Annotated in this window: 47 protein-coding genes (1 of these 47 running past the window's edge); 30 read left to right on the top strand and 17 right to left on the bottom strand. The window is 46.1% G+C overall.

The annotated features are described in order from the left end of the window. The first annotated feature begins 210 nt into the window (after positions 1-210). Both EZE20_RS24665 and fic read left to right on the top strand, forming a co-directional pair. The gene (locus tag EZE20_RS24665) at positions 211-429 is read left to right on the top strand and encodes an HNH endonuclease (RefSeq protein WP_132120474.1); all 219 of its coding nucleotides are present in this window, start codon (positions 211-213) and stop codon (positions 427-429) included. Positions 430-557: 128 nt separating this feature from the next. Continuing rightward, positions 558-1,115 (top strand): protein adenylyltransferase Fic, encoded by a 558-nt coding sequence (gene fic, locus EZE20_RS18550; protein WP_132120472.1) that lies wholly within the window; start codon positions 558-560, stop codon positions 1,113-1,115. A gap of 54 nt (positions 1,116-1,169) precedes the next feature. Here fic and EZE20_RS18545 read toward each other — a convergent pair whose 3' ends face one another. Next, positions 1,170-1,616, bottom strand: coding sequence for a DinB family protein (locus EZE20_RS18545; RefSeq protein ID WP_132120470.1), 447 nt, complete (start codon positions 1,614-1,616; stop codon positions 1,170-1,172). Between the two features lie 144 nt (positions 1,617-1,760). Here EZE20_RS18545 and EZE20_RS18540 point away from each other — a divergent pair, with 144 nt between their 5' ends. Beyond that, positions 1,761-4,667 carry an outer membrane beta-barrel protein gene (locus EZE20_RS18540; RefSeq protein ID WP_132120468.1) on the top strand — a complete coding sequence of 969 codons (2,907 nt, stop codon included), beginning with the start codon at positions 1,761-1,763 and terminating at the stop codon, positions 4,665-4,667. A gap of 79 nt (positions 4,668-4,746) precedes the next feature. On the opposite strand, the gene EZE20_RS18535 is transcribed toward EZE20_RS18540, so the two are convergent. The 3 genes from EZE20_RS18535 to EZE20_RS18525 all read right to left on the bottom strand — a co-directional run bounded on the left by EZE20_RS18535 (position 4,747) and on the right by EZE20_RS18525 (position 7,174). Further along, positions 4,747-5,400: a LysM peptidoglycan-binding domain-containing protein gene (locus tag EZE20_RS18535; protein ID WP_132120466.1), complete on the bottom strand. Its 654-nt coding sequence runs from the start codon at positions 5,398-5,400 to the stop codon at positions 4,747-4,749. 59 nt (positions 5,401-5,459) lie between these two features. Continuing rightward, positions 5,460-5,951, bottom strand: coding sequence for a 5-(carboxyamino)imidazole ribonucleotide mutase (purE, locus tag EZE20_RS18530; RefSeq protein WP_132120464.1), 492 nt, complete (start codon positions 5,949-5,951; stop codon positions 5,460-5,462). 89 nt (positions 5,952-6,040) lie between these two features. Next, complete coding sequence (locus EZE20_RS18525) at positions 6,041-7,174, bottom strand: 5-(carboxyamino)imidazole ribonucleotide synthase (RefSeq protein ID WP_132120462.1); 1,134 nt, start codon at positions 7,172-7,174, stop codon at positions 6,041-6,043. A gap of 315 nt (positions 7,175-7,489) precedes the next feature. On the opposite strand from EZE20_RS18525, the gene EZE20_RS18520 reads away from it, so the two are divergent. The 6 genes from EZE20_RS18520 to EZE20_RS18495 all read left to right on the top strand — a co-directional run bounded on the left by EZE20_RS18520 (position 7,490) and on the right by EZE20_RS18495 (position 17,733). Then, the gene (locus EZE20_RS18520; protein ID WP_132120460.1) at positions 7,490-8,056 is read left to right on the top strand and encodes a hypothetical protein; all 567 of its coding nucleotides are present in this window, start codon (positions 7,490-7,492) and stop codon (positions 8,054-8,056) included. Between the two features lie 192 nt (positions 8,057-8,248). Next, positions 8,249-11,488 carry a SusC/RagA family TonB-linked outer membrane protein gene (locus EZE20_RS18515; protein WP_132120458.1) on the top strand — a complete coding sequence of 1,080 codons (3,240 nt, stop codon included), beginning with the start codon at positions 8,249-8,251 and terminating at the stop codon, positions 11,486-11,488. Between the two features lie 104 nt (positions 11,489-11,592). Further along, positions 11,593-13,188: a SusD/RagB family nutrient-binding outer membrane lipoprotein gene (locus EZE20_RS18510; RefSeq protein WP_132120456.1), complete on the top strand. Its 1,596-nt coding sequence runs from the start codon at positions 11,593-11,595 to the stop codon at positions 13,186-13,188. Positions 13,189-13,342: 154 nt separating this feature from the next. Continuing rightward, positions 13,343-14,227, top strand: a complete 885-nt coding sequence (locus EZE20_RS18505; RefSeq protein WP_132120454.1) for an alkaline phosphatase family protein — start codon at positions 13,343-13,345, stop codon at positions 14,225-14,227. Positions 14,228-14,286: 59 nt separating this feature from the next. Next, positions 14,287-14,859, top strand: a complete 573-nt coding sequence (locus tag EZE20_RS18500; protein WP_132120452.1) for an HD domain-containing protein — start codon at positions 14,287-14,289, stop codon at positions 14,857-14,859. A gap of 63 nt (positions 14,860-14,922) precedes the next feature. After that, positions 14,923-17,733 carry a bifunctional YncE family protein/alkaline phosphatase family protein gene (locus tag EZE20_RS18495; protein WP_132120450.1) on the top strand — a complete coding sequence of 937 codons (2,811 nt, stop codon included), beginning with the start codon at positions 14,923-14,925 and terminating at the stop codon, positions 17,731-17,733. Between the two features lie 58 nt (positions 17,734-17,791). Here the strand turns inward: EZE20_RS18495 and EZE20_RS18490 are convergent, their stop codons facing one another. The 4 genes from EZE20_RS18490 to EZE20_RS18475 form a co-directional block, all read right to left on the bottom strand. Continuing rightward, positions 17,792-17,998, bottom strand: a complete 207-nt coding sequence (locus EZE20_RS18490; RefSeq protein ID WP_132120448.1) for a DUF4177 domain-containing protein — start codon at positions 17,996-17,998, stop codon at positions 17,792-17,794. Between the two features lie 162 nt (positions 17,999-18,160). After that, positions 18,161-18,400 (bottom strand): hypothetical protein, encoded by a 240-nt coding sequence (locus tag EZE20_RS18485; RefSeq protein ID WP_132120446.1) that lies wholly within the window; start codon positions 18,398-18,400, stop codon positions 18,161-18,163. Between the two features lie 43 nt (positions 18,401-18,443). Continuing rightward, positions 18,444-19,445 carry a hypothetical protein gene (locus tag EZE20_RS18480; RefSeq protein WP_132120444.1) on the bottom strand — a complete coding sequence of 334 codons (1,002 nt, stop codon included), beginning with the start codon at positions 19,443-19,445 and terminating at the stop codon, positions 18,444-18,446. 552 nt (positions 19,446-19,997) lie between these two features. Continuing rightward, positions 19,998-20,669: a type II toxin-antitoxin system VapC family toxin gene (locus EZE20_RS18475; protein WP_132120442.1), complete on the bottom strand. Its 672-nt coding sequence runs from the start codon at positions 20,667-20,669 to the stop codon at positions 19,998-20,000. A gap of 172 nt (positions 20,670-20,841) precedes the next feature. Here EZE20_RS18475 and EZE20_RS18470 point away from each other — a divergent pair, with 172 nt between their 5' ends. The 5 genes from EZE20_RS18470 to EZE20_RS18450 all read left to right on the top strand — a co-directional run bounded on the left by EZE20_RS18470 (position 20,842) and on the right by EZE20_RS18450 (position 23,761). Further along, positions 20,842-21,258 carry a hypothetical protein gene (locus tag EZE20_RS18470; RefSeq protein WP_132120440.1) on the top strand — a complete coding sequence of 139 codons (417 nt, stop codon included), beginning with the start codon at positions 20,842-20,844 and terminating at the stop codon, positions 21,256-21,258. Positions 21,259-21,444: 186 nt separating this feature from the next. After that, positions 21,445-21,930, top strand: coding sequence for an NADH-quinone oxidoreductase subunit A (locus tag EZE20_RS18465; RefSeq protein WP_132120438.1), 486 nt, complete (start codon positions 21,445-21,447; stop codon positions 21,928-21,930). A gap of 70 nt (positions 21,931-22,000) precedes the next feature. Beyond that, on the top strand, positions 22,001-22,543 hold the full coding sequence (gene nuoB / locus EZE20_RS18460) for an NADH-quinone oxidoreductase subunit NuoB (RefSeq protein WP_132120436.1): 543 nt from the start codon (positions 22,001-22,003) through the stop codon (positions 22,541-22,543). Between the two features lie 145 nt (positions 22,544-22,688). Continuing rightward, positions 22,689-23,045 carry a hypothetical protein gene (locus EZE20_RS18455; RefSeq protein WP_132120434.1) on the top strand — a complete coding sequence of 119 codons (357 nt, stop codon included), beginning with the start codon at positions 22,689-22,691 and terminating at the stop codon, positions 23,043-23,045. Positions 23,046-23,233: 188 nt separating this feature from the next. Further along, positions 23,234-23,761, top strand: coding sequence for a ferritin (locus EZE20_RS18450; RefSeq protein WP_132120433.1), 528 nt, complete (start codon positions 23,234-23,236; stop codon positions 23,759-23,761). A 52-nt stretch (positions 23,762-23,813) separates the two neighbouring features. Here EZE20_RS18450 and EZE20_RS18445 read toward each other — a convergent pair whose 3' ends face one another. Further along, complete coding sequence (locus tag EZE20_RS18445; protein ID WP_132120431.1) at positions 23,814-24,074, bottom strand: (2Fe-2S) ferredoxin domain-containing protein; 261 nt, start codon at positions 24,072-24,074, stop codon at positions 23,814-23,816. 58 nt (positions 24,075-24,132) lie between these two features. Next, on the bottom strand, positions 24,133-26,529 hold the full coding sequence (locus tag EZE20_RS18440; protein ID WP_132120429.1) for a hypothetical protein: 2,397 nt from the start codon (positions 26,527-26,529) through the stop codon (positions 24,133-24,135). Between the two features lie 219 nt (positions 26,530-26,748). Here EZE20_RS18440 and EZE20_RS18435 point away from each other — a divergent pair, with 219 nt between their 5' ends. From EZE20_RS18435 to EZE20_RS18420, 4 genes are all read left to right on the top strand, one after another. Next, positions 26,749-27,270, top strand: a complete 522-nt coding sequence (locus tag EZE20_RS18435) for an NADH-quinone oxidoreductase subunit C (RefSeq protein WP_132120427.1) — start codon at positions 26,749-26,751, stop codon at positions 27,268-27,270. A gap of 58 nt (positions 27,271-27,328) precedes the next feature. After that, entirely contained in the window at positions 27,329-29,023 is a 1,695-nt protein-coding gene (locus EZE20_RS18430; RefSeq protein ID WP_132120425.1) for a hypothetical protein, read from the top strand. Positions 29,024-29,221: 198 nt separating this feature from the next. Then, positions 29,222-32,065: a carbamoyl-phosphate synthase large subunit gene (gene carB / locus EZE20_RS18425; protein ID WP_132120423.1), complete on the top strand. Its 2,844-nt coding sequence runs from the start codon at positions 29,222-29,224 to the stop codon at positions 32,063-32,065. A 230-nt stretch (positions 32,066-32,295) separates the two neighbouring features. Next, positions 32,296-32,589 carry a Bor family protein gene (locus EZE20_RS18420; protein ID WP_132120421.1) on the top strand — a complete coding sequence of 98 codons (294 nt, stop codon included), beginning with the start codon at positions 32,296-32,298 and terminating at the stop codon, positions 32,587-32,589. A 326-nt stretch (positions 32,590-32,915) separates the two neighbouring features. On the opposite strand, the gene EZE20_RS24120 is transcribed toward EZE20_RS18420, so the two are convergent. Beyond that, complete coding sequence (locus EZE20_RS24120; RefSeq protein WP_165933521.1) at positions 32,916-33,074, bottom strand: hypothetical protein; 159 nt, start codon at positions 33,072-33,074, stop codon at positions 32,916-32,918. A gap of 82 nt (positions 33,075-33,156) precedes the next feature. Here EZE20_RS24120 and EZE20_RS18415 point away from each other — a divergent pair, with 82 nt between their 5' ends. From EZE20_RS18415 to EZE20_RS18385, 7 genes are all read left to right on the top strand, one after another. Continuing rightward, entirely contained in the window at positions 33,157-34,809 is a 1,653-nt protein-coding gene (locus EZE20_RS18415; RefSeq protein ID WP_165933520.1) for a glycoside hydrolase family 13 protein, read from the top strand. 45 nt (positions 34,810-34,854) lie between these two features. Continuing rightward, the gene (locus tag EZE20_RS18410) at positions 34,855-35,232 is read left to right on the top strand and encodes an iron chaperone (RefSeq protein ID WP_132120417.1); all 378 of its coding nucleotides are present in this window, start codon (positions 34,855-34,857) and stop codon (positions 35,230-35,232) included. A gap of 87 nt (positions 35,233-35,319) precedes the next feature. Next, a complete protein-coding gene (locus EZE20_RS18405; protein ID WP_132120415.1) occupies positions 35,320-35,838 on the top strand; it encodes a hypothetical protein in 519 nt (172 codons plus the stop codon). A 14-nt stretch (positions 35,839-35,852) separates the two neighbouring features. After that, entirely contained in the window at positions 35,853-36,506 is a 654-nt protein-coding gene (locus EZE20_RS18400) for a TatD family hydrolase (protein ID WP_165933519.1), read from the top strand. 6 nt (positions 36,507-36,512) lie between these two features. Next, positions 36,513-37,331 carry a tRNA threonylcarbamoyladenosine dehydratase gene (locus EZE20_RS18395; protein WP_132120411.1) on the top strand — a complete coding sequence of 273 codons (819 nt, stop codon included), beginning with the start codon at positions 36,513-36,515 and terminating at the stop codon, positions 37,329-37,331. 13 nt (positions 37,332-37,344) lie between these two features. Further along, complete coding sequence (locus EZE20_RS18390) at positions 37,345-37,908, top strand: Crp/Fnr family transcriptional regulator (RefSeq protein WP_132120409.1); 564 nt, start codon at positions 37,345-37,347, stop codon at positions 37,906-37,908. 72 nt (positions 37,909-37,980) lie between these two features. After that, positions 37,981-39,210, top strand: a complete 1,230-nt coding sequence (locus EZE20_RS18385; protein ID WP_132120407.1) for an MFS transporter — start codon at positions 37,981-37,983, stop codon at positions 39,208-39,210. Between the two features lie 13 nt (positions 39,211-39,223). Here the strand turns inward: EZE20_RS18385 and EZE20_RS18380 are convergent, their stop codons facing one another. After that, entirely contained in the window at positions 39,224-39,985 is a 762-nt protein-coding gene (locus tag EZE20_RS18380; RefSeq protein ID WP_132120405.1) for a hypothetical protein, read from the bottom strand. 14 nt (positions 39,986-39,999) lie between these two features. Further along, positions 40,000-40,644 (bottom strand): glycosyltransferase family 2 protein, encoded by a 645-nt coding sequence (locus tag EZE20_RS18375; RefSeq protein ID WP_228713872.1) that lies wholly within the window; start codon positions 40,642-40,644, stop codon positions 40,000-40,002. A gap of 225 nt (positions 40,645-40,869) precedes the next feature. On the opposite strand from EZE20_RS18375, the gene EZE20_RS18370 reads away from it, so the two are divergent. From EZE20_RS18370 to EZE20_RS18360, 3 genes are all read left to right on the top strand, one after another. Further along, the gene (locus EZE20_RS18370) at positions 40,870-41,784 is read left to right on the top strand and encodes a pirin family protein (RefSeq protein WP_132120403.1); all 915 of its coding nucleotides are present in this window, start codon (positions 40,870-40,872) and stop codon (positions 41,782-41,784) included. Between the two features lie 163 nt (positions 41,785-41,947). Then, the gene (locus EZE20_RS18365) at positions 41,948-42,376 is read left to right on the top strand and encodes a VOC family protein (protein ID WP_132120401.1); all 429 of its coding nucleotides are present in this window, start codon (positions 41,948-41,950) and stop codon (positions 42,374-42,376) included. Between the two features lie 48 nt (positions 42,377-42,424). Further along, complete coding sequence (locus tag EZE20_RS18360) at positions 42,425-43,297, top strand: aldo/keto reductase (protein WP_132120399.1); 873 nt, start codon at positions 42,425-42,427, stop codon at positions 43,295-43,297. Positions 43,298-43,378: 81 nt separating this feature from the next. On the opposite strand, the gene EZE20_RS18355 is transcribed toward EZE20_RS18360, so the two are convergent. From EZE20_RS18355 to EZE20_RS18340, 4 genes are all read right to left on the bottom strand, one after another. Further along, positions 43,379-44,284: an NAD(P)/FAD-dependent oxidoreductase gene (locus EZE20_RS18355; protein ID WP_132120397.1), complete on the bottom strand. Its 906-nt coding sequence runs from the start codon at positions 44,282-44,284 to the stop codon at positions 43,379-43,381. Positions 44,285-44,425: 141 nt separating this feature from the next. After that, positions 44,426-46,906 (bottom strand): outer membrane beta-barrel family protein, encoded by a 2,481-nt coding sequence (locus tag EZE20_RS18350; RefSeq protein ID WP_132120395.1) that lies wholly within the window; start codon positions 46,904-46,906, stop codon positions 44,426-44,428. 201 nt (positions 46,907-47,107) lie between these two features. Then, entirely contained in the window at positions 47,108-47,938 is an 831-nt protein-coding gene (locus EZE20_RS18345; RefSeq protein WP_132120393.1) for an AraC family transcriptional regulator, read from the bottom strand. A gap of 103 nt (positions 47,939-48,041) precedes the next feature. Then, positions 48,042-50,735, bottom strand: a complete 2,694-nt coding sequence (locus EZE20_RS18340; protein WP_132120391.1) for a cation-translocating P-type ATPase — start codon at positions 50,733-50,735, stop codon at positions 48,042-48,044. Positions 50,736-50,996: 261 nt separating this feature from the next. On the opposite strand from EZE20_RS18340, the gene EZE20_RS18335 reads away from it, so the two are divergent. Further along, positions 50,997-53,813, top strand: coding sequence for a triple tyrosine motif-containing protein (locus tag EZE20_RS18335; RefSeq protein WP_132120389.1), 2,817 nt, complete (start codon positions 50,997-50,999; stop codon positions 53,811-53,813). Positions 53,814-53,986: 173 nt separating this feature from the next. Beyond that, positions 53,987-56,941, top strand: the 5' portion of a protein-coding gene (locus EZE20_RS18330) for a SusC/RagA family TonB-linked outer membrane protein (RefSeq protein WP_132120378.1). It continues 75 nt past the right edge of the window; only the first 2,955 of its 3,030 coding nucleotides appear in the window; it begins with the start codon at positions 53,987-53,989; its stop codon lies off the right edge, out of view.

Genomic DNA, 56,941 nt, shown 5'->3' with positions numbered 1-56,941 from the left:
ATCATCGTCAGGGAATTTTTCCTGAAATTCAAATAACGTCAAACTTTTAAAGCGATTTTCCATACTAACTAGTTTAATTTCAAGTAATTTAAGAAATTTAACTATATTTACCAAGAGCCTAGTTCAATAGATTTAAGCCCTAGAATAGATCAAAATACAAATATTTCTAAAAATGAATTACTAAAAATTGCGGATACTAAAATAAAGGTAATGCCAGCACTTCGATGGCAAGTTTTTCAAAGAGACAATTGGAAATGCCTTTCTTGTGGAAGGAACTCCGAAAGCGGAGCGATTCTGCATGTTGACCATATTATACCTAGGTCAAAAGGAGGACTAAATCATTTAGATAATTACCAAACTTTATGTGAAACCTGTAATATTGGCAAAAGCAATAAAGACAGTACAAATTTAAGAAAACGTATTATTTGAATTATTGAGATGTGTTTTTCAATATATCATTATTACAAAAAATAACTTTGAGATGTTGTGCAAAAAAGGCGTAAGAAATTATTCTACATTTTTAAAATTCATAACTGTTATATTGTAATCTACATACCATGAAAAACATAGATAAAAAAAGTCTGGAAAACGCCTATCGTTTAATTGAGTCAGGAGATATTGACACAATGGAGGTGGGTACAACCAAAGGCTTGCAGCAAATACATCGCTATTTGTTTGACGGTTTGTATGATTTTGCAGGACAAATTCGTACGAAAAATATTTCGAAAGGTGGTTTTAGATTTGCTAATGCTTTGTATCTGAATGAAATTTTGGTCAAAATTGAAGAAATGCCGGATAATACATTCGAAGAAATTATTGCTAAATATGTAGAAATGAACATCGCTCACCCTTTTCTGGAAGGAAACGGCAGAACGATGCGTATTTGGCTCGATAGGTTGCTGAAAACAAAACTCAATAAATTGGTTAACTGGCAGTTCGCCGACAAAATTCTTTATTTGCAGGCGATGGAACGAAGCCCTGTAAACGATTTGGAACTAAGGACTTTACTTCATGCCAATCTAACTGACGACGTAAACAATAAAAAAATTATCTTTAAAGGTATCGAGCAATCGTACTACTATGAAGGATACCGGAAAGAGGATGATGAAGAATAGTTTAAACCAAAATCTGGAACTCATTTAATCAGCCCCCCCCCCCCCGCCCAAACCTCAACTTCTCTTATAAAAAATATAGTCCGTTGCCAGCGGATTTCCGCCTTGCCGACGCACTTCGGTGGCAATTTGCGCGCGATGATAGGTCGAATGATTGATCACGTGAAAAAGTATATCCTGCACACTATTGGAAAAGGCTTCACCCCGGCTGTTGGTATATGTAATAAACTGACTTCCAGAAAATTCTTGTAACAGTCGAACGCTTTCTTCGGTATTTTCCTGATGCAGAGACTGCCATGTTCCAACGGGAACACTTTCCCAAACGCCATAGCGGGGAATGTTGCCTGCAAGTCGCTGATTCCAGATATGATGCGCCGTAAGTATGTGGCTCATGAGCCGATGCAGCGGCTCGGGTTCGGGCCATGTGTGGGTTGTTAGTTGGAGAATGATCCGGTCATTCATTTCCTGATTGTAGGTAAAAAGTGGGGACAAAAAATCGGACATCGTAAAAATAGTTTAAGGATGTATAGAGTAAAACCGGGAGTTTATCGGTTGGTTCGGGCCGTTGGTCTACTAGCCACAGCGAGCAATTAAACCCGTTTTACTTTCACTGCTCTAACCTCGGAACTACCCGAAACCAACTACTTTATGGCAAAGATACATTCAGCCTTTTTATTCCTGATTCTGAGCATGTCCGCTTTTGTGGCACAGGCGCAAACGTACCGACTTACGGGCACTGTGCTTGACAGTACCTCGCAGCAAGGCGTCGCCGGTGCCTACGTGAGCGTGGAAATACCCGGAAAAGACACCAAACCCGTGTACACAACAACGGATCTGAACGGAAAATTTGAATTTCAGGGCCTGACTCAGGCAAAATATTTACTTAAAGTTACGTATTTAAGTTACAGTGATGCCCTCCGCACGGTTAGTATTAACGAGCTCAGCGAGCCCGTGATTCAGCTCGGCACTATTCCTTTACAGGAGTCGGCTACGGATTTGAAAGAGGTAAAAGTAGTGGGTCAAATTCAGCAATCGCAGCAAAAAGGCGACACGACGCAGTTCAATGCGGCGGCGTTTAAGACCAACCCCGACGCAACAACCGAAGACCTGATTCAGAAAATGCCCGGCATTACGGTTGTGAACGGACAGGTGCAGGCGCAGGGCGAGGCCGTGCAACGGGTATTGGTAGACGGAAAGGTATTTTTTGGCGACGATGCCACGCTTGCACTTCGCAATTTACCCGCTGAAATTGTAGATAAAATTGAAGTATTTGACCGTCAGAGCGACCAATCTCAGTTTACGGGTTTTGACGATGGCAACGCGCAAAAGACCATCAATATCGTGACCCGCACGGATCGGAATGCCGGAAAATTTGGAAAAGCCTTTGCCGGCTACGGCTCCGACAATCGCTACATGGCGGGCGGAAATCTGAATATTTTTGGGAAAGATAAACGCATTTCAATTATTGGACTTTCCAATAACATCAATCAGCAAAACTTTTCTTCGCAGGATTTGGCAGGTGCATTGGGCGGAGGGGGTAACTCGGGCCGCGGGGGCGGCAGAGGTGGCCGGGGCGGCGGGGGCGGTGGGGGCGGTGATGCTGCTTCCAATTTTTTGGTAGGTCAGCAAAATGGTATTACCAATACAACCGCACTTGGACTGAACTATTCGGATAAGTGGGGGAAAAATCTGGAAGTTACAGGAAGCTATTTTTTCAACAGATCCGGCAATGCGAATACCCAAAATACCAATCGCGAAACCTTCCTGACGAATGCTACGGGCAATCAGTTTTACTCAGAACAAAATAATTTTTCCAATACTAACCTCAATCACCGCGTCAATTTCAGGTTTGAGTATACCTTGAATAAAAATAATTCATTCATTTTTTCTCCCGGAATCAGCTGGCAAAACAATACGTCTAACACCATGCGGATCGGTGCTACTACGCTGCAAAATGGCACGTTGCTTAACGAAACCGACAACACACAACGCAACGAATCGATGGGACTTGGCTCCAATAGTTCATTGTTATGGCGGCACCGCTTTGCCAAAGCCGGACGCACGCTTTCGGTAAATTTGTCGACCAATATCAACAACCGCACCTCCGAAGGCAGCCTGTATGCCCTGAATCAGTTCTACAACACGGGCCGTTTTCCCGGTGACACGATCGATCAGATTTCGGAGTCGCTATCAAATACTGCACGCATGGGTGCAAGTATCAACTACACCGAACCCCTCAGCAAGATTGTTCAGCTGCAATTTGGCTACACGGTTAATTTGAGCAACAGTGATTCCAAAAGTGAGACGTTCCACTACGTTAATTCCGAACAGCGTTACGCCCGTTTGGACACGCTTCTTTCAAACACCTTTGACAATCAATACCTTACTCACCGGGCCGGGTTGACTTTGCGGGGAAACAAGAAAAAAGTGACGGGCGCAGTAGGCGTAGATTTCCAAAGTGCCGGGCTGTACAGCCAACAGCTTTTCCCTCGATTTAACGAAGTAGATCAGACCTTTACCAATATTCTGCCCAACGGTTTCTTCATGTTCCGGCCTTCGGAAGGTAAAAACCTCCGCATGTTTTACCGTACTTCCACCAACGAGCCTTCCATTACGCAGCTTCAAAATGTGGTAAACAATAGCAATCCGCTATTCCTGACCGCCGGAAATCCTAATTTGAAACAGGAGTACAGCCACCGCGTCAACCTGCGCTATTCGTCATCTGACTCGAAATTGGGCCGCAACTTTTTTATATATGGCTCCTTTAATTATACCGGAAACAGCATTACCAACTCCACCTTTGTAGCCCAAACGCCGGTGACGCTGCCAAACGGTTTACGGCTCGAACAAGGCGCACAGCTGACTACACCCGTCAACCTGGATGGTAACTGGAATTTTCGCGGCTTTGTAAACTATGGCTCACCGATAAAGGCAATTAAGGTAAATCTGAACCTGAATTCGGGCGTTACGGTAACCCGCCTGCCGGGTTTGATCAATGAGCAGTTGAACCTCTCGAACAACTATGCGCTTACGCAGGGAATTGTTTTGAGCAGCAACATTAGCACTAACCTGGATTTTACGGTGGCCTTCAACGGCAACTACAACATCGTACGTAACAGTTTGCAACCGCAGCTCGACAACAACTTTTTCTCACAGAATACATCGGCACGGGTAAACTGGATTTTTGGAAAAGGATTTGTGCTTCAAACCGACCTCACCAACCAATCGTTTCGTGGACTTGGAGAAGGATTTAATCAGAACTTTACGCTCTGGAATGCAAGTGTTGGTAAGAAATTCCTGAAAGACAACAAAGGTGAACTGAAACTTACTGTTTTTGATATTCTGGCACAGAACAACAGCATCAGCCGAAACGTAACCGAAACCTTCCTGGAAGACGTTACGAGCCGGGTATTGACTCAGTACGCTATGCTGACCTTCACCTATACGCTTCGCAACTTTGGCAAAGCTCCGGCTCCGGTTGAAGAGCGCCCCCGCAGCTGGGGCGGTCCCGGTGGAGAACGTAGTCCGGGTGGTGGGGGATATCGCCCTTTTTGAAATATAAAAATCCAAAAAAGGGGTTCTTTCCAGTGGTGGAAAGAACCCCTTTTTTCTTAAAAATATTCTTAAAAAATCTTTATTTCTTTGATTTAAAAGGAATAATCAACTTTTCGCCCCGGTTGGAAATATCCCGGGTTTTTCCGTTGGCTTCCATCAGGAGTTGCTTGCTGATGCCATATTTCCCGGCAACTACGCGCAATACATCGCCCGGCCCTACGGTATGAACGGCCTGCACCCGCACGTTGAGTTTCGTCACGTCGGCTTTTAGATCTTTGGTTACGTCCTTTATGGATGGGTTAAGCGATTTCAGCGTTTCGGCTGTCAAATTATAGCGATTCGCAATCCCAAAAAAGGTTTCTCCCGGACGTACTGTATGCTTAATTTCTGTTCCGCCCGGATCCACAGCCACAGGTTTTGGTTCAGCTTTGGGTTCCGGTTTGGCAGGCTCGGGCGTGGGGGTTTCAGTCGCCACAGGCTTATCCACAATTTCTGCGGGGGCTTCTTCTTCGATTATCGGTTCGGGCTCTACCTCAATCGGCAGTACTTTCGTTGTCGTATCAGGACTGATATTTGTAACTTCCTCCGAACCCGTTGTGTCATCAGTAATATACTCATAACCAATCAGAAAGAGGGCGATAATAATTCCTACGAGAGTCAGCAGGGTGATGAGAGGAAGTTTTGAGGTTTCGTCCGGACGGATATTTTTTGGTTTGGGATTTTCTTCTTCCATAACTTAATCAGACTACTAATTGAAGATGCAATTTGTGTGAAATTGGATATAATCTGGAATCACAGGATACTTAAATTACTCAGTTCCTGATTCATCTCGGTAACTTTCGTTTTCAACTCTTCTTTGTATTCATCAAGACGAATTGCGAGGATTTCGTCACTTGTTCCCAGAATTTGGGCCGCCAAAATTCCGGCATTTTTTGCACCGTTCAGCGCTACGGTAGCAACCGGAACGCCGCCGGGCATTTGCAAAATAGAAAGCACCGAATCCCAGCCATCAATAGAGTTGCTGGAAAGAATCGGAACGCCAATGACCGGCAAAGACGTGAGCGACGCCACCATTCCTGGCAGGTGGGCAGCCCCGCCTGCGCCGGCAATGATTACCTTAATTCCCCGCTCCCGGGCGTTTTTAGCGTAGGTCAGCATCAATTCCGGCGTCCGGTGTGCCGACACAACCTGCATTTCAAACGCAACTCCGAGTTCTTTTAGTACCTTGGCTGCTTCCTGCATGACGGGTTGGTCCGACAGGCTGCCCATTATTATTCCAATCATTATTTCTTCTATTAAATATGTAGCTGTTAGCCAGGAGATTATTAGTGATTTGTAGTAAAAAACTTTACGTATGAAGTAAAAATCCGAAACTACGCCTGCGAAATGACCCGGATACTCTTTTTTACAAACTCAGCTTTATCTTTCAAATCGTCAGTATTCTGATCGAGAATAGTCACGTGTCCCATTTTACGAAAGGGCCGTGTGGTGGCTTTTCCGTACAAAAACGGATATACTTTGGCGGTAGCCAGCAACGATTCCATTCCTTCGTAATGAGCCGGGCCGGTGTGTCCATCCTCACCCAGCAGGTTAACCATTGCCGAAGGCTCAAACTGCTCGGTACTGCCCAAAGGTAACCCTAAAATCGCCCGCCAATGCTGCTCATACTGCGACGTGGCGTTGGCACGAATCGTATGATGCCCGCTGTTGTGCGGGCGCGGCGCCACTTCATTGATCAAAACTTCACCTCCCGGACGCACAAACATTTCGACAGCCAGCACGCCCACAATTCCGAAGGCTTCGGCAGTACGCAGTGCAATGCTTTCAGCTTCCAGTCGAACAGTTTCGTCAAGAAGGGCCGGCGCAAACAGATAATCCACGAGGTTGTGTTCGGGATGAAAAACCATTTCTACAACGGGAAATGTTTTCATTTCTCCACGAGCATTTCGGCCCACAATCACCGCAATTTCTTTTTCAAACGGAACGGCCGTTTCCAGCAAGCCCGGTGCGTCAAAAGCTTTTTCCAAATCTGCCCCGGAACTGATGCGCTGCACGCCTCGACCGTCGTATCCATCGCGCCCAAGCTTGTGAAAAGCGGGCAAAAAATCGAGGTGCAGCGCAACGTCTGCTTTGGTTTCGGTCAGGATAAAATCGGCGGTTGGCAGAAAATGATCCCGAAAAAACTGCTTCTGTATGCGCTTATCCTGAATCTTTCTAATAACCGAAGGTTGCGGAAAAACACGCTTGCCGAGCTTTTCAAGCGCTTCGAGCGCATCTACGTTTACCTTTTCTATTTCAATAGTAATTATATCAAGATCCTTGCCAAAGGCATAGACCGTGTCAAAATCCTGTAAGGAACCTTGCTGAAAGTGTGGGGCAATAAAACGGCAGGGGGCCTCTGCGTCAGGATCAAGCACATGAATGTCCAGGTTCCAGTCAACGGCAGCTTGCAAAAGCATGAGTCCCAGTTGGCCACCGCCCAGAATTCCGATTCGGGATGAAAGCATAGTTTAGAAAAAACTTTTTACAAAGTTGGCAGAAAAACCGCAAAATTAAAATCTACGGCGGGCTTTTCGGACGGACAGCCTCCAAAACCCAGGGCCGTACACGTCAGAGGTACAAATCCATACCCCCTGGAACTCAGCCATTTTCCAAAGCAATTGAATGCGCGCTTGATGAGTAAAAGCCCATGACTTCGGACGGTACTAAAAAGACCTCAATTTTTAACTTTTTTTATGGTGGAATCTATTTTTTCAAGCGCTTTTAGTAACTACTTTTATATTTATACAAAAAAGAAATCCATAACCTTAATTCCATTAAAGATGAGAAAACTATCCATCTTCACAATCGGTGTTCTGCTTCTAATTTCGGGAGCTTCTTTCGGACAGGAACTAGCCGGAAGAAAGATTCTTAACGGCTCTTTTTACACCCAATTTAACTCCAACGACCAGATTTCGCATTCGCGATTGGCACTTAGCAGCAACCTTCTGCTAGGCAAAATCAAAGAAGATAATTCCTATTGGGCTTTTGGTGGCAGCGTATATGTACAAAGCGAAGACGCACCTGATTTCAATATCAATACCAACAGATTTGGGATCGGACCTGCCGTAGAGCGCGGAAAATTTGTCAGGATTATTGACAAACTATACATCGCCCCTTACGCAGGGGGTAGTGTACAGGGGGTTTTTGGAGATGTTACCGGAGCAAACCTGTCCGTGTACGCTTCGCCGCTGCGCTTTATGTATCAGTTGACCAACCATTTTTTAGTAAGCGCTTCTTTTGGCTCCGCCACGCTGGAAGCGAGCCGAATCGAAAAAACAACGCAGATTACCGTAAATGCTTCTTTTCAAAACAATACGGGTTTTGGCGTTTTTTATACCTTTAAATAAGAAAGATTCTGGTAAAAAAAATCGAGATATAATTTATTAATATCCGGGGGGATTTCTCCCTCATTCCTTCATAAACGCTTTACATTTCCATAACCGGTCATGAGATAGAGCTTGTCGAATTTTGCAGAAAAAATAGGACAGACATCCCTCCTATTTTTTCTCATTGTTCACAACCAACTATTTAGTAACCGTATGTTAACATTTTTACAAAAAAAAGTCAGCCAAAAACTAAGGCTGCACACCTATCTGCTAATCATCCTCGGATGTTTGAGCGGTTTGGCATCTTATGCACAAGCCACCCTTTCGGGCAAGGTAACCGATCAGGCGACCGGCGAACCAATTCCGGGTGTTAGCGTCGTAGTTAAAGGCACTACCGTTGGCACAAGCACTTCGATTGATGGAACTTTCCAGCTCAACGCCCCTGCTTCGGCCACAACGCTCGTGTTTTCGTTTGTAGGCTTCACGCCGCAGGAAATTGCCATCAGCAATCGCTCTACGTTTGAGGTAGCAATGTCCGTTGATTTGCGGCAATTGCAGGAAGTAGTCATTACGGCACTTGGGATCAAAAAGGACATTCGCCGCACGGGTGTGGCGATTCAGTCGCTGAGCGGTGCGTCTACCGTTAAAGCCCGCGAACCGAATGCGATCAATGCTTTGGCGGGAAAAGTTGCCGGACTTACGGTAGGTACGCAGCCGGAACTTCTCCGTAGACCAAATCTCTCACTGCGCGGAAATTCTGACGTTTTGTTTGTGGTAGATGGAGTTCCGGTCAATTCGGATACCTGGAACGTCTCGCCGGATGACATCGAAACGTATTCGGTTTTGAAAGGTGCCACGGCTTCTGCATTGTATGGTTTTCGTGGAAAAAACGGAGCGATCCTGATTACTACCAAGCGTGGGACCAAAGACAAGCGCGGTTTTTCAGTGGATGTAAATTCATCAACCATGATTGACAACGGATTTTACTCCATTCCAAAGGTACAGGATGAATACGGCCCCGGCGACCACGGGCGCTATGCCTTTGGCGACGGTAAAGGCGGCGGACTCAACGACGGTGACTACGACGGCGGTTGGGGACCAAAGTTTGAAGGGCAGCTGATTCCTCAGTACGACAGCCCAATTGACCCCGCAACCGGTGAGCGGATTCCGACGCCGTGGGTAGCGCGCGGAAAAGATAACCTGAGTCGTTTTCTGAATCCGGGAGTATTATCAACCAATAACATATCCATCTCAGCTTCCAGCGAAAAATACAATCTGCGTTTTTCAACCTCGCATATTTTCCAAAAAGGAATTGTGCCTAATACAAAATTGAATATCACAAACTTCAATGTGGTAGCAGATTACAACTTCTCGGATCGCCTGAAATTTGAATCAAGTTTACAGTACAACCGGCAGTACACGCCCAATATTCCTGACATTAACTACGGCCCTAACTCCATTATTTACAACATGGTGCTGTGGGCAGGAGCCGATTGGGACGTAGATGACATGCGCAACTACTGGCAGCCGGGCAAAGAAGGCATTCAGCAGATTTATGCAGAATATCAGCGCTACAACAATCCCTACTTCATGAGCTACGAGTGGCTCCGCGGACATTACAAAACCGACATCATCGGTCAGGCCGCAATGACCTACAAGCTGACTGATTTTCTGGACGTCATGCTTCGCACGCAGGTAACTACCTGGAACTTGTTCCGGTCGGAAAAATTCCCGTATTCGGCAGGTTCGTATGGCCGTGATGAGCGCCGGGGCGATTACCGCGAAGACCGCCGGAATCTTTTCGAGAACAATACCGATGTTCTGGTTCGGTTTGATAAAGATTTGTTTCCCGGCCTCAACGCCAAAGTTTGGGCCGGAGGTAACATTCGCAGCTTTGAGTATAACTCGCAGTGGGGCTCTACCGATTACCTGAATGTGCCGGGACTGTACAATTTCAACAATTCGGCTAATCCGGTACGTACGTCAAACTTTGCTTCTGCCATGCGCGTGAACTCAGCTTACTATTCGGCTGACTTTACCTACAAAGATTTCTTTACCGTTTCTACCACCGGTCGTGTAGACAAACTATCGACGTTGCCTGCCGGAAACAACACGTTTTTTTACCCATCCGTAGCACTTTCAACGGTACTTTCTGATTATATAAAACTTCCGGAAGCCGTTTCATTCTTCAAACTTCGGGCTTCGTATGCCAACGTAAAAGACGGACTAACCCGCTCCACAATCGGCAGTACACCTGCCCTGGGCGATAACAATCCGCTGGGCTATGGCGATCAGTATTACTCGCCTTATGATGGCCCAACGTACCAAAATGCCGCTGTATATTCCACACCTTTTGCTTACAACAATACGCCATCCGCTTATTTTACCAACACGCTCAACAACCCAACGTTACAGCCTAGTTCTACGTCACAAACGGAAATTGGACTGGATTTCAGGATTTTACAAAACAGAATTGGGTTAGATGTTACGTACTTTGTGTCAAACGAAGGACCACGAATTTTTTCTTTACCAATTTCTACCACCACGGGTTATAGCTCGGCTTTGGTGAACGGTATCAAAACGCAGAAAACCGGCTGGGAAGCAACGCTTTCAGGTTCGCCGATTCGGAACATCGAAGGATTTAACTGGGACATTGTGGCCAATTATTCCACATTTAAAGAAGTGCTTACCGAGATTTATCCCGGTGTAGATGCCCTCAATACATTTTTCAGAGTAGGTGACCGCCTGGACAAATACTATGGTCGTGCTTTTGCAAAAACAACGGATGGTCAGATCATTAATGACGCCTCGGGTCGTCCGATCTATTCGCCTGTCAATCAATTTCTTGGCTATGTGAATCCGAAGTTTGTCTTTGGTATCAATAACAAATTCAACTACCGCGACTTCTCGTTCAGCTTCCAGTTCGACGGTCGCATTGGCGGGGTTATTTCAAATTATGTACAAAAGCAAACCTTCCGTGGAGGCCGCCACATTGATCTCGTTCAGGGCGCTATGGGCGAAGCCCGCTATCAGGACTATTTGGGCAACAGAACATGGGTAGGCGAAGGTGTGCAAGTAGCCAACGGCGCAGCACTAAACTTCGATGCTGACGGAAAAATCACCAATCTGGCGGAGTTGAGTTTTACCCCAAATACCACCAAACAATTCTTACAGGACTGGACGAGCCGCTATTACAATTCGGATGAAGGCAACCTGATGAGCCGCTCGTTTGGCATGCTGCGTGAAGTTGTGATTGGCTACTCAATCCCTCAGGCACTTTTGGGTAAAGGCAAATTCATTCGCAATGCGTCAGTTTCGCTTGTTGGTCGCAACTTGCTCTACTTTGCCGAAAAAACCGACATGGATTTGAATCAGTATCTGACCGATGGATCGTCAGGATTGCAGACACCTTCAACGCGTCGTTACGGAATCAACGTCAATCTTACATTCTGAGGCAGATCGTTTCAAAAAAGACTATCTGGAAAGTGATTCTTCCAGATACTCTTTTGAATCACCGAAATACAAGAATATTTTTTTACTCAAATCAGTCATTCAACATGAAAATAAATAAACACATTCTTCTGGCGATGCTGGCTTTTGGCCTCACGCTGACAAGCTGCGAAAATAGCTTTGAAGAACTTGAAAAAGACCCAAACCGTGCGGTTTCGGCACCTGCTTCGCTCGTATTGCAGGGCATTGAGTTTGACTTGTACGGCAATACCGGACGGCCATTTAGTTCAGAAATGCGCTGGAATCAGTTCTATGCCATAAATTACAACTATTACGGAACCAATGAATATCAGTGGGCGGGCATGCCCAATCACTATTTTACCCTGAAAAATGTGGTAAAAATGGAAGAAGAAGCGCTACGCTCGGGGGCAGCGGAAGTCAATGGATATTCTGCGTTGGGCAAGTTTTTCCGGGCATTTTTCTTTGATCAAATGTCTGTTCGGGCGGGCGATTTGCCGATGAAAGAAGCCCTGGCCGGTGTTGAAAACTTTACGCCTGCCTATGACTCCCAAAAAGATGTGTACGTGCAAATTCTGACCTGGCTCAACGAGGCAAATACTGATTTATCTTCGCTGATTGCCAAAGGTGAAACAACCATTGCCGGTGATTTTTACTTTGGTGGAAATTTGCGCCAATGGCAAAAAGTGGTCAATGCGTTTCAGCTTCGGATGCTGATCCGATTGAGCAAAAAAGAGGCGGATGCTGAACTGGGCATTAAAAATCGTTTCGCAGAAATCCTGAATAATCCCGCCAAATATCCCCTGCTGGAAGGCATGACTGATAATCTGGAATTTAAATCAAATAATTTCAACAAATACCCTTCCAATCCTGACAACTTCGGCTTTGATGCTACCCGTCAAAACATGGCCAAAACCTACATTGATTTGCTGGTAGCGCGCAAAGATCCACGGGTGATGGTGGTGGCCGAGCCGGCTGGTGCTGAGTTAAAAAGCGGAAAACTACCATCTGACTTTACGGCCTACGTAGGCGCAAGTTCCGGCGAAGACCTGACCGACATGGCCGAAAAAGCCGGACGCGACAATGGTTCGGGTTTTGCACCGGGCGTGTACTCGTTTCAAAGCCGTTCGCGCTACTACACTACCTATCAGGGCGAAGCCGTGTTTATTGTGAGCTATCCCGAAATGTGCTTTAACCTGGCCGAAGGAATCAACCGCGGTTGGGCTTCGGGCAGCGCTGAGCAGTGGTACATGAAAGGAATCATGGCGTCGCAGGAATTTTATGGAGTTAAAACCGGCACCCTGAATCTGCGCTATTCACGCACAGGTGGCCGCGACGCCGCCGACTTCGGCACGTTCACGCTGCCTTTTGATTTTGACAGCTATTATGCGCAGCCGCTGGTTAAGTATAGTGGAAATAATCAGGCAGGATTAGAGCAGATTATTACTCAAAAATACCTTGCCTTCTTTATGAATTCAGGCATGGAAGCTTATTTCAATTACCGCCGCACGGGCTTCCCTGCCTTCATGACCGGCGTAGGAACCGGAAATTCGGGCCGAATTGCCCAACGCTGGCAGTATCCGGTGTCAGAGCGGACCACCAATGAGGATAATTACAAAATGGCCATTCAGCGTCAGTTCGATGGAAAAGATGATATTAACGACATCCTGTGGATTCAGAAATAACTGAATACATAGCATAGGTTTGGTTATTTTCAAAAGCGGGGGTATTTTACTCTCGCTTTTTTCCTTCCTTTCTAACACTAGTACACAACGCCTTTTCAGCAGTATTTTACTTATCTTTCTAGTGCTAAAAACCTTCTACAAAATTGAATATCTCATGAAAATAATTCTGATACTCTGCCTGGTAACGCTCTTTATTTGTCCCGCATTTTCTCAAAAAAGGCTTGTCATTATTGGGGTTGATGGCCTGAGCCCCGACGGGATTCAAAAAGCCCCTACTCCCACGCTCGACTCGCTGATTCGTAGCGGAAGCTGGTCTATGCAGGCCAAAGCGGTGTATCCTTCGTCGAGTAGCCCCAACTGGGCGTCTATGATCACGGGAACGTCTCCGGCGCATCACGAAATCTGGTCAAATAGCTGGAAACGAGTCGATATTGCCGAAAAATCGTATTGCGGTGGTGCCAAAGGACAGCTTTTTCCAACTATTTTCCGGGCCGTGCGCGAGCAAAACAAAACGGCAAAAATTGCTACTTTTTACGATTGGGACGATTTTGGACGATTGCTTGAAGATGACGTATGTACCGTAAAAACGGATGCTGCCGGAGAAAATGAAACCACTCGGCTGGCGGCTGAATACATTGCTTCGCAGGCACCACTTTTTACCTTCGTCCACCTGGATCATGTCGATCATGCCGGGCACGAAAGCGGGCACGGCACACCGGCCTATTATGCTTCCGTTACCAAAGCTGACTCACTGATTAACAACCTGATGAATGCCATTCGGACGTCGGGCGTCGCTAACGAAACGGTAGTGATTGTAACGGCAGATCATGGCGGAGTGAACAAAGGACACGGTGGAACAAGTGCTGCTGAAATGACAATTCCCTGGATTATTTCGGGCAAAGGAATAAAGAAAAATCATGAGCTAAAAACGCCGATTGACACCTTCGACACGGCGGTAACGGCGGCTTATGTGCTTAGCGCAAAAGCTTTTCCCTGCTGGACCGGAAAAGCCATTACCGAAGCGATGGTAGAATTTTAAATTTTATCCCTTACTTCACACCGTCAAAAACACGTTGGTTACTCAGTCTCGCACTACCTATGCCCCATTCTGCCCCACAAATACTGGAAGAAATTCAATTTTTATTCGATCAATTTGGGCGTGATCCGTACTACGGAGAGGACGTTTCGCAGTTTGAGCATGCCGCTCAGGCAGCCGAACTTGCCGCCCGCGACGGCTACGATGAAGAAGTGCAGCTCGCTGCATTTTTGCACGATATTGGCCATATGCTCCCTACCGACAACCCCGACGAACTCATGGACACCTACGGTCGGCGCGACCACGAAGGCGTAGCCGCCGATTGGCTGCGGCAGCGCGGGTTTTCTGATAAAGTAGGAGTTTTGATAGAAAACCACGTCAACGCAAAGCGCTATTTGACTTTTAAAAATCCGGCCTATTTTGCTGCACTTTCTGCGGCTAGCGTACAAACGCTGGCGTTTCAGGGTGGGCCCATGCAGGAAGAGGAAGCGCTGGAATTTGAGAAAAATGAGCATTTTGAACTGATTATTCGCATGCGTCGCTGGGACGAAGCCGCCAAAATACTGGATTACAAAACTCCTGCGCTGGATCATTATCTTGAAAAAATCAAACAGTATCTCACTACTCCGCGCTGAATATGAAAAGCTTTTTTTGAAGCAGCTTACACACATGTATTTCCTTTAACCTCATCACGTACCATGAAATCATCCATCATCCTTTTTTCTTTTCTTCTCTGCGCAACGTCGGTTACGCTGGCGCAGAAATGGGTAGCCCATGCGCCCGCCGGAAAAGACTACCTGCGCATCGACAAAACCGGAGCCACCACGCTTCCCAACGGGCGAATCATCACGCCCTACGGAAGGCAGATTACCACCGCACCGCATCCGTATGGCCTGGCTTTGAGCCCGGACGGCAGCTTTGCCGTAACGGCAAATTCAGGAATTAATCCTATCTCCATCAGCATTTTAAAAAATATTCTGCACGAAAATACCTCCGTTCAACAAGTACCTGAAAGTCCACGAACAGATAACGGTGTGCTCGAAGCCTGCTTTATGGGATTGGCCATTACGCCCGATAACAAAACCGTGTACGTTGCCGGTGGCGAAACCAACAGCATTTTTTTGTTTGATCTGGAAACGGGTCAGAAAAAGGCAACTATTTCCTGTGCCCAAAAACAAAACGGGCTGTCGTACTATCACGGCTACATTGGCGATATGGTTTTGTCCAAAGATGGCAGCACATTGTACGCCGTCGATCAGATTGGTTTTCGGCTAATTGTGGTTGATACGCGCACGCAAAAAATCATGCATTCCATTCCTACCGGTCGCTACCCGTTCGGTGTTTGTCTTTCGCCCAACGAGAAAAATGTATACGTGGCAAACGTTGGCGTTTTTGAATACAAACCTTTTACGGATTTGGATAAAAATGACCTGAAAAATACCGCCCACAAATGGCCCTCCACGCGCTACAACAGCAAGGAAATGAAGGAAGGAATTCCAGAAAAAGGCGTACCGGCCCTTGGCGACCCAAACGCACCCGAGGCATTTTCGGTGTGGAGTTATTCTGTCCAAAATCGCAAACCTGTGGTTCGGTCTAAAATCAAAACGGGCATTTTGGTCGGGCAAATGGTCGAAGACTTTCCGGCAGTTGGCGGCAGCAGCCCCAACTCGGTAGTGGCCACAGATCAGCACGTGTTTGTTACCAACGGCAACAACGACTGCATTTCGGTCATTGACATCAGGAAAGATACCGTCGTGCAAACGCTCTTTCTTAATCCCGAGCCCCGTTTGGGTGCGCTTCGCGGACTTATTCCGTTTGGCGTGGCGGTTTCGCCCGATCAACAAAGACTTTACGTAGCCGAAGCCGGAATCAATGCCGTGGCCGTGGTGGACATTCCGACGATGAACATTGTGGGGCATATCCCAACGGGTTGGTTTCCGTCCAAGCTGAAAGTAAGTCCTGATGGTAAAAAACTCATCGTAACCAACGCCAAAGGCTACGGCAGCGGCCCCAACGGCGGCAGTGCGTTTACACTCGGCGCAGAAGGAAGCTACATCGGTAGCCTGATGAAAGGAACGGTTTCGGTAATGGATATTCCGGCAGATGCCGCTCTGCCTGGGCTTACGCAGCGGGTTTTAGATAATAATTTCAAGTTCCAGCAGGTAGCTGCCACCAACGACAACCCCATTCCGCCCTACCCCGGTGCCTACGAATCGCCGATTAAACATATCGTTTTCATAGCCAAAGAAAATAGAACGTACGATGAAGTTTTCGGGCAACATCCCGGATCAAACGGCGATTCGTCGCTTGCCCGTTATGGTCTGCGTCGCGACTTTAGGAGCCGTGATAAAAAACGAACCGTTGTGCGGGGTGATGTAATGCCCAACCATCATACGTTGGCCAGCCAATTTGCCATGTCCGACAACTTTTACTGCGATTCGGACGTCTCAGCAGACGGTCACCGGTGGCTTGTCAATACCTATCCAAACGAGTGGGTAGAAACGGGTACCGCCGCTGCCTACGGTGGGCGGCGCAGCATGCGCGACACGTCACAGGCGCCGGGCAACCTGTCCTTCTACGGATCGGCAGGCAGCATTTACCCAGAAGATTATAACGAGGCCGGATCGCTTTGGGATCAGCTCGACCGAAACGGAAAAGATTTTTACAATTTCGGATTCGGCGTAGAAATGGCCGCAGCGTATTCTGACAGTACCATGAAATACATTGGGGAGCTGTACACGGTCAATTATCCGCTCCCCACACCGCTGTATGACAAATCTTCGCAACAGTTTCCGACCTACAACATGGCCATTCCGGATCAGTTCCGGACGGATATTTTTATAAAAGAATTTAATGAAAAATGGACAGGCCCCGGCAAAACCTTGCCGTCCATGCTCACGCTGATGCTCCCTAACGACCACGGCACCCGCGAGCGCCCGACGGCAGGCTATCCATTTGTAGAAAGCTACATGGCTGATAATGACCTGGCTTTGGGCCGCACCATCGAGTTTTTATCCCAAACTCCCTACTGGAAAAACATGATGATTGTGGTTACCGAAGACGACCCGCAAGGTGGCGTTGACCACGTGGATGCGCACCGTAGTTTGCTGATGGTGATTTCGCCTTATGCCAAAAGAAATTATGTGGGCCATCAGCATTACAGCTTTGGCAGTATTTTCAAAACGTTCTGGCACGTATTGGGCACACCCTATCTCAATCAATACGACGCTACGGCTACCGACATGCGGGATCTTTTTACCGCTCAGCCCGACTTTACGCCCTACCGGGCCGTGGCCGCAGATCCACAAATTTTTGACCCGCAAAAAGCGCTTGATCCCTTCGATGAAAAATTTGACTGGAAAGCCTTCGCAGAATCCGAAGAAATGGACCGCACTGAAACCATGCAAAAACGCCGCGAAGAAGACGACGCCGATCAACGGGCTAAACCTGCAAAAGTGAAGAAGGTAAAGAAGATTCGCCGACCAAAAACGTCACCACGGGATTTTTGAATTTAGCACAAAATAATACATGGATTCATTCCGAGTACGGCCGGGATGAATCCATTTTTTAAGCGGGAATATCTCTCTCAAAATAGAAATAAAAATACATGGCACTTCCAAAACTTGTACTGGTAGTTGAGTTTAGCGTCCACCCTTGCTGGGCGTAGGAATCGAGAAGTGCCTGAAATTCAGGCGTTGATTTCTCAATAATGTGATTGATATTGAAGGTAAATTTGCTGTAATAAATCCGGCTTTCAACTTTATATTCTTTCATTTTGGCAGAGTTTTAAGGATGGTAAGCCACTAATATACAGTAATTCAGAAGGATACTATGCAGGCGAAATATTGATTTTCATTCTGCCCACCCACAAAAACAAAATACGTCCGGGTCATCAACCCGGACGTATTTAAACATATCCATAAAACCAAAACTACATTATGCTCTTTGAGACCATTTGTCGAGTTGCAGCACCTGCACAATCTCGGCTTCGGCCTTATTGAAAGTTTCTTCGTCGCAAGGCTCGCATTCCAGCGAAACCAATAGTTTTTCATCAAAAGTGGTGCGTTCTACCGAAGGATTGAACCCGTACAAACATATAATCTTTATGTGCCTGCCCTCTTTTTTGAAAAATTGTCCGCCGCCTCTACTCTTATAAAAAAGGGGTTGATTCGTCATTCTGTTTTGTTTTTGTCTTGTTTATTTTCTTAAAAATCACTCGTTATGTACCTGTTTGCCAGGCAGGTTTCAGATAGTCAATGGGCCTTACTTCTGCCCATGTCGGCGATTTGGCAGCGGCGGATTCCTGCAAATACAAAGGCAGATTTGTCCGAAAAGCCGCATAAACCGATTCGCCCAAAGCACGCGCTACGTAGTGTTCATGAATGGAATTGACGTAGCGTACAGTCTCCAACAGGCAGTTGTGAAAAAGCCTGAAATCAATATCAGCTTCTACAAATCGCGCAATTTCACGATGGGTAGAGGAAATTTTCAATCGCGCGAAAAGATCCAAAAATGTTGTTGGACTTACTTTCTGCGCCACTTGGGTCCATTCCTGCGGGCCAAACCGTGTCGAGACTTTACCGGTCTTGGTCCGAATGGCCTTAGTGGGGTCTGCCTGCAATCTGCGGCGAGCCGCCTGTACTCGTTGCGTGCGGGTGGTTCGCAAAAACTGCCCGATTTGAGCCTGCCACTCGTGCGGGACATCAATTAATTGCAGGGACGGAATTCCATCTCCTGCCGGTAACGCTGCAAAAGAAAAATGTCCCGGATGGCCCGTAGCTGCAAAAGCAAGAGGGGCCGGATACCAATCATTTGTAACCAAACTCGCAATCCGCATGCGGGCTATCGCTTCGTTGGGCACGCTCCTCCCCTGCACGGCAAGAAAGGCGCTTACACCAAAAAATATGCTATAATAAGCCTGCGGAAATGTCCAGTACAACGCATTGCGATGGAATGTCTCATCTCCATTTTCAGCCGTTTTGCGCAGCGCATATTCCGTGTTCCATGCCTGAATCAACATCCGTTTGGCTGTTTCGGCCTGTACAGGTGTCAGTTTTGGGACAAACTGCCTAAACCTGAACAACTGATTCATTTCATCATCCCGCCGGCGGTGAGCAATGTGCCGATGCAATCCAAAAAAATGGTTCAGAAATACCTGTGCCGGAATTGACCGTCGCCAAAGCTCATCCTGACTATATGAATTTTCTAAGGAAGTATCCATTAAGCTGTACCTTTTTGTATCTCTATATATACCAACGATAGATAGTCCAAAATAATTCCAATTTATAATATATTTATATACTATATTATACATAAAATACAGCGTCCCGACTTTTGACAAGATCAAAGCTCCTTAGTGGTATTCATGAATATACGTTTCTGTCTGATAACACTTTTACTACTCTTTGAAGTTTGGTAAAATGCTTTGAACTGTGATAAAACAACAGTTATGAAATGGAGCTCATATTCAACAGAAACAGCAGGCGTGTATAAATTATATTATATTTATATTATAATCATAGACAAAAAAATCCAGGAAGAAAGTTTCAATTTCGTAAAATTACGGATCTGGCACTTCTTAATTTTTTTGTATTTTTCCTAACTCGCCATTTCGCATAAAAAAAACCGACCCTCCGTCCACAGGGGCAGGTAGGGTCGGTAATGAGGGGATCTCACATACAACGGGCTCTTGCTATGTATGCAGAAAAACCCGGTATCATCCGTTCAGGCTAGGTAAAAAGGGCGCTTTGGGCAGCGTTATGTAGCAGGAGTTTTACCAAATGATCTTTACTCCGGATTTTTTGTAGGCACCAAAACGCAAGTCGGGTGTAATAATAGGAACACCCTCCACAAGCGCGCAAGCTGTCAGGAGTCGCGTGGGCCGGTCGTCGGCGTTCAGTACAATACGTCGGACATCTTCGCCTGACTTTTCCCAAAGGATCTCAACCGAGGTCGGGCTAATGAGCGAGAGATACTTTTGGTATAAAACAGCCGTAGAGGGTAACGTAACGAGTTCAAATCGATCCAGAATTTTCTCAAAGAACCCATGCTCCTGCTTAATCAAATATTCGCCTGAGCGAATCCGGTTTGCCCATTCGAGCAGGCTTTCTGTACTCACAAGACACTCTATATCTTCCTCATTCAACACAAGTAACGCATTATGCGAGAGTTTGGATGGGCAGCGAAACAGAAAATCAAGCGCAGGCGTATCGAGCAGCACACGTTTCGGCATTTTTTTTAAATCTTCCAGCGGCTGCGTGCCCCGGCTCAGATCAGAAATGTGCAGGTTCCAGACATCCGGGCTAACCGATTGTACGGTTTCGCGCACCCATTTATCCCAGGCCGCCTGCGTCATTTTCTTTTTGGGAGGTGAAACAAGTGATTGAACGGGTTCAGCCGGTTTTTCTGCAGACTTCGGCAAGGCTCTCTTTTGAGTTTTTTCCATAACATTTTCCTACCTATCCGTCAGTTTGGGTTTACAAAGACCTCTGGATTTTCATGTCAAAAGTATATATACAACATCTATTTACTAATTATTCAAGAAAAATACCTTTTAGAATCAATAAGTATTTGATATTTTTGTACCACAAAGCAAATATATGTTATTTTTATACTATATGAAAGATTCAACGCTTGATATTTACGAATGCATTGAGTTCCTGATGGAATCCAAAAAAATGACCGTATATGGCCTTAGCAAAACTTTGGGTTTTGAGAAACCCGCCAAGCTATATACCATTCTGAATCGTCGGACAAAACCCAGTTTTGATACCCTTGTCAGTATTACTCGGCGCTTTGAAGATGTAAATGGCGACTGGCTTTTACGGGGAACCGGCGATCCATTTCTTATAAAAAATACCCCTAATACACTCATAACGAATCCTATTACCGAAATAGAGGTACTGCACGAGCGCACAAAAAATCTTGAAAAACAGGTGGCCGACAGGGACGAAGTGATTGATCTTTTGAAGCAGCAGATCATGATTCTACGGGAAGTCATCAATCATTCGCACCATAACTCAGTCGGTGTCTGACCTGCGAAGGCACGTCCTTATACAGGTTGATTTTTGCAGAGCGTTTACCGATTTCACGTACGATAACTCATTTGGTGTTTTTATATTTTAGATATATTATAATAAATACTATTTTACTAAAATAGAGAAATCAAGTGAAGTCCGGCAAACACTTCCTTTTTCTATCTTTGCAAAAAATCTGTGTGTATGCTAACCGACTTCGGGATTCTTTTGCTTTTTATTCTGGCGGGCCTTGGCTTGCTGGGCTTAATTCTTGGCATTGGGCGCTTGCTACGGCCCGACCGACCCAATCCTGAAAAAAACGCTACCTACGAGTCAGGCGAAGAACCCGTTGGAAATGCCAATGTGCAGTTCAACGTTCGTTTTTATGTGGTCGCTCTACTGTTCGTACTTTTTGAAATAGAGCTTATATTTCTTTTTCCATGGGCGGTGGTATTTGGCAATGAGGACCTGATTCAACAGACCGATGGCCGCTGGGGTTGGTTTGCGCTCGCCGAAATGACCGTTTTTGTTGGAATGTTGATTTTAGGTTTGGCCTACGCATGGGTCAAAGGCTACCTTGATTGGGTACGGCCAAAACCGGCAATTCCGGCCACTGAATCACCGGTACCCGCAGCTTTGTATGAGGCTATTAACAAAAAATACGAATCAAAAACTGTAAACAAAACCTAAAAGAAAGGGCTTTTTGAACAATCGTATTCATTTTTTTTCTCCAAAAATTTACTCTACAACAAATAAAGGTATGGTCATGGAACAACCAAAAACCGGCGAGGGCGGAATCATCCTGACAAATGCCGAAGATCTCATGAATTGGGCCCGGCTTTCGTCCCTATGGCCGATGGGTTTTGGGTTGGCCTGCTGTGCCATTGAAATGATGGCAAGTTTTGCGTCCCACTACGACCTCGAACGCTTCGGCATTTTTCCCCGACCTTCGCCCCGACACTCCGACGTGATGATCGTAGCAGGTACGGTTACCTTTAAAATGGCGGACCGCGTGCGGCGCTTGTACGAGCAAATGCCCGAGCCCCGTTACGTAATTTCGATGGGAAGCTGCTCAAACTGCGGCGGACCGTACTGGGACCACGGCTACCACGTCGTCAAAGGTGTGGATCGCATCATTCCGGTGGATGTATACGTGCCCGGCTGCCCGCCACGGCCCGAAGCGCTGATTGGCGGTTTCATGAAATTACAGGAAAAAATTCGTCGCGAACATCCGCTTGCTCCTACCTACCTCATGGAAATTATGGCGAATGAACCCGTTGCGGCCCAATCACCGGCCGTTTGATGGTATCAGTTCGATCTTCCTTATTGGGTTTTCTGACTTTCGTTAAAAAGTGATTCAAATCATTTATTTAGAATTAATTTAAATAAATATTGCAGAATACTGTTTCGGTAGTTAATTTCGCCCTGACAAAAAAATACGCCAACCCATGCATACACAAATAACCGACGGAAACGAGTTGTACCGAACGCCAAAGGGGCGGTCGTGGCAATGTGACGTGACCAACCGGGTGTATATTCAGTTTGAAGGCACCACAATTGCTTTCAAAGTGCAGGATTTTTCCTCTTTTTACCGAAAAGTGGTGGCGGTTAATATTCACGAAATGATTTTCAATCTTTCAGATCAATACGATTTTGAACGCATTGAAGCTCCGCAAAATGGCGTTTCGCTTAAACTTACGCTCTGCGAAATCCTCCAATTACGTGACCTCCTCGACGGCACAAAATTTGCCTTAAAACTCAACAGCCTGCTTCACGAAGTATTCGGTGAAGTCTCGATGGCCTGATCATTTCTTATTTAGTAGATTTTACCTCTTCTGATCTGAGGATGAAAGAAAATCTCTTTCATTTTAGACTAATTCCATATTCGGACCCTTTTGCTAGATTTGAAACTTTTTACCCTAATTTAGCGGTATTAGTTACGTAAGACCGTTTCAAAAAGGCAATTTTACTTTAACCAGCAAAACGAAAATCCATGAAAGATTTAATGAGACTTCATACTTCTTTGAAAGAAGAAATCGAGATTATACTGAATGCGCAGTGCAAAATTGAATCGGATGCATCGCAAAAATACCTCGCGATGGCTTCCTGGCTGGATCGTAATGGATTCGAAAAATCAGCCGGCTATCTGTACGCACAGGCCGAAGAAGAAAGAGAGCATTTTCTCAAAATTTTCCATTACATCAACGAAGTTGGCGGCACGGCCGTAACGCCCGCAATTGGCGAAGTGCAGCAGGAATTTACCTCGTTTAAAAGTGTGTTTGAAATTGCACTTCAAAACGAAATAGCGGTGACGCACGCCATCAACCGCATCATTGCCAAATGCCGCGAGGTAAACGACTATGCTACCGAAGAATTTATGATGTGGTACGTAAAAGAGCAGCGTGAAGAAGAGCACAACGCCCGCCGCGTACTCGAACTGTTTGATATTATTGACGCCGATAGCGCCACGGGCCGATTTGTAATTGACAAAGAAATTGCAAAAATCGGTTCGCCTGAATAAGACAAACTTTATGCAAAAAAACGGGAATCTGCGATCAGGTTCCCGTTTTTTTTTAGTCCATAATAAACTCTTCAAATAGCTTTTTCACATCCCGCTCGCTCACTTCCGCAAACCATCGGTTGGCCGGTTGAAAACACAAAATCGGCGCGTGTTTGCAGCGATCGGTACATTCTATCCGCACAAGTTCGACCTCGTTTTTAAGATCATTCTGCTTGATTTCCTCTTTAAGCCACTTCCGCACATCGCTGTGTCTTCCGCACTTTTTGCCATCACAAACAAATATTGTTTTTTCCGGAAAAGTTAATTTTCCCATAGCCGTTCCCTGATGTTTAGTGGTAATGAAGCTAACAAAAAATGACCTGTTAAGTTCGTTAGTTTGTTGTTTTCAGCACTTTGTTAAGCTCTTTCCAGGTTTCAGAATCACGCAGCACGGCCTCCATATATTGCACAGCCTGCCTCCCAACCAACCGCGCCAACGGTGGCTGCACAAAGCCATACGGATTGCCGCGAGTCAGTTTCAGAATTTTTTCATTGCTCTTCATGATCCGCAATTCGGTTTCAGGGTCTAACACAACGGACTTGGCTTTCAGAAGATTACAGATGTCGTTTTTAGTAACATAATATGGCAAATGAATCTGTACATAATTTTTATCCGATGCATATTTACTCATTAAATAGGAAGGCAGGAAAGAAATTGACGTAACGGTCCCTACTATTGACCCAAATTCTCCTGATTCTTTTTCCATTTTCAGAATCCGTCCGTTTTTTAGTAAAAACTTGATGTATTCTTCCCGGGAATTGATAATTTGAATAAAAATCCGTCGATTTTTTCGGGTTGAATCCGAAATTGCGGTCGAATTAAAAAGTGTCTGATCAAAGTCTTTCAGACTCAGCATTCCTGAATTCTCAAAGTAACCTCCATCAATAAAATGCCCCTTTCCCTGCACCTTTGCTGCGGGACTAAATACAGGGAATCGATTGGTACAGGAAGCAGCATATAAAAATGGTAGCGATTGTGTAGAGTTAGGGAAGCTTAGCAGATCCGTAGAATCAAAGAAAGTAGTATCGAAGGTATCTTTTGACATCCAGACAGAACAGGCAATGCCCCGCTGAATGTGCGTTCCGGCGGAGTTGCCAATCAATGCCGGAAAAAATTTATTGGCGCCCCGTTGCTTCAAATATAACCCAGCCCAAAATTCCCGAAACGACGATTGTAACATGCTCGTATCAGCTTCAATGAAACCATCATAACCCGCCATCGCTCGTTTGGCACGGTCTTTCGGACTGCCCATCCACTCAAAAAATTTCCCTGGCAACAGCTCATAGATCAGGTCGCGGCCCAACAGAAAAGTCAGATCAAGGCTGAGAAAATTGGTACTTCCCAGCTTCACAATATCTTCATGATGAGTGCCCATACCTTTATTTTGAAAACCGGTAAACACCGCATGACCAATAGCTCCTCCCGAGACACCCGACATGGCAACGGTCTGATCCAAAATATTTTGCCCTTGAAAACGAGTCAGCGAATCGAGAATCAACTGATTCCAGATGTTGGCTTTCAAACCTCCTCCAAAAGAAGAAATATAAAAAATAGTGGATTTATTTTTAAAATGCGCATTTACATCCTTTGCGAAAGTGGCTTGTGAAATTGTACGGGCCGGATTTTCCGGAATCGTTTCCAGCAGATGCAGATTGTTGCCAATAGTTCCGGCCACTATGGCCCACACGATAAGCAGCGGCACGCGCTTTGGCAGTAGCCACACAAAAAAGAATTTCCCTGCACGACTTTTGTATTTTATCTCAGGCTGTCGGTAGTAAAAATAATGTTTGAGTGGAATGATAAAAAAGCCATATAGCAGAATGCATTGAGCCAATAGAATAACAAGAGGATTGAAGAAAAAAACGGCCCGATGCGCTATCAGAATAATACTTAAACTAAAAAAACCACATCCAGCTATGGCATACAAAAAATGCAGATCATTGCCCAAAACAGAACTTTTTCTGAACAACCGAATGGCCGAATAAAATACCGCTGAACTGTACATGAAGGCATAGAAGCCCCCAAAAGTATAGCCTGACCATCCGAAGTTTTGGATACTAAAAGCCGTTGCCACAAGCGTTAAAAACCAGAAGACAAATGTTGCCCGAATGAGGTTTTGTTGATGCCGCTTGGTTTTATTTGCAAATGTTGCAAAAAGCAGCCGGTAGCTGCCCAGGCAACTGACCACGTAGAGGGCAATTTGACCCCATTTCCAAAGCATTATATTTTTTTCCTGTCCCGAAAAAAGAAGTACCGTCCGGGCGTGCACCTGCACCAAAACGTAAAAAACAGACATTAGCAGCAGCAATCCCCAAAGATTGCGCAGGTGAGCAACCAGAAAAGTGGCGAATGAATCTCTTTGCTGCTGACGTACTTTCTGCTGATTTTCATGATCTTTATACGTAATAAATCCCCAGCCCCAGGCAACTTTTTTCATTTGCCACTGAATGGTCCCGGGATGGTCGCTTTTGTATTCAAGATAAATGGGGTAATGCGACAAAATGAACGTAAGACTGAGAAGCAGCCCTGCAAATAGTAAAAAATTAACCGGAAACGTTAGGCTCTCATATTCAGACGTATCCAGCAAATCAATCAGGATAGTATCGCTTTGGTCCAAAGCAGTAATAAACACCAAAAGTGCGCACATGAGCAGGCTAATGCGGGATGCGCTCAGAATACTCATCAGCCGGGACTGGCGATTTTGCAATTTTTGCAGCAAGAATTTCATACGTTGGGAGAGTTTAGGAAGGTTGGATGGTTTTTAAGTAAAAGAAGAGTTAATAGTAAAAATAACTTCCTGATTTTCAAACCATTTTTTATCCGTTGGTATAGGTAATTTTCAGGAAAGCTGGTTTTTAAAAAAAAATATGCTGTCTGATGTTGCGTTCAAAAATCAACATTGAATACGCAACTGCTACAAACCCACGGATTGATTAACTTTGTAGTTATGAACTTTACAGACATCTGCCACGTACTCACCAGCCATTTTGGCGAGGATTTACTTCTTGAAACTGCTGAACAGGCAGCTCAGCCATTTCTGGTCATTCCAACCAATCGCCTTGCCGACGTTGGAGAGTTCCTGTTTTGCGATGAGCGGCTTTATATGGATTATCTGGCCAATGTTACGGCTCTTGACAACGGCCCGACGGTAGGTACGCTGGAAGTGATTTATCATTTTAACTCCCTGGTGTATGGTCATACGCTGGTGCTCAAAGTAGTCGTCCCCCGCAACAATCCGCCGGAGCCGTTGCCTGTGGTTCCGTCGCTTACGCACCTTTGGCGTACCGCCGACTGGCACGAACGCGAAGCCTTTGATCTGATGGGGATTCATTTTGAAGGACATCCTGATTTACGCCGGATTCTGCTTCCAACCGATTGGGAAGGTCATCCGCTGCGAAAAGATTATGAAGAACAAAATACGTATCACGGCATTACAGTTAAATACGAAAACCGAAATACGCCCGAGTAAACTCCGGCACGAAGTTTATGAAGTGTTTTCCATGAGTTTAATGAAATGAATTAGGAGTATGAAAAAATATTTTTTGACGTGGATCTTTACAGCAACCTTCCTCATCAGCGGTATCATTCCCGCCTTCGCTCAGCCTGACTCCGTTGTCATTACAGGGCGCATCCAAAACCTCACCCCGGCTCTTTACCGGCAGGCGCCCGTGCTGACGTTTACGCGCAACAACCTGCTGCAACCCCAAAGTGAACTTACCCGATTGGCACCTTTGCAGGCCGACGGGTCATTTCGGGTAGCACTGCCTTTAATTTATCCGCAGGAAGAAGTGTATCTGGACTACGGCGGCAAAGTGTATACTACGTTTCTGGCTTCTCCGGGTACGGTCCAACTGACTTTTGACGCCGATTCGCTGTACAACGCATCCCGCCTGTTTTACTTTGCGGGAGTTAATGCGCAAGCCAATAATCAATACATTCAATACTTAGCCGAAGAAGCCCGACTGTTTAAAGAAAACAAACGGAATGGAGAGGCATTTATGAATACTTTTTTTCATCTGAATCCCAGTGAAGCACAACGAGCCTTAGAACGGCGGGCAGAATTGCGACTTTCGGCCTTGCTCGTACTGTCACAAACGGGCGGTGCAGCTCCCGAACTGCGAAACTGGATTAATTCAGTGGTACTGGATGAACAACTTACCTTGCTTTATGACTATTCGCTGGCCAACGATGTGGCCGTTTCCGCAATCAAGGATAGCCTGAACCGCCTGACGCAGGGAGTTATGTCTTTTCAACGAGTGCAGTGGATGGATCGTTTGGGTGAATATGCCGACCGCCAAATGGAAAAAAAGCTGTTCTACAATCCGACACAGGCAAAATCACTGCCCATAACTAAACTTGCCACTTTGCTCAAAACCTATGGCCGCGAGCTTAGTGTTGCTGATTTGCAACGCCTTGATGCGATTATTGAAGAAGGAAGCGCAACGAGCGAAGGATTGGATTTTTTGAGTGCGCTCTACCGCAAAAACCGTCGGACGATGGATCTGTTGACAATGATCGAGAAAAAAGACCGGACTTTTGATGAAGAGCTGGGAGCCTCCGCAGCCGCCCTGCTCAATGCCCGGGCTTTTGTTCAGGGTTTTTATGAACTTTCGCTCGACGAGAAAACCCTGCTGCATACGTATTTACAGGAAAAAATTAACGAAAGAACCACGCAGCTTTCTCTGGACGAGCTGTATCAGCTGGAAGTAAAAGATAGCGTGTACATCAAAGCCGTCCAGCATCGCAACGATCTGAAAGCAGCACCTACGGAAGTACTGAGCGGCATTTGGATGGCCAAATCAGAACAAAACGGCGGTAGCTGGTTCAACGACATTCAGAAGTTATATCAGGGCAAAACCCTGTATGTGATCAAATGGAATTTACTGGATCAGGCCAGCCGAAGTCAGATTTTGTACGCACCTGCCCTGCGGGCGCAACTACCGGCTGACGTTGAGTTTTTGTATGTTCATTTACCCAATGCCGAATTGAACGACAAAGAAGACCTGTGGAAACAATACATTGTTCGAAATAAAATTAAGGGGATACACCTGTACATCAATGAGTCGCAGGCTACGCAGTTGCTGTTCAAACTGAATCCGCTGGCGTTTCCCTCTTTCGCCATTATCCGACCCAATGGCAAATATTTCAGCCGCAATGCCCCCGCGCCCGACAACGGTCAACAAGCTGCCGAAGCGCTGCTGAAAGCACGACAAACCCGTTAACAAAAGGTCCGGTCACTAGAAACACCGGGCCTTTTTTATATTTTATCTACCCAAATCCGGTTCTGTGCATTAACTTTGTGGAATTTTTGGGCGTACCCCTCCCGGCAAGTGCTTTTTCAAATTCTGAAAAAGTCGGGAAATACGCCCGGAAAGTAAGAAAAACATACGTACTACCTATTCAAAAATTTTTCTACTACTGTGCCAAAAAATCCGAATATCAAGTCCATTCTTATCATTGGTTCAGGTCCTATTGTCATTGGCCAGGCCTGTGAGTTCGATTATGCCGGTTCGCAGGCAGCCCGGTCGTTGCGGGAAGAAGGAATTGAGGTCAGCCTCATCAACTCCAACCCGGCCACGATCATGACCGACCCCATCAATGCCGATCATGTGTACCTGCTTCCGCTCGAAAAAAAGTACATCGTCGAGATTCTGGAAAAGCACAAAGCCTCAGGAAATCCAATTGACGCCGTTTTGCCAACTATGGGAGGCCAAACGGCGTTAAATTTAGCTATTGACTGTGACAAGGCCGGTATTTGGAAAAAATATGGCGTTGCCATCATCGGGGTTGACATTAAGGCTATCGAAACCACCGAAGACCGCGAGAAATTTCGTCTGAAAATGCTGGAAATCGGCGCCAATGTGTGCCAGGGCCGCACGGCCCGTTCGTTTTTGGAAGGAAAAGAAATTGCGCAGGAGATCGGCTTTCCACTCGTTATTCGTCCATCCTATACCCTTGGAGGAACCGGAGGTGGTTTTGTCAATAAAGCCGAAGACTTTGACCGCGCCCTCACCAACGGCCTGCACGCCTCGCCTGTACATGAAGTACTGGTTGAGCAAAGTGTGATGGGCTGGAAAGAATACGAGCTGGAATTGCTCCGCGATGGCAACGGGAACTTCATCATCATTTGTTCGATCGAGAACTTTGACCCGATGGGCGTTCACACCGGCGATAGTATTACGGTAGCCCCGGCCATGACGCTGCCTGATACACTGTATCAGAAAATGCGCAACCTGGCCATCAAGTGTATGGCCGCCATTGGAGAGTTTGCCGGCGGATGTAACATTCAGTTCTCCGTTAATCCGGAAAACGATCAGATCATTGTCATCGAGATTAACCCACGGGTATCGCGGTCTTCGGCGCTTGCGTCAAAAGCTACGGGCTATCCGATTGCTAAAATTGCCGCAAAAATGGCGATTGGCTATAATCTTGACGAACTAATCAACCCGATTACAGGCACTACTTCGGCCTTTTTTGAACCCAGCATCGACTACGTAATCGTAAAAGTGCCCCGTTGGAATTTTGACAAGTTTCCAGGTGCTGACCGCTCGCTAGGTCTGCAAATGAAATCGGTTGGAGAAGCCATGGGCATTGGCCGCAACTTTCAGGAAGCATTGCAGAAAGCCTGTCAGTCACTCGAAATTCGTCGCAATGGCCTGGGTGCCGACGGTCGTGAAGTTCGGGATCAGGAAAAAATCAAGCATAGCCTGGCCAACCCCAGCTGGGACCGCCTGTTCCATATTTATGATGCGTTCAAAATCGGACTTTCCTTTAAGTCAATTCAAAGTTTAACCAAAATTGACCCCTGGTTTTTACGGCAAATTGAGGAATTGATTGAACTGGAAAACGAGGTTCAACGCTACGAATTGGACACTCTGCCACACGAGCTTATGCTCAAAGCCAAGCAAAAAGGCTACGCTGACCGGCAGTTGGCGCATTTGCTGGGTGTCAAAGAAAGCAAGGTGTATGACCGTCGCAAAGAATTGGGAATCAAGCGTGTGTACAAATGTGTAGATACCTGTGCCGCGGAGTTTGAAGCCAAAACTCCCTACTACTACTCAACTTTCAATACATCACAAGAGATGCCCGACAACGAGTCGATTGTGAGTGACAGAAAAAAAGTAGTGGTGCTTGGCTCAGGTCCCAACCGCATAGGGCAGGGCATTGAGTTTGACTACTCATGCGTGCACGGTGTATTGGCTGCCAAAGAGGCCGGCTACGAGACCATTATGATCAACTGTAACCCCGAAACGGTTTCGACAGATCCGGACATTTCGGATAAACTCTACTTTGAACCGGTATTCTGGGAACACGTGTTTGACATAATCGAACACGAAAAACCCGAGGGAGTTATCGTGCAGCTTGGCGGCCAAACCGCGCTGAAAATGGCCGAAAAACTCGAAAAATACGGTGTAAAAATTATCGGCACCAGCTACCACTCACTCGACTGGGCCGAAGACCGGGGCCGCTTCTCGGCGCTTTTGCAGGATTTAGGTATTCCGTATCCTAAGTTCGGAACCGTGCGTACGTCTGATGCTGCTGTCGAACTTTCGCGTTCGCTGGGCTTTCCGCTGCTGGTTCGGCCAAGCTATGTACTGGGCGGACAAAGCATGAAAATCGTGATTAACGAGCAGGAACTGGAACAGCATGTGGTCAAGATTCTGCACGATATTCCTGACAACAATATCCTGCTTGACCACTTTCTGGAAGGTGCCATTGAGGCCGAAGCCGACGCCATTTGTGATGGTGAAGATGCCTACATCATTGGCGTCATGGAACATATTGAGCCCGCAGGAATTCACTCCGGCGACTCACACGCAGCCCTGCCTCCCTTTGATCTGAGCGAAGATGAAATCCGTCAGATCGAAGAGCATACGCGAAAAATTGCCCTCGCTATGAGCGTGAAAGGACTCATCAATGTGCAGTTTGCCGTCAAAAATGGCATTGTGTACGTGATTGAGGCCAATCCAAGAGCTTCTCGTACGGTGCCTTTTATCTGCAAAGCGTATCAGGAACCTTACGTAAACTATGCGACCAAGCTGATGTTGGGAGATAAAAAAGTTTCCGACTTTACTTTCAACCCAGTCAAAAAAGGATGGGCAATTAAGATTCCGGTTTTTTCTTTCAATAAATTCCCGAATGTAAATAAGGAACTCGGTCCCGAAATGAAGTCAACCGGCGAAGCCATCTATTTTATTGATGACTTGCAGGACGATTTCTTTCAGAAAATCTATGCCGAGCGAAATATGTATATGAGCCGGTAAGTGCAGTTTTGTTTTGCTGATAAAAAAGCCTCCGCTGATGTGGAGGCTTTTTTTATGTTGTAACCATCTTAAACGTTTTTCAAATTAGTTTTTTTAATATCTTTCCGCCCTTTGGAATATTTACCTGTCATTCTACAAGTAAAACTTCCCAATGGAGTCCAGAAACCATGCAAACGGGGCGAAACTGAAAAGCCAAATGAGTAAGAAAATTTTTAATTCTTGTGATGAAAATGAAAAAAATCCTCCTGAGTCTTGCTCTCGTAGCAGGCATGTCCATGTCTTTATCTTCCTGTTACACCTACACCGTTGTGGTAGGTAAAGGCTCACAAACGGGCGTGGAAGTTAAAAAAATGAATCATTATTTGATCTATGGTCTAGCCCCGGTTGGTGTGGCAGATCCCAAAGTACTTGCCGGTGGAGCAACGGACTATGATGTAACAATCACACATACATTTATAGATGGCCTGATCAATGCCATCACGTTCGGAATTTATACACCTACCACCACGATTGTAAAAAAATAACGATTCTCAAAAAAAGGCAGTCCTGTCCACTTATGGATGGGACTGCCTTTTTTACAACATATGGAAATGAAAAAATTATCTGCAATTATAGGCATAGTACTTATTCTGTACTCAGTTATTTCAACAGCGCAATACGCCATGCATTACTCGTTACTTTCTGAGTATGGCAAAGGATTCGTTTGGGGTAAACTTCTGATTTTATCTATCGGTATCGCGCTACTGTACTTTGGTTTAATTCCAAAAAAGCTTAGTTCAAAAAAATAGAACAGCCTGAAAATTTCGCATTTTACAAACAATATCAGACTTAATTTCTCTCACTTAAAACCTTAATCAACCAATTTCCCTGGTTGCGGACGCGTCTCTTGTTTTCCTGCTTCAAAGACAGCTTTTTCTTGGTTTTTATTTAAAAAAATAAGAAGGAAATGTATTTTTAAGAAATATAAACCTATTTCAGCACTCTCCTTAGACACATTAATTTTGACCATGATGAAAAATTACATCACCAGCATCTTCCTTCTTCTTGTTCTGGGACAATGCACACAACATGCCGAAACCACTCAGAAATCCATGATAAAAAAAGAAAACTGGTGGAAAGAAAGTATCATTTATCAAATCTACCCTCGCAGTTTTAAAGATACCAACGGAGATGGCATTGGCGATTTGAAAGGTATTGTTGAGCAATTGGATTATATCCAAAACCTTGGAGTTGATGCTATTTGGCTGAATCCGATTTATAGCTCGCCTAATGAAGATAACGGCTACGATGTCAGTGACTATCGAGCCATACAGCCTGATTTTGGCAGCATGGATGATTTTGATACACTACTTGCTGAAATGCATAAACGCGGCCTGAAATTGATTATGGACGTTGTCGTCAATCATAGCAGTGACGAACACGAATGGTTTAAACAATCGAGAAGTTCCAGAACAAGCCCCTTTCGACAGTACTATCATTGGTGGCCCGCCGAGAAAGGAAAACCGAACTATCGGTATAGCTTATTTGACACCAAAGGCGATGCCTGGAAATATGACTCGCTGACTGATGCCTATTACCTACACTATTTCTCACAAAAACAGCCTGATTTAAACTGGGAAAACCCCAAACTTCGGCAGGAGATTTACGACATTATGACTTTCTGGGCAGAAAAAGGAGTTGATGGGTTTCGTTTAGATGCCTTTCAGTTTGCAGCAAAGGATACCACCTTCCCGGCATTTCCCACAGGTTTTGAGAAGAATTTTATTGATTATTATGCTATGCAGGAAGGTCTGCATCTTTATTTAAAGGAAATGCATAAAGAAGTTTTTTCTAAGTATGATGTCATGAGCGTAGCGGAAGGCGCCGGGAGAAATTTTAAGGATGCTCACGAACTTGTTGACGAAGATCGAAACGAGCTTAACATGGCATACGCTTTTGAGGGTGTAGATCTCGCAAAATATGAGGGGTATTCGTTGGTAAACTTTAAGAAAGTTTTTTCTCGTTGGGACAGTGCTTTTTCTGAAAAAGGCTGGTTGTCAATTTTCCTTGCAAACCATGATCAGGCCCGGCTTGTCAGCCGGTTTGGAAATGATAGCCCTGCCTATCGCGAAGCCTCTGCAAAACTTCTCAATACGTTTATACTCAGCATGCGGGGCACGCCATACTGCTACTATGGCGACGAATTGGGAATGACCAATCAGACATTTAAGCGCATTGATCAATACCAGGATATTGCCGCGCGAAATGGGTATCAGAAGGCATTGGCCGAAGGAGAAGACATGGAGTTGTATATGAAAAAACTCAATTTTGGTTCGAGAGATCACGGCCGTTCACCCATGCAATGGAATGCCTCTGCACAGGCAGGCTTTACGAATGGAAAGCCCTGGTTGCCGGTCAATCCAAATTTCAAGAAAATAAATGTTCAGTTACAGGAAAAAGACCCAAATTCTGTTTTGAATCATTTCAAAAAGATGACCGCTCTGCGAAAAGAAAACCCCACGCTGGTGTATGGCCGTTATACTCTGCTGTCTCCCGATCACCCTGCTATTTATGCCTATACGCGTTCGTGGGAAGGCACTCAATTTCTGGTTCTTCTGAATTTTTCAGATCAAGCGTCCAGTCTAAACCTCCCAATGGATATATCTGATGCTCAACAGCTTATTTCTAATACTGATCAGCTTGTCCGCAATGGCACTGCTGTTACTTTGAGTCCGTATCAATCGGTAATTCTAAAAATCAAGTAATGAATTTTACCCAAATAAGTACTTACGGTTCTTTTACCTAAACACATGGAAACTAGCCTGACCACAATTGAGGAGTACATCGCCCGCTGTCCCGAATCTGTGCAGCCACTCCTGCAAATTGTCCGTCAAACCATCCGGGGAGTAGCTCCTGAGGCAACTGAAACCATCAATTATGGCATACCGACTTTTGTTCAACACGGCAACCTTGTCCACTTTGCAGCTTGTAAAAATCACCTGGGTTTTTATCCGGGTCCCTCAATAATTAAGGAGTTTGCAAAGGAGTTGGCCCCTTACACGACATCCAAAGGCTCGGTTCAGTTTCCATACACAAAGTCGCTTCCACTCGACCTGATTGCTCAAATTGTTCAGTTCAGGGTAGAGGAAAATGTGTATAAGTTTTCGAAGAAAGTGAAGAAGAAATAAGCGGGAAGAAGGGGTGCATTTTGTGGGCAAATAACATTTTATTATTTCAGTAATTATTCCAAATCATTTTTCCTGTAAAAAAACATTATGAAATCAATTCTCCTATTTTTACCTGCCCTGCTTTACCTTACTTCCTGCACCGAAACTGGCGGCACTGCCAAGGCGATTACTTCCTCCGAAAAAACTAGTAATGCACCTGAAAAATCAACAGACGCCGCAAAGACATGGTTAATAAAGGCAATAGAAGGACATTTTAATTCGGAAAATTTTCCGATGGAAAAAATAACAACGCCGACCTATGTCGAGTATAAATCTGACGCCACCAATGTAGACATGGATGGAGGACTGAGTGTGGAGGAATTTACAAAAAAATGGAAATCGACCTTTAACCCGGCTTTGGCTGGGATCGGAACTGGATTTTTGATTTCCGGGCAGGATTATGGGAAAATTAAGGTTACAAGCTGCGTTCTGATTAAGGAGTTAAATGAAAAACGGAGACTATACAAGGTCATACTTGATGACCCGGAATTAAAAGAAAGCTATACCCGGGAAATTTTGGTTGGACGTAACGGTAACTCTTTTTTGATAGAAGACGTCAGGGAGTAATGTACCAAAAAGCAATGACCTACCCCGACTTCCATACTCATTCAATTCCCTCTGTCGGAATGTATAATTGGATGGTTGACGAATGGCTGGCAGACCCCAAACCGCCTTCCGCCCTGGTGTCAGTAGGAATCCATCCGTGGTATGTTGCTGCTCATGAACTGAATGTACATTTGCAACGGCTCGAAGAGATAGCCGCGCTGCCACAGGTGCGCTGCATTGGCGAGTGTGGGCTCGATCGGCTCCAAGGGCCGGCACTGCCGCTGCAGACAGAAGCGTTTCGGGCGCAGGCGCTTTTGGCAGAAGAAGTTCAAAAACCAGTGGTTATCCATTGTGTACGGGCACATCAGGAACTACTTGCGCTGCACGCTGCCCTAAAACCTGACGTGCCCTGGATTCTGCACGGTTTTGTACAGAAACACCAAACGGCGCTTCCATTCATTCAACACGACTTTTACTTTTCTTTCGGGGCGGCTTTGCGTAATCCGCAGTCGTCGGCAAGTCGGGTGTTGCCGCTTATTCCCATGAACAGGGTTTTGCTGGAAACCGACACCGCTGACTGTTCCATTCAACAGATTTATGAAGCGGCCGCAGAGCGGCTTTCTCTCCCGGTAGAAGTGTTGGTTGAAAAAATCTTCACTACATTTGCCGCTATTTGTGGAAAATTTTAACAATTCATGCAAGATTTAACCTGGCTGTCGCGCACGCAATTGCTTGTGGGCGAAAATGGAATTTCTCAGCTTCAAGCGGCTCATGTCCTCATTGTCGGGCTGGGGGGTGTAGGCTCTTTTGCGGCAGAATTTTTAGTTCGTGCCGGTGTGGGAACGCTCACAATTGTGGATGGCGATGTAGTAGACCCTACCAACCGAAACCGGCAGCTACCTGCCCTTGCCACCACGCACGGCCAACTGAAAGCCACGCTCATGACGGAGCGGCTTCTCGCCATTAATCCTGAACTGAACCTGACAACGATCTCCGAGTTTTTGACCCCCGACAAAATCGAGGAGGTACTATCGCTCGCATCGTATACGTACGTCATGGACTGCATCGATAGCGTCACGCCAAAACTTATCCTGCTGGCAAGCGCCTATAAGAAAGGTCTGCCGATTGTGAGTTCGATGGGTGCAGGCGGAAAGATGGACCCGACCTGCCTCAAAGTCAGTGACTTGTTTGACACCTATCAGTGCGGATTTGCCTACTATATCCGCAAGCGCCTTCGGCGGCTCGGGGTGGATCGGGGAATCAGGGCAGTGTTTTCGACCGAAGAAGTGCAGGAAGATTCGCTGATAATGACCGATGGAAGCAATTTTAAACGTTCAGCTTACGGGACGATTTCGTACATTCCAGCGGCCTTTGGCGGTGTATGTGCGTCGGTGGTGCTGCGCGAATTACTGCAACGCCCGGTGGCATTGGCACAAAACCCGCTGATAAATTCGAAAAAAGAAACGAAACGCCGAAATAAAATCCAACCGGACGAAATGAAGGAAATTTGGTAAACAGCTAAAAAAAATGAATGAATTGTTTGCCTACTTCGACCAATTCTACCCGCAGACACCGGAAGCGAAACTGGCGCTTGCCGGGGTTTGTAACGTAATTTTTCTAAAAAAAGGAGAAATTTTACAACCCATCGGGCATACCTGCAAGACCATCTATTTTATAAAATCAGGGGTAGCCCGAATCTATTATTACAAAGATGGCACCGACATTACAGAATACTTTGCCTTTGAAAATAACCTGATTGTAAGGGTCGAAAGTCTGTTTACAGGCATGCCGTCAAAAAAAGCAATTCAAATTTTGGAGGACGCCGAAATGGTGGCTATTCAGGCTACTAGTCTTTTTGAACTTTACGACACTTTTCCACGGATTGAACGACTTTTTCGCCTGATTTTTGAAGCCGCTCATGTCGAAACCATCCACCGCATGGAAAGTATTCAGTTTCATACAGCCGAAGAACGGTATCAGGCCTTGCTTCTTCATCCTGACATTATTCAGCGAATTCCCCTCAAACACATCGCTTCCTACCTCGGAATCACGCAGGTGAGCCTGAGCCGAATCAGGGCGCTGCGAAGGTGATTATTTAACATTTGTAAAAGGAATCGGTACCTCAAACGGGGACATTTGTAAACAACCTTTTGGAGCTTTACTATGTCCCTTGTAATACCGATTTCACCGCTCACAGCTCGTCAGGGCCTGAAAGAAAACTGGCAACAATTTACGCTATTGGTCATAATCAACGGCTTCGTAGGAGGAATGGTTGGACTGGAACGCACCATTTTGCCCCAACTAGCCGAACAAGAATTTGGCATTGCTTCAAAAACAGCGATCCTATCGTTTATTGCTGTTTTCGGACTGACAAAAGCCATAACCAATTATTTTACCGGGCGGCTTTCTAACCGTTTAGGACGAAAAAATTTACTGCTCGTTGGATGGGTATTTGCCCTTCCGATTCCATTTATGCTAATTTATGCAACCACCTGGAACCATATTGTTTGGGCTAACATTCTGCTAGGTCTGAGTCAGGGATTAACATGGAGCAGCACTGTACTCATGAAAATTGATCTCGTGGGCGACAAAGACCGTGGATTCGCAATGGGTCTCAATGAGTTTTCGGGCTATTTGGCCGTTGGACTTGTTGCTTTTTTATCGGGCCTCACCGCTACTCATTTCGGCATCACGCCTTATCCGTTTTATTTGGGAATAGTCATTTCCATTTCAGGCTTTGTTTTAACACTTTTTTGGGTAAAAGATACGTTGAGGTTTGTTTTGCAGGAAAGCGCTAAAAGCGTTCAGGAAAAAGTATCGAAAGTTTTTCTTGAAACTACATTAAAGAATAAAACCCTCAGCGCTGTCACGCAGGCAGGATTGGTCAACAACCTCAACGACGGAATGATGTGGGGCCTTTTGCCCGTCTTGCTTTTTGGACTACATTTTCCCGCAGCGCAGGTAGGAATTCTGACGGCAATATATCCGGCAGTTTGGGGAATTAGTCAACTTTTTACCGGGAAAATGGCCGATATATATTCCAAAAAAGCCATGCTTTTCCAGGGAATGCTCGTGCAGGGCATTGCCATTATTTGTATTCCTTTAAGTAGCAATTTTTACGTGTTGGGACTTCTTTCGGGTGTTTTAGGCCTGGGAACGGCACTTGTGTATCCTACATTTCTGACAACAATTGCTCAGGTTGCCAATCCCAGCCAACGTGCCGAGAGTATTGGCACATTCCGCCTGTGGCGGGATTTGGGCTATGTATTTGGCGCCATCATTTCGGGAATCACCGCAGATGCTTTCGGAATTCTTTCTGCCATTTTTTTAATTGGTGGATTAACAATCCTTTCGGCAATTGTGATTCAGGTACGAATGCCCTCGAAAACATAACTTTCAACTCCCCTCATTTGTGCCTGAACCAACAGGTTTCGTCCGAAGTTTGATAGGCTTTAAAAACCGTATTTACCGGCACTCCGTGACGCAGACGATCCGAAAAACGGGTACGTGCGAGATAATTAAACGCTCCCATGTCTCCTGTGTAGGCAGTAGTATTGTTGTGATTATACTGAGTATGAATGTGATGCAATGCTCCGATACATTCAGTCATCACAGCGCGGCTACCGCCGATAATTCCGCAGTTGAGCAAAGGAGAATCTTTCCATTTCTCTTCAAACTGGGCATAGTCCGCAATTTGGCTACGGAGATGCGTGGAATGTGCTTTCATCCAGTCATTATCCAAATTTTTGGGTTCATCACCACAAAAAAGAGTGGTTGGATGTAAATAAAAGTCAGGATCAGTAAACGGATTTTTGAGCACCACTACATCCGATACATCCGTAAAAAATACATGGGCAATTTGCGGTCCTTCACGTTGCAAAAATTCGTGATATATCGTGTAGCGATATACGTTAGGATTCCATCGGGTATCGTACGAAATCCGAACCAACCGCAGATGCGCACTTTCCATAGACTCACAGAGAGCAGGACTCAGATTGTTATGAAAAAGAACGCCCCGCAACTGCAACCGACGAAGGGAATCAGCCCATGCCAAAAATGGTTCAGGATCGTTATCAGGCAGTATTTCGGTACGATTTACATCAAAGACACCCGTAATCAGGCAAGCTGCGATGAGGTTTTGTCCGGCAGAAGTATCCTCTTTTTTCATGAACTTTTGAAGAATTAAACTAGTCGGCTTTTCATTACGGCACACGTACTGTTCGGGATATTTCGGTAGTAAATGTAGGTTTTGAGATCTACTTTTTTAACGTTGAAATAAAGAGAGGCATGCTCAAAAAAGTGCGCATCAGCCGCATATTCCCGCTGGAATTTCAATTGGGTAAAAACCTCTTTCCGGCCAAAGAGCGTCGCAAATAAAATGCACTCATCTACATGAATCAGTTGGTTATGATCATTTTTGTCAGGCACGTAATAATCATATTCTTCATCCACCACAGTTTCGGTAGTTGAAGCGATCAAATCGGCGTATTCCATTTCGTTCAGGCAGGCCGACAGATGATTGGGTTTGTACTCATCATCGGCATCGAGCATCGTGATATAGGCACCATTACAGATCAAAATTCCGCGATTGATAGATTCCGATTGTCCGCGATTGGAGTGCCGCAGGTACACAATTTGCTGCTCATGCGAAATACAATAATCCAAGAGGTCGGCATGCGTGTCGTTGCGGCTGCCGTCGTCGATTATTATCAACTCAAAATCCTGAAACTCCTGATTCATTACGGAGTCCATAGCCCGCTTGATGAGCCTGAAATCAGTATTATAAACCGACATCAGCACGGATACTTTTACAGCACTAGTTACCACTTACTTTTTAACGTTATGATTCACAGGGGGTTTACTCTTTACCAAACCACAATTAACAAAAGTTTGGCAGACTGTAAAGCGGTTGTTTGTCTTAATGTTTAGAAAAAAAGCTGTTTTCTTTTCATTTTTCTTCGAATTTCCTGCCTTTGATTGAGTTCATAAACCAATACTTGGCAATGTGCTCAGAATGTTGGAAATTTAAATTGAAACAACTCCATAAAAACAATGCTGGAACATGTCATAGAAGCCCGTAAAGCAAGTATTGGTCCCGGAATGGACGTTCGTCGCATTTTGCCTTTTCGGTTACGTCGCATGCTGGGCCCCTTTATATTCATGGATCATGCCGGGCCCGTCACGATTCAGCCCTCGGCTGCTACTAAAATGGATGTTTTGCCACATCCGCACATCGGTCTTTCTACGGTTAGCTACTTGTTTGGCGGACAGGTGACACACCGCGACAGCACCGGCGCACAGCAGATTATCCGGCCGGGCGAAGTAAACTGGATGACCGCCGGAAGCGGAATTGCTCATTCTGAACGATTTGAAGACCCCGCTACTCTTGCCGGCGGAACCCTGGAAATGATTCAAACGTGGGTGGCGCTTCCTGAAAAAGACGAAGAAGCTGCTCCTTCTTTTGACAACTACCAACCTCATCAATTGCCAATCATAACGGATACGGGTGTTTGGATGCGGCTGATTGCGGGCGATGCCTTCGGACTCAAAAATGATGTAAAAACGCATTCCCCACTGTTCTATCTGCACGTTGTTTTGCAGCCTGGCGCCCGGTTTGGCTTACCCACAGGGCCTTCTGAGCGTGGTATTTACATTGCCAAAGGCAGCGTGGAGGTTTCAGGAACGACCTATCCGGCCGGCCAATTACTCGTTTTTTCAGCCGGAATTGACCCGATCATTCAGGCAAATGAAGCTACTACCCTACTGATGCTCGGGGGCGAACCACTCGGCGAACGTTTTATTTGGTGGAACTTTGTATCCTCACGCAAAGAGCGCATCGAACAGGCGAAAGCCGATTGGAAAGCGGGCCGTATTCTGCTTCCACCTACCGACAATCTGGAATTTGTACCCCTGCCCGAAGACCGCTCCCGCCCCGCCGGAAGTCCGCCACCACAGGCACTTTCCTGAGTAGATTGAAGGGTATCAATCAACGCTACGCTTTACAACAGACAATTTTCAAATCATGGCCTGGTGAATAAAACAGGTATTTTTTGTGTATTTGTAGCAATTTCCAACCTAATTTTACGTCAAGCCCTATTCTCACGCATCCATCTATTTCAAACAAAAATTCATGAGCAAATTGACTCCTTTTCACGTGGCTGTGCCCGTGCATGATCTGGAAGCAGCCCGAAAATTTTACCGGGAAGTCCTTGGCTGTGGCGAAGGTCGAAGTGATACGCATTGGACTGATTTTGACCTCTTTGGTCATCAATATGTCATTCATTACAAGCCAAAACCTGCCGAAGAAGTGGCGCATCATTTCAATCCTGTGGATGGGCACGATGTGCCGGTACCACATTTTGGAGTAGTGCTCGAATGGGATGCCTGGCACGCGCTGGAAGCCCGCCTGCGTAGTCACAACATTCAGTTCATTATTGAACCCTACATCCGGTTTAAGGGCCTGCCCGGCGAGCAAGCCACGATGTTCTTTCTGGACCCTTCGGGTAATGCCCTGGAATTCAAATCTTTTCAGGACATCAATCAACTATTTGCAGTATAGACTTCTAACAACTTCCGGCTCATCGCCGGAAGTTTATTTCTTAAAATTATGAACAAACCTTCCTTTTCCAGAATCATTGCCGGTACTATGTCGTGGGGTATTTGGGGTAAAAATTGCAATCAACACGAAATGATTACCCTTTTGAATACCTGTCTGGAAAACGGTATTACAACCTTTGACCACGCGGATATTTATGGAGACTATACCACCGAAGCGGCTTTTGGCGTAGCCTTTCGGGCAAGTGGGCTACGGCGCGAAGAGGTGCAGTTTATTTCCAAATGCGGCATTCAGATGGAATCACACGAGCGCAAAAATGTAGTGAAGCATTACGATTATTCCAAAAACTACATCATTTGGTCCGTTGAACAGTCGCTGCAAAAACTACAAACTGAGTATTTGGATGTATTGCTGTTGCACCGCCCGAGCCCGCTGATGCAGGCCGACGAGATCGCAGCGGCGGTTGAGGAGCTCAAACAGGCGGGGAAAATTGTGGATTTTGGGGTTTCAAATTTCAGTCCTTCCCAGGTAGATTTGATTCAAACAAAAATTAAAATTAATTACAATCAAATTCAGTTTTCGGTAACTCACCCGAATGCCATGCTAGACGGGAGTTTGGATCACATGCAGATGAACGGCATCCAACCGATGGCATGGTCGCCGCTCGGATCAATTTTTACCGAGGACGACTCGCATGCACAGCGCGTGAAATCCCTGGCTTCGTTCCACGCCCTGACCTACGAAGTTCCGGTAGATGTGCTGCTCCTTGCCTGGATTTTGAAACATCCCGCCGGAATCCTGCCCGTATGCGGCACAGCCGATGCAGGCCGGATTTCGCAACTTATGCGCGCCACTACCGTTGAGCTCAGCTTGCAGGATTGGTTTGCGCTGTGGCAGGAAAGCAGGGGCGTGCCGGTACCGTAAGAGATTTTTTCCAGGTATGTACTCCTGATTTCAGGCCTGAAACTTCAATTTTTCCAAAGAACACTTATTCAAAAAACAGTTTTAAAAGGATTCGTCAATAAGTTCTTTGTTCAAAAATGCACCTGCTTTGGTTCCGGCAGCTACGGCTGCCGAAACAGCTCGTAAAGGAGTAGTCGCATCACCAACTGCATATACGCCTGCTACGGTAGTCATCTGAAAATCATTCACCAAAACATGCCCCTGTGGGGTTAGTTCACAGCCTATGCGTTCGGGCAGATCGCTGTGTTGACGAAAATCACAGCGGGCAAATAGTGCTTTCAACGGAAGCGTTGCCTGATTCTTGAAATGAACTTCATTAATATATCCCTGTGAATGCTGCAAAAGCAAAATCTCTTCCTCAACAATCTTAATTCCATGATTTTTAAGCAATTGGGTTTGCTCTGAGGTGAGTGTAGAAGGGCCATTGGTCAATAAGGTCAAATTGGGGGACCAATTGCTGAGCAATCGGCTAAACTCAAAACCCATTTCACCGTTGGCCATGACTCCAAGTACCTGATGTCGAACTTCATATCCATGACAATAGGGGCAATGAAGTATGGATTTACCCCAACAGGCAGCAAATCCTTCCAAAGGTGGGAAGATATCTACGACGCCAGTGGCAAAAAGAATTTTTTTACCTAAAAATTGCTCTTCAAGTTCGGTTATAATTTCAAACTCCGAACCGACTTTTCTTCCATCTACCACTAACCCCGAATGAAGTTCAACGGTTGGATACGCGCGAACCTGCTCTTGTGCCTGTTGAGCAAGAAGGGAAGGCGAAGTGCCGTCGTGCAGCAGAAAGTTATGCGACGCAGGTGTGTAGCGATTACAAGGTAACCCACTATCAATAACCACAACCTGACGCAGCGAACGCCCCAAAGCCATAGCCGCCGAAAGTCCGGCGTAGCTCCCGCCGATAATGATAACATCCCATATTTTTCGTTCCATACCCAAGAATTCAGCTAATCGAATTTTGTAAAATTGCCAAGTATAAGAGCAAATATACAACATTCGCTTTCTACATGCAACAATGTTGCATATAGAAAGCGAATGTTGGTTACTTTTCCTGAAAATTTTTACACAGACGAATTAAAACTCTTTATCTCCAAACTCATTACCGGGCAGTTTGGCCCGTTTGCTCAGTTGCCGGAGCGAGTAACTTAGATTAATCAGAAAAATGTCTTTTTCGAGAATGTAGTTCGTGGTAGTGAAAAAATCGGCACCCCGGGTACTGATGCGCTGCTCGTTGGTGGGCAGCAGACCTAGGCTCATATTTTGCCATTGCGCCATGATTGTCAGGCGGTTAGAAAGAAAACTTTTCTTTATTGAAAAATTTGGAATCAGAAAACGGGAATCTTCTCCCTGCGCGGTGATTCGCTCGGATAAATAATTTACGTTAGCCTGCAGCGAAAGTGTAGGATTGAGCTGAACGGTAGAATTGGCGTTTACGGAGTACACCCAGGCCCGTCGGTCAAAGTTCACGCTATTATCAAACAGCGCTCCTTCCTGCGTGTAGCGATACACAGTGCCACCCATGAAAAGCTTCCATCGCGACGTAATTTTCAAGTCAGCGGCGAGTTCCAGACCCACTCGACGAGCCTGCCCGGCATTGGTAAAAATCCGGCTAAGAATGGTATCAGCATACACCCGATTGACGCGATTGATGACATTGGAAACTCCCTGATAGTAGAAAGTTGCCAGCAGGGTACTCGTTCCGGCTTCTTTGCTAAGGCCTATTTCGGCCAAATCCACAAACTCCGGCAGCAGGTTTGGATCGCCTTGTTCAAGCGTTTCGGAGTGCTCCCGCTCAGGCAGAGGATTCAATGCAAAATTGCTGTTTCGCTGCACCCGACGGCTATATCCGGCCTTAATCGCCACCCCGGCACCCGGCTTGTACTGCACATTGAACGAGGGAAATAAATTATTCAGGGTCAAAGAAAAGGCTTCGTTTTGAGGTCGGGTGAGCAGGTTTCGTACGGAATGCTCAAAGCGTAACCCAACGGTATATTCCAGGTTGGAGACCTTGGCACCAAACTGCGTGTACCAGCTATGGATAAAATTAGTGATCGAAATTCCGCCCGTAAATTCCGGAATTTGCACCAATGGCAGACGATTTCCTTCTTGTTGCAGGAACAGATAATCGCCAGAATCTTCCTGAAATCGATACTGATAGCCTGCTTCGAGCTTACCACCCCACACGGGCACGCTCCCGTCGAGCATCGCTCGAAAATTGGCAATCGGACGGTCGGTAGTAGAAATAGAATACTGCAGCGTATCTCTGAAATCAGTTTGGTTCAGGTTGCGGTTTTTGGTAAATCCACCAATATTATCCTGCTCAAAAAGCACCCCACTGCTAATCTGCGCCTTGTTTTTGAAGGTATGTGCGTAGTCGAGCGTGGTGGTATAAAAAGCGCCTTCCTTGCGTACTAGGTTACTGTTAAAGTAGTTGGCCCGACCAATAATCTGCTGCGTTTGGTTGTTGGTGGTCGTATTGGTATAAAAAATATCTGCGAGCCGGTCCTCCTTCCGCTGACTTTGGTACAATCCCAGGTTCCAGCTGTTGGATGCATTTGGGGTAAAGTTTACGGCCAGGCGATTGGTAAACGTCTGACGATCAAAGCTTCGCTCGCCAATGGACGGAAAACGTGTGGTGCGGTTTCCGATAGTAGTGGCCACATCGCCCTCGCGCCGCCCGGCCGCATCATTTCGGATGAAAGCCGAACTAAGCGTCAAATCCCATCGTGCGCTACGGAAGTTGAGCGTGCCGTCGAGACCGTATCGGCGGGGTGAAATGGCGTTATCAAACGAGTTGACGCTCGGCAGCCCGGCCAGGCCATTGACCAGCGCCGACCAGCCTAAATCGGCTCCCTGAGAAGTAATAATGGAGATAATTCCGGCTTTGCCGTCGGAGTCGAACCGGGCATTGGGCGTTGTAATGACTTCAATAGATTCAATGGTATTGGCAGGGAGTTGGTTGAGCAAGGTCCCCAGATTCGCCTGCACGGGCTTGCCGTTGAGCAGGACCAGAAAACCACTCGTTCCCCGAAGACTTACTTCGCCTTCGGCATTGACCGACAGCCCCGGCAGGTTACGCAGTACGTCAGTAGCCGTGCCGCCAGCAGCCGATTGAAATTGCCCGGCCCGGTAGGTTTGGCGGTCGGCCTTGATGAGCACTTCGGCGCGTTGACCGGTTACCCGAACTTCATCCAACAGCTTGGATTCGGCCTCAATCCCCAGCGTTCCGAGATCAAGTGCGCGCCCCCGATTCACATTAACATCCAGACTGAAAGGCTTATACCCGACATAAAAAGTTTTCAGCGTATAGTTTCCGGTCTTCACATTTGGAATAATATAGCGACCCATGGTGTCCGTTATGCTTCCCGAAGCAGCCGTAGAATCGCCCGTTGCGTACAAGGCCACACTTACAAAAGGAACAGGCTGACCGGAAACTTTATCGACCACAAGTCCGGAGACCTGCGCCAGCGAAAAGTGGCTACCTGCCAGAAGAATGATGACAAAGATTGATTTTAAAAAATAAGAAGTCCGCCACAAGCGTAAAGTCACGATCATTTTTTAAGAATACGTTAAGGAAATTTTTAGGGCTAGGTTTTAGGATATATTATTATACCCCTCATTATCAATACATTAATCAAAAAACAAGAAGCTAAAAAATCAGCGATGACGCCAGACTACTACTCATTTTTAGTTATAGCAAAATTCTGACAATCGCGCGGGCGAGTTGCGGTATATTTGAAAATAGAATGGTAGAATCTAACCTTGTAACCGGAAAGTAGCAGGTGTTTGTCCGGTATGCCGGCGGTAGTATTTGATAAAGTGGGAGCTATCGGAAAAATCGAGCAAACCGGCAATTTCAGAAACACTCAAATTGGTATAAAGCAACAGTCGCCGGGCTTCGTTGATGATGTATTTAGATAACGCCTCAGCTGCCGATTGACCCACGGCTTTGCGGCAGGCCGCATTCAGATTTTGGGGCGTGGTGTGTAGCTGTTCGGCGTAGTAGGATACATTATTTCGTAAAGATTTATCGGTGCTGAGCAGTTCCTGAAATTCCTGAAACAGGCTTTGTTTTTGCCGATTTTGGACGGAAACAGGCACGCCTGTTTGGACTAATTTTGACAAAATCACCTTCAACAAACCTTCCATAATGGGTGTATTGTTGTTTTCATCGGGGGAATATTCCTGCACCATCAATTGAAAAAGCTGCTCAACGGCGGTTTGCTCAGAAACCGAAAGGCACGCAAAAGCGGTAGATTGGGCCAGAACTTCGGGCAGCTGTTTGTCAAGGCTATTATCCACAAAACTTTTCTTGATGATCAACACAAATCCTTCCGGTTCGCTTTCCAGATCCCAGTGATGCACCTGCTCTTTCCGAACAAAAAACACCATCGGTGGCTGTACGGCATACGTTACCGAATCGATGGTATGAAAACCACTTCCTGCCGACAAATAAATGACTTCAAAATAGCTATTATGTTTATGAGGAATGGTCTTCCGAACCTGCTTTTTAAATGGAGCAATTTTTATTGTTTTTTCAAGAATTTTATCCTTTACCGGAAGCTCCGCCCCCCTCTCGTTTTTCATGAATGCAGGAAGGTGAATAAGATTTGACTAATGTGACCCATGAATGTATACATTTTCATGACAAATGATATTTTACTCATGTAGATCACAAAAATCACTTTTTCTACTCTTTCCCGGATTGCACAAGGTTAGAAACTGCTTTGTAGGTCTGCACCACAACCAACGGCAAGGCACTCGCTACCAGTGCTATAACCCACAAACGAACGGGCAGAATATACAACCCAAGTACTGTACGCAGCGAAGGAACCGCAAAAACAAGTGCCATGATTCCGGTACAAATCACGATGGCCAGCCACACAAACCGATTGCGGGTAACTTCGTTATTTACAATTCCCGAATCGGCAGATGCCATATTAAAAACGTGAAAAAGCTGGGCAAATACCAACGTCAGGAAGGCTACATTGTTCGCAGCTTTTTCGTCCAGTAAATGTCTGTAATCGGCATAAATCATAGCTCCCATCACGGCGGCGGTCATGGCAGCGGAGTAAATACCAACCGCCACCCAATCTTTGTTGGAAACAATCGGTGCCGCCGGATCCTTCGGTGGGTGGTTCATGACGGTATTGTCGCCTTTTCCTAACCCCAAAGCAAGGGCAGGAAATACGTCGGTAACCATGTTCAAAAACAGAATTTGCAAGGGCAATAAGGTCGAGGCGGGAGCCACAAAACCCATAACGGTCACGATCAGAATCTCACTTAAATTACAGGAAACCAAAAAAATAACGAACTTCTGGATATTCTGAAAAATCTCCCGCCCGTGCGCCACGGCTTCGGCAATCGAGGTAAACGAATCGTCTTTCAGCACAATGCTTGCCGTTTCTTTGGCTACTTGTGTTCCGCGCAAGCCCATCGCAATGCCGATATCCGCTTTTTTGAGCGCGGGCGCATCGTTGACACCGTCGCCGGTCATTGCCACAATATTTCCATCTTCCTGGAAGATAGCCACGATGTCAAGTTTCTGCTTGGGCGTGGTGCGTGCAAAAACAGAGGTTTCCAGAATCCGGCGCTTCCAGTCGTCCGACAGTTCTTCGGGCGCGGGTAGTTCGGTTCCGGTCAGAACCTGCTTTGTGCCGGCATCCACAAGCCCGACTTTCACGGCAATGTTAAGCGCCGTTTTTGGGTGGTCGCCGGTAATCATCACTACGTGAATTCCGGCATTTCGGCACGACAAAATCGCATCTTTTATATCCATTCGGGGTGGATCCAAAAACCCGATCATACCCGCAAAAACCAGCGAATTCAGAAAATCACCGGCATCATCATCTACATTTTCACGGTAGGCAAATGCCAGCACCCGCAACCCATCAGCGGCCAGTTCGTCCGAAATTTTCAGGATTTTTTGCCGTTCATTATCAGCAAGTGATTCTATTTCAGACTTTTGGAGAATATACGTACACTGTTCCAACAACTGCTCCACCGATCCTTTGGCAGCCACAAACGTACCATCCGGTCCATGATGCAGCGTTCCCATCATCTTGGTATCCGAACTAAACGGAATCTCAGCTTTACGCTTGTACGTTTCTTTTATCTCCTTCTCATTTTTCCCGGCAGCAGCTATCAACTGCAACAATGCCAACTCAATTGGATCTCCCGACGACTGTCCTTCTTCGCCTTCCTGATACAGGGTAGCGTCGTTGCAGAGGGTTCCAATGAGCAATATTTTTTGATATTGTTCCTCATTTTCAGCAGATAATTCATTTTCAAATTTAAATTTTTTGTCCTCAATACGCACCTTTACCTGCGTATCTGTAAATGAAAAAGTATCTACATAGATTTTATTTTCAGTCAATGTCCCCGTTTTATCTGTCAAAATCACATTCGTACTACCCAGAGTTTCCACCGACGAAAGGCGTTTCACAATCGCATTTCGTTTGGCCATCAGCAACATACCGTACGCCAGCGCTACGGTCGACACAATTGGCAGCCCTTCGGGAAAAGCCGCAACGGCAAGCGCAATGGACGTTTCCAGAACCAGGACCCACTCTTTTCCCTGTATAAATCCAGTGATTGCATACAGCACGATCACCAGTAGCGTAACCCAAATCAGGCGCTTGCTGAGTTCGGCTATTTTGCGGTCTAAGGGCGTTTCCTGTTCGCCGGATGCCTCCACGAGTGCCGTAATTGTTCCTAGTTGTGTATCGTGCCCGATACCTGTGACGAGCGCTTTGCCGTTGCCGTTCATTACAGATGTTCCTTTGAACAACATGTTATGCTGATCGCCGACGGTGGTGTCTTTGGGTAGTTTTTCCGTATTTTTTTCAGTCGGCAGCGATTCTCCGGTTAGCGAAGACTCGTCACATTGTAACTGATTTGCTTCGACAAGCCGGGCATCGGCGGGCACCACATCGCCTGCTTCGAGGAATATCAGATCGCCCGGGGTAATTTCTTCCGAAGGAATTTCCTGCACCTGACCATCCCGAATGACGCGCGAAAGGGTGACATCCATTTCTTTGAGCGCATTCATGGAACTGCGTGCCTGCAATTCCATCAAAAATCCGATGATTGCATTGATTAGAATAACCGCCAAAATAGCAAGCGCCTCCACCGTATTCTGGAAATAAAACGTAACCGCCACTGCCACAAGCAATAGGTACACAATCGGGCTTTTGAATTGCAGCAGAGCCATCATCCACAAACTTTTTTGCGCCTGACTCTCATAGGCATTTCGGCCAAAAGCTTTGGTGCGTTCCTGAGCGTCAGCGGGACTAAGTCCTTTTGCAGGATGACTTTTTATTTCCTCAACAACTTCGTCAACGGTCCGTGTGTGGGGTAATTCCAGTGGGTAGTTTATGTTCATTTTGATGGTTTTTATCAACTTTCGGGGAATGTAGAAGCCACAGCTGCGCCCTTATCAAATGTAGGACAGCGGCCTTGTACTTTCAAGGAAAACAGGAGAAAGAAAAAGTAAGAATGTGTAAGTGAACTTTCGTTTAAAAAACCGGGCCTGCTACTATTCCAAAAACTTGTCTTCGTCTTATAAGTAAACTTTCCGTTATAAAACCGTTGTTTACTTAGTTATCCAAACACAGACTGAAAATAACCCTGACAAGAATACTCTGTGAAAAAACTGCTTTCCATAATTCTCTTTTTTCAGATCTATACATGTGCATGTGAAGGCCTGGGACCTCAGGCAGTGGCGCGCGAAACTCCACCCATTCTGAACTATCCGCCGACGGCTTACAAAGCACACAAACAAAACTGGGCGCTTCACCAAAATGCCGATCAGTTTATATACGCTGCAAACTCAGATGGTTTGCTCGAATTTGACGGCTCGGTTTGGAAATTATATCCTTTCCCTGACGGACAAATTGTGCGCGCCGTTCTGTGCGACGATGCCGCGACAAAAGCGGGCAAGGGCCGGATTTACGTGGGTGGTTTTGGTGAATTTGGCTTTTGGAAAAAAAATGAACGGGGACAATTACGGTACGTTTCGCTCAGTAAAAATCTGCCATTTGCGAGCCTGAAAACGGAAGAAATTTGGAATATTCTGAAAACTCCCTCCTACATCTATTTTCAATCTTTCTCGCGCATCTACCGCTACGATGGCAAAAAAGTAGTAGAAATTGCCGCTTCCGGCAACTTCATGTTTTTACATTACGTGCAGGGGCGTCTGTTGATCCAACTCATTGGGCGGGGCCTGCATGAGTTAATTGGTGAAAAACTTTTTCCCATTCCCGGCACAGACAGCCTTGCTCCTGCATCCGTTTCTTCGATTTTATCCTTTGATCAAAAACGAATTCTCGTGGCTACGGCCAAGCACGGGCTTTACCTCATAGAAAATAATACGCTAACCCGCTGGACTATTCCTTTGGCTCCGGAGCTCACCCGCAACATTATTAATAAAGCCATAGTGCTGCGAAATAATCAGGGATTTGCCTTCGGCACCATTAAAAACGGGCTGTATATTCTGGATCAAAACGGGCAGTTGAAACTCAAAATCAATAAACAGAATGTCCTTCAAAACAACACTGTGCTGGCCCTGACCGAAGATCGGGCCGGAAATCTGTGGGCGGGTCTGGATCAGGGCATTGACCTGATCCGGCTGCGTTCACCGCTCCTGTTCTACAACACCGTGGGCAATCCCCTCGGCACAACCTACGCCGCGGCTTTGTGGAAAGGCAATTTGTATGTAGGATCAAATAATGGGGTTTTTGTAAAAAAATGGCTGTCTTCGGAAGAGTTTCGTCCCATTCCGGGGCTGGAAGGGCAAGTTTGGAATCTGAGCGTGGTAAACGACGAATTGCTTTGCGGACACAACGACGCCACTTTTCGCATTACGGAATCGGGCATTCAAAAACTATCAAATGTGACCGGAGGCTGGATTTTCCTTCCGGTTGTGCAGGCACAGGACACATTTTTGATTCAGGGTGCGTATAATGGCTTGCATGTATACAGGAAAATGGCCAACCACTGGACCTACGCCAAAGCCATTAAGGGCGTGCCGCCTTTGCCCATTCGGCAGATCGTGCAGGACGAGACGGGCGGCTTGTGGCTGGCGCATGCCTATAAGGGTTTGTACTATGCCCAACTAAATTCGCGGCTCGATTCCGTACTGCAATGGAAAGAACTCACAGCGCCAAAAGACATCAGCAGTACTTTTTCCATCGAAATCAATCGCTGGAAAAATAAAATTTATTTTCGATCCGGGCAAAGCTACTTTGAATCTGCCGCATCGGGAGAGCTAAAACCTGCCACCGATCTTCCACCCGAAACTGAGCCTTACAAGATCCGCACGGGGATTAGTCAGGAATGGTTCCGGGTATTTAACAACCGCGTTGAACTGCATAGTCCGTCATCCACCATCACAAGGCTGGATTTGTCGCTAATCCGAAATAGCGAAACTATTCTCGCGCTGGATTCTAGTTACTATTTCTTTTGTCTGGATAACGGCTACGCGCTTTACAACCGCAATCAAACCCGCAGCACTGCTACCACAGCCACTCGACCTGTATTAAGACGGGTGATGAATTTGCTGAATACGAATGAAGATTTTTCTCTAAAAAATGGTGAAGTAATTCCTGCTCCTACCCGCTCGCTGCGTATTTCGTATGCACTTCCGGTTTTTGGGCAGCCTGTTTATTATCAATATCGTCTCATGGGATTGTCGGAGCAGTGGTCTGATGCTTCGCAGCAAAGTTTTGTGGAATATACCAACCTGGCGCCCGGAGAGTACACCTTCGAACTACGAAGTTCTCAGAGTACAGCAACCGCAACCTACACCTTCACGATTGCACCTTTCTGGTACGAAACCCTTTGGGCAAAAATGCTGACGGTATTGGTTGGTTTAGTGATGATTATTGCGCTGGTGATTTATCAGGAGAAACGCTTTAAAGTTCATCGAAAAAAGCTCCTGGCCGAACAGGAAGAAAAACTTCGGCAGCATCGCCTGCTCAGCGAGCGGCGGATCATGGAAATTCAGAATGAAAATTTACAAAAAGAAATTAAAAATAAAAGTCAGCAATTGAGCAACGTAGCCATTAACGTAGTTCGTAAAAATGAAATTTTGGAAGAAATCAGGGACGAATTGCAACAGGTTAAAGAGGAACTGGGGCAGCAACTCCCCACGATCCACTATCAAAAACTGCTCAATAGTATTGAAAGAAATGTAGCCGGAAAAGAAGATTGGGTACTTTTTGAGGACAATTTTAATGAGATTCACGAAGAGTTTTTTATGCGATTACGCAACTTATACCCTACAATTACTCCTTCTGAACTTCGTCTTGCGGCCTGCCTTCGCATGAATCTTTCTACCAAAGAAATGGCTCCGGTTTTGGGAATTTCTGTTCGTGGTGTGGAAATAAAGCGCTACCGACTTCGTCGTAAATTGGGTCTTGATCCCGATGTAAACCTGGTTGATTATATGTTAGACATTTAAGCGCGTTGTATTATCCCGCTAAATAGTACGATTTACTGACCAATTCATTGGACATTTTCATGTGATGTAATAGTGATGTAGTGCTGCTTTTGAAAGTGCGCAGCATAGTATGATACCTTTGAGAACAATATTTTCTTATTAAAGTCATACTTGCATCAATAACTATTTAATCCATGAAAACGACAATACGCTCGCTGTTCGTGCTATTTTTTGCCTGCTGGTCTACACTCCTGCTTGCACAAACCCGCACGGTAACAGGTAAAGTTACGGGCTCGGACGGTTCGCCGCTACCGGGTGCCAGTGTCCTGATCAAAGGAACATCCACGGGAGTTCCAACTGATATGGACGGAAATTTCTCCATCTCAATTCCTTCGGATGACGCGGTTCTGGTTTTTTCTATGATCGGCACCGAACCTCAGGAAATAACCGTAGGCAATCAAACCTCGATTTCGGTAGTCCTGGCCGACGACGCCCGCATGTTGAGCGAGGTGGTGGTAGTGGGCTACGGCACGCAACGCAAACTGGATGTGACCGGCTCGGTGGCCAAAATTGAGGGTGCAGAAATTGCCCGGCAGCCTTCTATGAATGCCGTCAGTGGTTTGCAGGGAAAAGTGGCCGGGGTACAGATCAACAATTCGGGGAAACCCGGTGAGGCTCCGCAAATCCGAATCCGGGGTGTGGGTACTGCCTACGGTAGCCCAAATCCCCTGTATGTGGTTGACGGTGTGTGGTTTGATGACATTAGCTTTCTGAATTCTGCGGATATAGAATCCATGAATATCCTGAAAGATGCGTCAAGCCAGTCCATTTATGGCGTTCGGGCGGCCAATGGGGTTGTACTTATTACTACAAAGAAAGGGAAGTCGGGCCGTTCGGTGGTCAGCTACAACGGCTTTGTTGGCTTTCAGCGGGTTACCAATCCGCTCGCTATGGCCAACGCCAATCAGCACGCTCAGCTCATCAACGAACTAAGCAACATCAACGGCCAAAGCGACGTGCTGAATCCGGCAGATTTTGGCGAAGGAACCGATTGGTATCGGCAGATTCTACGCAATGCGCCCATTAGCAACCATCAGTTTTCGGTGAGTGGCGGGAGTGAGAAATCTACCTATACACTTTCATTGGGGTACCTGGATCAGGCAGGAATTGTAGAAAAAAATAATTTCAAGCGCTACACGGCCCGTCTGCAAAACGATTTTCAGGTTTCTAAAAATATCCGCGTAGGCTACTCGGCTACGGGTGCTTTCAGCGATTCGCAGGATGAAGCCGGAGGGATTTTCCGGCAGCTATACACCGCTTCGCCCATTGTGCCGGTGTACTACGCCGACGGATCTTACGGTGATCCGACGGATTATAATCTTGGCGATGGAGCTAATTTTAACCCGCAAGCCACCATTGATTTTTACAATCAGCGATCAAAAAGAACCCTGCTGACGGCCAATGCCTACGCAGAAGTGACTTTCCTGAAAGACTTCACCTTCCGCACCAGTTTGGGCGGGCGCTATTCGCAGGACGAAATCCGCAACTATGTTCCTGAATACGAGGCAACGTTTCGTCAGCGAAATACCACTAGTTCGTTGAGTTTTACCCGTCCACAATCGCGTTATTGGATTCTTGAAAACACCCTGACCTATACCAAAGAATTTGGGGATCATTCCATTACGGCACTTGCGGGACAATCCGCACAGCGTGATCAGTTTTATCAACTGACAGCGAGTGCCCTCAACGTGCCATTTACCCGCGAAGGCGATTTGTTTTTAACCCTTGGCGACACCGACAGCCGCAACGTTAACGATCAGGGCGATCTGGCAACCTACGCTTCGTACTTTGGACGGGTAAACTATTCGTTTCAGGATAAATATCTTATAAATGCTTCGTTGCGGGCAGATGGTTCTTCCAAGTTTTTTCAGGGGGGAAATGCCTGGGGATATTTCCCGTCCGTAGGGGCAGGTTGGGTAATCAGCAACGAGTCGTTCATGGCTGATCAAAGCATTTTTGATAATTTAAAACTTCGCGGAAGCTGGGGTAAAATCGGAAACGCCTCAGTTCCATCCAATCTTTCAACGCTCACAGTCGCCACCGGTGGTAGCTTAGCGGCCGTCTTTGGCGGGCAATTGTTTACCGGAGCAAGCATCAATTCCATTATTCCGCCCACCACCGTATGGGAACAGGGCGTCGGTACTGACGTTGGTTTGGAAGCATCTTTCTTACGCAACCGGCTTTCGGTTGAACTGGATTATTACATCCGCACCACACAACGGGCCATTTTTGACATTCCCGTGTTGAGTTCAATCGGAACAGCTTCCGGTAACATTATTGGCAATCAGGCTGATTTTCAGAACAAAGGATTTGAATTACTTCTCAACTGGCGCGATGACATTGGCGAAAATCTCAGTTACAGCATCGGCATTAACGGAAGCCTGAACGACAACACCGTACTTGCAGTGTCGTCGGGAGCTAACCCGATTTATGATGGCGGCGTGGGGCTTACCGGCGGCGCTTTGGCCACTCGTACCCGTGTGGGCGATCCGATTGGTTCGTTTTATGGCTACATCGTGGATGGAATTTTCCAGAATGAAGACGAAATCCGCAACTCAGCGCAACCCAACGCCAAGCCGGGCGATTTCAGATACCGCGATCTGAGCGGTACCGACGGACAGCCCGACGGCGCAATTTCCGGCCTTGATCGGCAGGTAATTGGCAATCCGAATCCCCGGTATACCTATGGTATCAATACCAACTGGAACTACAAAAATTTCGACCTTATGCTTGATTTTCAGGGTGTTGCCGGAGTTGACATTTACAATGCCAATTTGGGATGGCGCTTTGGAAATGAGAACTTTACGCAGGATTTCTTCGAAAACCGCTGGAATGGCGAAGGTACTTCCAATACGTATCCGTCCGCAAATATCGGCGGTGGTGCCAACTATTTACCCAATACATTTTTTGTGCAAAGCGGAAGCTACTTCCGGGTTAGAAATGCTCAGCTTGGATATACGCTGCCAGCCAAATTGCTGGAACGCATGAAAATGAATCAGGTACGTGTATACGCCAATGCGCAGAATGCATTCAACTTTTTTAGTTATAAAGGCCTTTCACCCGAAGTACGCGCCACCGGAAACCGCCCT

The organism is Arundinibacter roseus, assembly GCF_004348825.1.
Classification (GTDB): Bacteria; Bacteroidota; Bacteroidia; order Cytophagales; family Spirosomataceae; genus Arundinibacter; species Arundinibacter roseus.
Note: the sequence above shows the minus strand (reverse complement) of the source record. Positions and strands in the feature narration are given on the sequence as shown.

Excerpts from the sequence above, each read along its gene's own strand:
- EZE20_RS24665 (WP_132120474.1), top strand. The coding sequence starts at position 211 with ATGCCAGCACTTCGATGGCAAGTTTTTCAAAGAGACAATTGGAAATGC.
- fic (WP_132120472.1), top strand. The coding sequence starts at position 558 with ATGAAAAACATAGATAAAAAAAGTCTGGAAAACGCCTATCGTTTAATT.
- EZE20_RS18545 (WP_132120470.1), bottom strand. The coding sequence starts at position 1,616 with ATGTCCGATTTTTTGTCCCCACTTTTTACCTACAATCAGGAAATGAAT.
- EZE20_RS18540 (WP_132120468.1), top strand. The coding sequence starts at position 1,761 with ATGGCAAAGATACATTCAGCCTTTTTATTCCTGATTCTGAGCATGTCC.
- EZE20_RS18535 (WP_132120466.1), bottom strand. The coding sequence starts at position 5,400 with ATGGAAGAAGAAAATCCCAAACCAAAAAATATCCGTCCGGACGAAACC.
- purE (WP_132120464.1), bottom strand. The coding sequence starts at position 5,951 with ATGATTGGAATAATAATGGGCAGCCTGTCGGACCAACCCGTCATGCAG.
- EZE20_RS18525 (WP_132120462.1), bottom strand. The coding sequence starts at position 7,174 with ATGCTTTCATCCCGAATCGGAATTCTGGGCGGTGGCCAACTGGGACTC.
- EZE20_RS18520 (WP_132120460.1), top strand. The coding sequence starts at position 7,490 with ATGAGAAAACTATCCATCTTCACAATCGGTGTTCTGCTTCTAATTTCG.
- EZE20_RS18515 (WP_132120458.1), top strand. The coding sequence starts at position 8,249 with ATGTTAACATTTTTACAAAAAAAAGTCAGCCAAAAACTAAGGCTGCAC.
- EZE20_RS18510 (WP_132120456.1), top strand. The coding sequence starts at position 11,593 with ATGAAAATAAATAAACACATTCTTCTGGCGATGCTGGCTTTTGGCCTC.
- EZE20_RS18505 (WP_132120454.1), top strand. The coding sequence starts at position 13,343 with ATGAAAATAATTCTGATACTCTGCCTGGTAACGCTCTTTATTTGTCCC.
- EZE20_RS18500 (WP_132120452.1), top strand. The coding sequence starts at position 14,287 with ATGCCCCATTCTGCCCCACAAATACTGGAAGAAATTCAATTTTTATTC.
- EZE20_RS18495 (WP_132120450.1), top strand. The coding sequence starts at position 14,923 with ATGAAATCATCCATCATCCTTTTTTCTTTTCTTCTCTGCGCAACGTCG.
- EZE20_RS18490 (WP_132120448.1), bottom strand. The coding sequence starts at position 17,998 with ATGAAAGAATATAAAGTTGAAAGCCGGATTTATTACAGCAAATTTACC.
- EZE20_RS18485 (WP_132120446.1), bottom strand. The coding sequence starts at position 18,400 with ATGACGAATCAACCCCTTTTTTATAAGAGTAGAGGCGGCGGACAATTT.
- EZE20_RS18480 (WP_132120444.1), bottom strand. The coding sequence starts at position 19,445 with ATGGATACTTCCTTAGAAAATTCATATAGTCAGGATGAGCTTTGGCGA.
- EZE20_RS18475 (WP_132120442.1), bottom strand. The coding sequence starts at position 20,669 with ATGGAAAAAACTCAAAAGAGAGCCTTGCCGAAGTCTGCAGAAAAACCG.
- EZE20_RS18470 (WP_132120440.1), top strand. The coding sequence starts at position 20,842 with ATGAAAGATTCAACGCTTGATATTTACGAATGCATTGAGTTCCTGATG.
- EZE20_RS18465 (WP_132120438.1), top strand. The coding sequence starts at position 21,445 with ATGCTAACCGACTTCGGGATTCTTTTGCTTTTTATTCTGGCGGGCCTT.
- nuoB (WP_132120436.1), top strand. The coding sequence starts at position 22,001 with ATGGTCATGGAACAACCAAAAACCGGCGAGGGCGGAATCATCCTGACA.
- EZE20_RS18455 (WP_132120434.1), top strand. The coding sequence starts at position 22,689 with ATGCATACACAAATAACCGACGGAAACGAGTTGTACCGAACGCCAAAG.
- EZE20_RS18450 (WP_132120433.1), top strand. The coding sequence starts at position 23,234 with ATGAAAGATTTAATGAGACTTCATACTTCTTTGAAAGAAGAAATCGAG.
- EZE20_RS18445 (WP_132120431.1), bottom strand. The coding sequence starts at position 24,074 with ATGGGAAAATTAACTTTTCCGGAAAAAACAATATTTGTTTGTGATGGC.
- EZE20_RS18440 (WP_132120429.1), bottom strand. The coding sequence starts at position 26,529 with ATGAAATTCTTGCTGCAAAAATTGCAAAATCGCCAGTCCCGGCTGATG.
- EZE20_RS18435 (WP_132120427.1), top strand. The coding sequence starts at position 26,749 with ATGAACTTTACAGACATCTGCCACGTACTCACCAGCCATTTTGGCGAG.
- EZE20_RS18430 (WP_132120425.1), top strand. The coding sequence starts at position 27,329 with ATGAAAAAATATTTTTTGACGTGGATCTTTACAGCAACCTTCCTCATC.
- EZE20_RS18420 (WP_132120421.1), top strand. The coding sequence starts at position 32,296 with ATGAAAAAAATCCTCCTGAGTCTTGCTCTCGTAGCAGGCATGTCCATG.
- EZE20_RS24120 (WP_165933521.1), bottom strand. The coding sequence starts at position 33,074 with ATGGTCAAAATTAATGTGTCTAAGGAGAGTGCTGAAATAGGTTTATAT.
- EZE20_RS18415 (WP_165933520.1), top strand. The coding sequence starts at position 33,157 with ATGATAAAAAAAGAAAACTGGTGGAAAGAAAGTATCATTTATCAAATC.
- EZE20_RS18410 (WP_132120417.1), top strand. The coding sequence starts at position 34,855 with ATGGAAACTAGCCTGACCACAATTGAGGAGTACATCGCCCGCTGTCCC.
- EZE20_RS18405 (WP_132120415.1), top strand. The coding sequence starts at position 35,320 with ATGAAATCAATTCTCCTATTTTTACCTGCCCTGCTTTACCTTACTTCC.
- EZE20_RS18400 (WP_165933519.1), top strand. The coding sequence starts at position 35,853 with ATGACCTACCCCGACTTCCATACTCATTCAATTCCCTCTGTCGGAATG.
- EZE20_RS18395 (WP_132120411.1), top strand. The coding sequence starts at position 36,513 with ATGCAAGATTTAACCTGGCTGTCGCGCACGCAATTGCTTGTGGGCGAA.
- EZE20_RS18390 (WP_132120409.1), top strand. The coding sequence starts at position 37,345 with ATGAATGAATTGTTTGCCTACTTCGACCAATTCTACCCGCAGACACCG.
- EZE20_RS18385 (WP_132120407.1), top strand. The coding sequence starts at position 37,981 with ATGTCCCTTGTAATACCGATTTCACCGCTCACAGCTCGTCAGGGCCTG.
- EZE20_RS18380 (WP_132120405.1), bottom strand. The coding sequence starts at position 39,985 with ATGAAAAAAGAGGATACTTCTGCCGGACAAAACCTCATCGCAGCTTGC.
- EZE20_RS18370 (WP_132120403.1), top strand. The coding sequence starts at position 40,870 with ATGCTGGAACATGTCATAGAAGCCCGTAAAGCAAGTATTGGTCCCGGA.
- EZE20_RS18365 (WP_132120401.1), top strand. The coding sequence starts at position 41,948 with ATGAGCAAATTGACTCCTTTTCACGTGGCTGTGCCCGTGCATGATCTG.
- EZE20_RS18360 (WP_132120399.1), top strand. The coding sequence starts at position 42,425 with ATGAACAAACCTTCCTTTTCCAGAATCATTGCCGGTACTATGTCGTGG.
- EZE20_RS18355 (WP_132120397.1), bottom strand. The coding sequence starts at position 44,284 with ATGGAACGAAAAATATGGGATGTTATCATTATCGGCGGGAGCTACGCC.
- EZE20_RS18350 (WP_132120395.1), bottom strand. The coding sequence starts at position 46,906 with ATGATCGTGACTTTACGCTTGTGGCGGACTTCTTATTTTTTAAAATCA.
- EZE20_RS18345 (WP_132120393.1), bottom strand. The coding sequence starts at position 47,938 with ATGAAAAACGAGAGGGGGGCGGAGCTTCCGGTAAAGGATAAAATTCTT.
- EZE20_RS18340 (WP_132120391.1), bottom strand. The coding sequence starts at position 50,735 with ATGAACATAAACTACCCACTGGAATTACCCCACACACGGACCGTTGAC.